Below are 57,671 nucleotides of genomic sequence, written 5' to 3' on the forward strand. Positions count from 1 at the left end.
GTTTTCTTCTTCTTGGTTGTATCAGTTTGCATAATGCCTTTTGACGGGCGAACCATTGTACCATGAGCGAAAACGCTGCTGAACGAGATCGCTGCTAAAGCGATCATACATAGTGCCTTTTTCATAGTTGATTATGTTTTAGATGGTTAGTTCTATCTATAACAAATTAACTATGGTTTGTTTTTTTTATTTTTTAATTAAATAACCGTACCGCTTGGTATTATAGCGCGCTTCTTAACTACCACAATACCGTCCTGCACGGTATGAGTGCCGTAATCGCCGTCTTCAAGCTTCTCGCCGCAGTTAATGGTTACATTGTTACCGATGTAAGTATTTTTATCAATAATGGCGTTTTGGATATGGCAATTATCGCCGATGCCCATAATTGGCGAACCGCTTTCTTTGCATTCGGCAATCTCCTCAAGAGTTTGATAATTGTCGCTGCCCATTACATAACAGTTTTCGATAATGGTATTAACACCAATGCGGGTGCGGATCCCTATTATAGAATGGATGATCTGTTTAGCATTGATAATACAACCGTCGGCAACAATAGATTTTTCCATCAGCGTGCCTGATATTTTTGACGGAGGCAACATGCGCGCACGGGTATAGATCGGGTTTTTATCAAACAGGTTAAACTTGGGGATATTATCAGTTAAACCCAGGTTGGCCTCAAAAAATGAAGGGATAGTACCAATATCTGTCCAGTAGCCTTCGTATTGATAGCTGGCTACGCGATGGCCTTCAATTGATTGTGGTATGATCTCTTTACCAAAGTCGGTACGCTCGTTACCTTCAAGCAATTCATATAACAATTTGCGATTAAAGATGTAGATACCCATTGACGCCAGGTATACACGGCCTTCAGCTTCCATCTCCGGACTAACCTCTGACGCCCAGCTTTCGAAATTGCTTTTGGGTTTTTCGATAAATGAGGTGATCATGTTGTTTTCGTCAGTTTTCAGGATCCCGAAGCCCGGAACGTCAGCTGCATCAACAGGGATGGTAGCTATCGAAATTTCGGCATTGGTTTCGATATGATGGTTGATCATATCTTCAAAATCCATCTGGTACAATTGATCGCCCGACAGGATCAGCACATACTCAAACTCATGCACCGCCAAATGGTGTAAGCTTTGCCTAACAGCATCGGCCGTACCCTGGAACCAGGCCACGCTTGACGGCGTTTGCTCTGCCGCAAGAATATCAACAAAAGCATCGCTAAAGCTGCTGAAATGATAAGTGTTTTTGATGTGCTTGTTTAAGGATGCCGAGTTAAACTGCGTCAACACATAAATACGCGTAATACCCGAGTGCAAACAGTTTGAAATGGGAATATCCACCAAACGATATTTACCCGCAATTGGAACTGCCGGCTTTGACCGCGTTGCGGTAAGCGGTGATAAACGGCTGCCCTGGCCGCCACCGAGCACAATGGAGATTACTTTGGATGTCATAAAGTTAGTTTTAAGCTTTCGTATAGTTCAGTGTATTGTTGTGTTGAGCGTGCCCATGAAAAATCAAGGGCCATCATTTGCTTGCGTAGCTGCTGCATTTTTGCGCTATCCTGGTAAAGTTGTTTTGCCCTGAAAACCGAGTGGCAAATATCTTGTACGCTGGCCTGTACAAAACGGATCCCGTAGCCTCCCTCATCGCCAAAATCAATGACAGAATCTTTCAATCCACCAGTAGTACGTACAATTGGCATGGTGCCGTAACGCAGTGCATAAAGCTGATTAAGGCCGCAGGGCTCTACCCGCGATGGCATCAGCAGAAAATCGGCGCCGGCATAAATCAGGTGCGCCAATGACTCGTCATAACCAATAAAAACATTACAATGCTCAGGATATTTATTTTTAAGCTGAAGCAGCACCAGTTCATTTTCCTTATCGCCGGCTCCTAATATTACAAAGTTTACTTCGCCTTCGTTTTCGAGCAGGCTGCGTTCAATAGCGGCAGGCAGCAGATCTGCGCCTTTTTCAACAACCAGGCGGCCGATAAAAGTAAACAATGGTTTTTCGGGATCGAGCTCAAAGCGTTTGCAAATAGCTTCTTTATTAGCCCTTTTGCCTTTGGCCAATGTTTTAGTTGAAAATTTGGTTGGGATCATTGGGTCGGTTTGCGGGTTCCAAACCTCGGTGTCGATGCCGTTCATGATACCGTAGCCCTTTGCCCGTTCAATGTAAAACAGGTACTCCAAACCATTGGAGTTATAAGTGAGCTCCTCCAAATAAGTTGGAGACACCGTTGTATAACGCCAGCTGCATTTAACGGCAGCCGCCAGTGGATTGATCCCGCCGGCCCAGTCAAGCAAGCCTGTTTTGGTCAGGTCAATTTCAGGTAATAAGGATAGTCTGTCCCAGCCGAAAGCGCCGTGGTACTGGCCGTTGTGTATGGTAAATATGGTTGGGGTATTGGCCAGCCTTGTATATAGCTTGGAATGATAAAGTAAAAACGGGACTAACCCGGCGTGGTGGTCATGACAATGGATCAAATCGGGCGTTTGCTGTGAATAACTGATCCAATCTAAAAATGCCAATTGAAAAGCCATGAACTGGTCACGCTCATCAGGGTAACTGTAGATATTTTCCCTGTCGAGCAAGCCAGGAATTTTTACTAAATAAAGTTCAAAACCGAGTTTGTTTGTTTTCTCTTTCAATATCTCGAAGAAAAGTCGGCGATTACCGAGTAAGGTTGCAGCAGCAAACACAATTTCAAAGTCGTTTTCCTGGGTAAACTTACGATCGTAAAAAGGCATAACAACTGCAGCCTGCAAACCTGCAAGGTTCTGGTACTTAGGCAATGCGCCAACAACATCGGCAAGCCCGCCAACTTTAGCAACGGGATAGCACTCGGCACTCAAATGGTATATTTTCATTCAGGTTTTATTGGCTCAATTTAAGCAAAGATTACCAAAAGAGAAACCTATGAGAATTAATATAGTTTTGGAAAATTTAGATAAAAAGCGCTGAAATTTTATTATCGTTAAGATGTTATAGTTGTAAAAATGATAGGGAAAAGGAAGGATTGAGAAAGCACCTGCGCTTACGAATTATTGCTATAACCGGTACACTAAGGATAAAAGTGCAGGAAAGTGCGATTGCCCTCTTGAGAGGTGAGGAACGGAGTGTCTATGCTTTGTTTTTTTAACACAGAAACACAGCCCCGCCTTTGCTCTTCCCCGCGCGCTTACCCTTGAGAGCGAAGTTTTTTAAATTGATCAAAACTCAAAAATAACCCCAAGTGTTGGCTGCACATTCCCGCCTTTGCGGTTAAGCAATTTGGTTTGAATGTGCGACGGGTCGCCTGGCTGATCCTGAAGGTTTCCTGAAGCATCTTTCACCGCAACTACAACCGGTTGTTCCTTATAGGTATGAGCTGTTAAATTTTGAATGTCGAAGTAAACGTTGAATGTGTAATGTTTAAAATAGTACTTTTTATCAACCCGGGCGTCAAGCTGGTAAAAAGGATCTAAAACCCGGCCGTTCAATTGCGAGTAATTGAAAATTCCCTGCGGATAGGTACTGTAATTTGTTTTAAGTGACGATAGCTGCTGATCATAAGGCGTGTACGGACTGCCACCTGTAAACCTGAATTTAGCACCTATTTCCCAGTTGCGTTTAAGGATTTTGCCGGCGGTCATGCTTAAAATATATCGACTATTCCAGGATGATTGCACATAGGTGCCATTTTTGTTCTGAAACTCGCTTTTAAAAAGTGTGAGCGCGAAAATGCCATAAAAACCTTTGTTTAGCTTTTGCTGTGCGAAAAACTCCACGCCATAACTACGGCCGTTGCTTTCGCCAACAACCGCATCGTTACCAATAACACCAAAGTCGGCACCAAGATTAGCCAGCGGGATGGAATCATTCAATTGACGAATAACAGGATAATGTTTGTAATGTTTATAAAAACCTTCAACCGTAAAGCGGGTGTTTTTAAGCGTATTATACTCAAAGCCTAATACCAGCTGTTTGTTTTCAATATAATTTACATCCCGGTTTACCAAACGATTAGTGCTATCCCGATAGCCCATAACAGTATAGGCCGGCAACTGGTAATAAATACCAGTATTAAAATTGATGCTAAACTGATCGGTAAAGTTATAGGAGGCAGAAAAGCGCGGCGAAAAGGTTTTTAGCAGGTTGTTCATCCGGCTCGAATAGTTGTTGGCATCGGCCCTGGCACCGAATGAGAGTGATAGCTTATTGTCAAAAAATATTCGGCTGATTTGGCCAAACAGGTTATACTTAAAAAAATTAATCTTTGATTGGTAAATATGGTTGCCGAAGGGCAGCAGGTTGAACGTATTGGTGCTGTAAGATGCCGTTTCTTCGCCGGTACCGAAGTTTACACGATAATTGCCCGCCTGTTCGGTATGCTCAAACCTGAATTTGTTCTCTGCCTCGGCCGACCGGTAATTAAGCGTTTGGCCCAAACTCTCGTCATTATCCCTGAATTTTTGCGCTCCGTTATCCAAATAACTGCGACTAATCACCACCTGTGAAAAGCCATGTTGCCCAAAATGTTTGTAAACCGCACCAACTGAATAGTTTTTCTGATCGTTGGTTGGGATTGTTGCCAAAATGTACTGGTTTTCTTCGGTTGGATCAGTGCCGAAGTTGAGCTTAAACTTATCGAGCGCGCCAAGGCCGATGAGTGTAAGCTCATTTTTGTTGTCGAATTTGGTTTTAACCTTAAACTGAAAATCCTGGTATGATGGTAAAAAAGGCAGTTTAAGTAATTTAAATAAACCTTGCAGGTATGAGTAACGGTACGATGCAAGATAGGTAGTTTTTGAACCCAGCGGACCTTCAATAGTAGCACCAAAATCGCTCGAGCCGATGGTAAGGGTGGCCCCCATTCTATCCGACCGGCCATTTTTTTGGTTGAACTCAAATACAGAACTTAAAGCATTGCCCCGGTTTGAGGGAAAAGCCCCCGAATAAAAATTAACCTCTTTCACAAAATCTACGTTGATCAGGCCAACTGGTCCGCCGGATGAGCCCTGTGTGGCAAAGTGGTTGATATTTGGGATCTCGATGCCATCCAGGTAAAACCTATTCTCGTTAGGAGCGCCGCCCCTGATAATAATATCATTACGGAAACTTACCGGCGCCGAAACACCGGGTAACGATTGGATTACTTTTGAGATATCACGATTGCCGCCAGGGTTTCGCTTAATTTCGGATACGCCGATGCTACGTAATGATACCGGGCTTTCAAGCGTTTTGTTGAGGCGGCTGCTTGCCGTAATTTTTACCTCATTAAGGCTGGCTACCTCCTCATCAAGTGCTATATCCACAATAGTAGCCTTAACGTTATTTACCTGGATATCTAACGAGGATTTGCTTTTAAAACCGATTTTTGAAAACGATAAGCCAAAATTTCCCGGTTTTAAGACAATCTTATAGTTGCCGAGTGAATCGGTGATTGTACCGATGGATGATTGATTAATAACCATTACAGAAACTCCCGGAAGTGGTATGTTTGAAAGCCCGTTGGTAACAGTCCCTTTAATAACAGCTGTTTGGGCATTTGATGATGAATATGTAAACAAAGCACACAGATATATTATGCTAAGTTTAAGTAACGCTTTATTCACCGGTGCCTCCGTTGTAATGCTTTGTCATGGAGCTTAATATATTAAAGCGATTTTTGCTTTCATAGTTTTATCAGTAAAATGTGCGGGCAAATAAAATGGGGATAAACAAGGCCGATATCCCCATTAAAGTCTGAGGACTTAGTGCGCTTCAAGCCAGTTCAAACCAGTGCCGATTTCAACCATGATGGGTACCTCGGTTTTGATGGCGGTTTTCATGTTATGCATAATGATCGGTTTCACGATCTCTACCTCGTTGTTAGGCACGTCAAATACCAACTCATCATGTACCTGCATGGTCATACGGGCATCCAGCTTTTGGGCTTTGAACTCCCGGTGAATGTTGATCATGGCTATTTTGATCATATCGGCAGCCGAACCTTGTATGGGCGCATTGATAGCATTTCGCTCGGCAAAACCGCGAACGGTTGCATTGGCCGAATTGATATCGCGCAAATAGCGGCGGCGGCCCATCAGCGTGCACACGTAGCCATTTTCGCGGGCGAAGTTCATGGTATCGCTCATGTATTGTTTAATGCCGGCAAACTGCACAAAATATTGCTCGATGATCTCGGCAGCCTCTTTACGCGGAATCCCCAGGCTTTGTGATAAGCCAAAGGCCGACTGGCCGTAAATAATGCCGAAGTTAACAGCTTTGGCATTACGGCGCTGATCGCTGGTTACCTCGTCAAGCCCGATGCCGTAAACGTTGGCAGCAGTAGCTGTATGAATGTCATGATTATCAATAAAAGCCTGCATCATGCTAGGATCCTTACTGATCTCGGCTATAATACGAAGCTCTATCTGAGAATAATCGGCAGATACAATGGTATGATTGCTATCCCTTGGGATAAAAGCTTTCCTTACCTCGCGGCCACGCTCGGTGCGGATAGGGATATTTTGCAGGTTGGGGTTAACGCTGCTTAATCGGCCTGTTGCGGCAACAGCCTGGTTGTATGATGTATGTACCCTGCCTGTTTTAGGGTTTACCATCTGCGGCAGCGCGTCAACATAAGTCGATTTTAATTTTTGCAGCTGGCGGAAATCAAGAATATCACGCACAATATCGCTCTTGGCAGCTAATGAAAGCAATACGTCTTCTCCGGTTTGATACTGGCCGGTTTTGGTTTTTTTGGCTTTAGGGTCAAGCATCAGTTTCTCGAACAATACTTCACCCAGTTGTTTTGGCGATGCAATGTTAAATTTTACGCCTGCTTTTTCATAAACTGTTTTTTCATATTGGGCAATATCTGTTTCCAGTTGCTTGCTAAACTCACGCAGGGTATCATGGTCTATTTTCACACCTTCGTACTCCATATCGGCCAGTACGTAAATAAGCGGGTGCTCTATTTCATTCACCAGTTTTTCGCCCTCTACCTCTTTTAGTTTAGGCTCAAAAATATCTTTTAGCTGCAGGGTGATATCCGCATCCTCGGCGGCGTATTCTTTTATTTTTTCAAAATCCACATCGCGCATATTGCCCTGGTTTTTGCCTTTGGGGCCAATAAGTTCGGTTATAGAAACCGGTTTGTAGCCCAGGTAATTTTCCGACAGGATATCCATATTGTGGCGGGTATCCGGATCAAGGATGTAATGGGCCAGCATGGTATCAAACAGAGTTCCTTTCACTTCGATGTTGTACCATTTGAGCATCAGGATATCAAACTTAATGTTTTGCCCTATTTTGCCGATATTTTCATTTTCAAGCACTGCTTTAAATTCGGTAACAATGCTTTGTGCTCCCGCCTGGTCGGCAGGGACGGGTACATACCAGCCCTGTCCTGGTTTAACAGAAAATGACAAGCCTACCAGTTCGCAATGATTAGGATCGGTACCGGTGGTTTCGGTATCAAAGCAAATGGTTGGCTGCTGCGCTAATATGTTGATCAGTTCGGCCCGTTTTTCAAGGGTGTCGGCCAAATGATACTCATGCGGCGTATTGTTAATATTTTTGGCAGCGATGATCAGGTCCTCACGAATATCTTCCACATCAACCGTCATGGTGGTGCGACCAGTTGCTGTTGGATTGCCAAAAAGATCGATCTGGGTTCCGGCCGGTTTCAGTTCAGTAATACTGAAATCATCACCAAATACACGCTTGCCTAAAGTACGGAACTCTAATTCGGCAAAAAGCGGCTCTAATAGTTCCTTACTTGGAGCGCATACTTCGAGGCCTTCTTCATCCAGTTCAACAGGTACATTTAGCAATATGGTAGCCAGTTTTTTCGACATCAGGCCCTGCTCTTTAAACTGTTCAACGTTCTCGCGCTGCTTTCCTTTAAGCTCATGGCTATGCTCAAAGATGTTTTCCATTGAGCCATATTGCTTAATGAGGGCTTTTGCCGTTTTTTCGCCGATGCCCGGAATACCCGGAATGCCATCTACCGCATCGCCCCATAGCCCTAAAATATCTATCACCTGGTCAACACGCTCAATTTCCCATTTTGCCAATATCTCTTTCACTCCTTGTATTTCCATCTCGTTGCCCATGCGGGCCGGTTTATAAATGAAAATATTATCTGATACCAGTTGGCCAAAATCCTTATCGGGAGTCATACAATAAACAGTGTAGCCCTTTTGCTCGGCTTTTTTTGCAAGGGTACCGATGATATCGTCGGCCTCGTAGCCATCTGAAGTAATAACGGGGATGTTAAAGCCCAGGATAATTTTTATTACATAAGGTAAAGCTTTTGCCAAATCTTCGGGCATGGCTTCGCGGTGAGCTTTGTAGCCTTCAAAATCGGTATGTCGTTCGGTTGGTGCTTCGGTATCAAAAACCACGGCCATGTGGGTGGGAGCCTCCTTTTTCAAAACATCCAGCAGGGTGTTGGTAAATCCCATCATTGCCGAGGTGTTTAGCCCGTTTGAGGTAAACCGTGGTGTTTTACTTAAAGCAAAATGCGCCCGGTAAATAAGGGCCATGCCATCCAAAAGAAATAGTTTTTTCATAATATCATTGACACTAATTGCACGAATTTAAGCTAATTGACTCGAAATTTTTGATGCCGGTGTTTATGCAAAGAACACGATTTTTAATGAATTGCATGGTTTTAATTTCATTATCAATTTGCGTAATTCGATCACATTCGGGAAAATTCGTGTTTGTTTTATTTGAAGCTGCAATCAGGAATATGATCATTTACCATACCGGTAGCCTGCATGTGGGCATAACAAATAGTACTGCCGAAAAACTTAAAACCCCGTTTTTTCATATCCTTACTGATAGCGTCAGATTCGGGGCTGGTAGCGGGTATTTTATGCGAATGATTTACGATAGGTTTTCCATCGGGCATAAAGCTATACAGGTATTTATCAAACGAACCAAATTCTTTTTGTATGCCGATGAACAGTTTAGCATTGTTCATAGCGGCTAATATTTTGAGCCTGTTGCGGATGATACCCTCGTCATGCATTAAGCGCTCAACATCTTCATCGGTAAAAGCTGCTACTTTTTGCACATCAAAATTGGCAAATGCCTTACGGTAGCCTTCGCGGCGGCGCAATATAGTGATCCAGCTAAGCCCGGCCTGTGCGGATTCTAATATCAGAAATTCAAATAAGGTATGATCGTCATGAACTTCTTTGCCCCATTCTTCGTCGTGATATTTAATGTATAATTCATCGTTACCTGCCCAGATGCAGCGGGTTAGGTCTTTTGGATTTGTTTGATCGGTCATGTTTTACAAGGTTTATGTTGATTATAAATCACGTCATTGCGAGGAACGAAGCAATCCTCGATTAGCGGAGCCGCTCTGTATAGTTCGCGATTGCTTCGTTCCTCGCAATGACGTGGTGAGGTTATTTTATTGTTCATTCAACTCATCCCAATATTCAACAGCTCTGCGATAATGTGGAATAACTATTGAGCCTCCAACCAAATTGGCTATCATAAAAATCTCGTTCATTTCATCGTGATTAACGCCCGCTTCGTGGCATTTGCCGAGGTGGTATTTAATGCAATCGTCGCAGCGTAAAACCATGCTGGCAACCAGGCCGAGCATTTCTTTGGTTTTAACATCCAGTGCGCCTTCGGCATAGCTGGTGGTATCGAGTGCAAAAAAGCGTTTAATATTGGTATTGGCGGTTTCCATGATCCTGTCGTTCATTTTAGAGCGATAGGCGTCAAATTCTTCTACAAGTTTTCCCACGGGGTGTTGTGTTTGTTAATAAAAATTTAAGCTAATTAAGCTAAAATATTTAGCATTTAAAAGATTGGATCGTTATTTTTATGGCGTTAACCAAATTCTTTACACACTAATTATGGAAAGTTTATCACCTAACATTTTTGTAAACGATATTAATTCAACCATCAGCTTTTATGAACTGCTTGGTTTTAAAGTGGCAATGAGTGTTCCCGAAACCGGGCCCGATCTTGTTTGGGCCATGATGACTAACGCAAGCGTTACCATGATGTTCCAAACCTTTAGCAGCCTGGCCGATGATCTGCCCGAGATAAGCCGTACCGATGGCGGCTCATTACTGTTGTACATCAACCTGAAAAATATCCGTACTTTTTTCGAAGAGATAAAGGATAAGGTAACCGTACTAAAAGGCCTCGAAACTACTTTTTATGGTGCTACCGAATTCTCCATAAAAGATAATAACGGTTATGTGCTTACTTTTGCCGAGCATGAATAACCGAGGTTATCATAGAAATTAATAATTTAATTAAAAGTCTCCTCTTTAGGGGGGATTTAGAGTGACTTATGATCAACTTTAAACGTGCCGACCATATCCAGGTTTGCGTTCCGTTGGAACGGCTGGAAGAAGCAAGAATTTTTTATACCGACGTTGTGGGGTTACAGCGGATAGAACGACCGGCCTTTAATTCAAAAGGCTATTGGTTTCAGATATCAGATATCCAGCTTCATTTAAGTACTGAAGATGCTTTGCCGCGCACATCGCGGCATACGGCCTTTGAGGTTACCGACATTGCAGAAGCCCGCCGGCACCTGGAAAGCTATGGTGTTGAGTTTTGGGAAGAACCTGTTCTTCCGGATCGCACGCGGTTTTCATTTATTGATCCATTTGGAAACAGGATGGAGTTGCTGCAGTTTACAGAGTAAACTAATAATTGCTGCTGGAGCCAACAAGTGTTGGGATGATGAAATTATCTATGTCTTGAAATAGAAAAAATGCCATTGCGAGCGTAGCGCGACAATCTCGTCTATTTAGGTTGGTCTATACTTGACTTTTATGCATTGGCTACGAGATTGCCACGTCGCGCTCACGCACTATCCGGCTCGCTCCTCGCAATGATATGGTTAAATAAGTTTAGCGGGAGATTACAACGCCAGCTCTACCATAGGGTCCCAAAAAACTGTTTTGAAATCCTGGATCTGATCGTCAACTACTTTTACGCCTTCACTTTCCAGCATTTCGGCCATGCGGTTACCGCCGAAATGGGCTTTTGCAGTTAGCAAACCCTGACGGTTTACTACCCTGTGTGCAGGTACCGGAGGCTTTACATTCCCGGCCGCCTGCATGGCCCAGCCTACCATGCGCGATGAGCCTTTGGTGCCAAGATAGGCTGCAATAGCGCCATATGAGGTCACCCGTCCCGGCGGAATGAGTCGGGCTACCTGGTAAACTTTTTCAAAAAAATTAATGTCCTCCATCAGGCGTTTTCAGGAAATGAAAACTTAAGGTAGTTAATGTTTTTGTTATCCTTTAAATATTTTTTCTCGTAGTAGGTTTTAATAGAAAGTACCTCGTCCGCATATACCGAATTGTATAGATCTTCAGTTTTAACGTACAGATTCAACTTCAGCTCGTCAATTTTTTCGGCGGTATAAGCGTGCAGTCCGTCGTTATCTGTTTTAAGGTTAACACAGCCACCTGGTTTTAAGACGATGATATATTTGTCTAAGAACCGTGGTGAAGTCAATCGCTTTTTCTCGCGGCTTAATTGCGGCTGCGGGTCGGGGAAGGTGATCCAGATTTCATCAACCTCGCCGGGGGCAAAATAATCAAGCAGGTTTTCGATCTGGATGCGTAAAAAAGCAACATTAGGCACACTATCTTCGATGGCAGTTTTGGCGCCGCGCCAAATGCGGTTGCCTTTGTAGTCGATACCAATGAAGTTTTTATTGGGGAACATCCGCGCGAGGTTCACTGTATATTCGCCTTTGCCGCATGCAAGCTCAAGCACTACAGGATTGTCATTTTTGAAAAACTCAGAACCCCATTGTCCCTTAAAGGGTTTGCCGGCATCTAATTGCAATACATTACTAAAGGTTTCAACCTCGGCAAAACGCCTTAACTTATCTTTTCCCACTTTACGTTTTTAAAATAAAGCGCAAAAATATTGAAATTATTTTAACACGAATGATTCGCTTGTTGCAGAGCAATTAAATCGAATTAAACGAATTGGTTTAATGGATCTGTATAGCAGGTTTGAGAAATTCGTCTCAATTCGAAAAATTCGTGTAAAAATTATTATACCACAGCCCCGCCCACAGGCTTAACATATGGCGTAGGTTTATATGCTACGTCATCTTTCTTTTTGGTGAATTTGGCGAAAAGCGTTTTTGCTTTGTCCCAAATGCTGCTCACGGTATCTTCATTAACATAGTTTGAAGCTTTTTGTGATACCAGGCCAACCAGTGTTTTTACCAAAAAGTTGGAGTGTTTAAAAAGCGTTTTATTCAAGGTAAGCGGAATCACGAACCTGGAGATGAGGTTGAGGATATCGGGATGAAAAAAACTGGTATTTTTTACACCATCGGTATCATTTGAACGCGGGAACAACGTAAGCACAGTTGAAAATAAAGCAGAAGGGCTGTTAACGCGCGCTTTCAAAGCCACCGATTGCTGTTTTTCAAGTGTTTTTAACCTGAATATTTCGGCTTGCAGATCGCTGATGTTGGTGATATGGAGATCCATGGTTTATCTTTTAAATATTTTTTGAATAAAGATGTTGATAAGCGGCCTTTCAAGGTGTCGTTTAAATATCTTGATAAACATGGCTATCAAAAAGTATAGCACGGCAATACATCCAAAACCCATCCAGTAAGAGTGTAAAATATCGGCAAGAAAAAAGCCTAAGGTAACACTTGCAAAAAGAAAAGCAAGTACCATGCTTATTACAGTCACCAAATCGGCAATAATGCTTGCTAATATGGAGGTGCCACCTTCAATAGCTTCGTATTTTAAAAGCTTAAACCGTGTTTCGGCATATTCCTTTAATTGATCAACTATTGGGGGTACTGGTGGTTGAGTCTCTTTTTTATCTTCCATGAGTAAGGTTATATATCCCGGATGTTGTTTTATCCGCATCCGGGATTGATGTTATACATGCTTATGCGTGCTCCAGGTCGTCCTGGTATTCTTCTTCGGCACCTTTAATTTTCGACTTGATGTTTTCAACAACTTTGTCTTTTAAGCCAACCAGGTTGTCAATTTCGGCAGCGGCAGTATCTTTTATCGACTCTCCAAGGTTTTTTAATGATTCGGTAAGCTTGTCGCGGGTTTCATTGCCTTTATCAGGTGCAAACAAAATACCTAACGCTGCCCCTGCTGCTAAACCGGCAAGCAATGCAACAACTACTTTTGAGTTATCATTCATTGTAATATAATTAAAAGTTGAACATTTTATTAGTTACGTGTAAATATCCTGCCAAATATGTGCATTTGGCACAATTATTTTTATTTAAGTATAAATTAACTTTTATCAGTCAAATAAATTTTACCCTTTGTTCACAAAACTATTCAGGGCTGTACAATATATTTTATACGCTGTTTATCCGTTCAAGCCTGTCGGCCGCCATGCGGTTTGTTTCATAAATTTCCATCAGCAGCAGGAAATAGGATAACAGTACCGGGCCAAACACCAGGCCCAGGATCCCGAAAAGGGGCAGGCCTATAAAAACGCCTATTATTGAAATAATAGGGTGTGTGTTGGCAACACGCTTGTTAATGATCATGCGCAAAAAGTTATCAATATTGCCAATGAACAATAAACCATAAGCCAGTAATGCTACCCCCTGCCAGTTGTGCCCCTGTGCAAACAATATAATGCTTGCCGGGATACATAGCGTTGGTGCACCTACCACAGGTAAAAACGAAATAAAGATAGCGATAACCCCCCAAAAAATCGGGTCGGGAATGCCAAATATCCAAAATCCGTTGGCCAGTAGTATTCCCTGTGTAAGTGCTATAATTCCCTGGCCTAAAACGTTTGAATAGGTAGAATCGCGCAGGGCATTGGCAAATTTCAATGCATGCTGCTCCCTGAATGGCGCATATTTCAATAACCCGGCCTCAAACTCACGTATTTGTGTAAACATGAAATATAGTATAATATACAATACCAGCAGGGTCAATATAGTGTTGGCCGCGCTGCCCAGTATAGACGGGAAGAGACCGGTGGCAAAAGCGCCTAATTTTTGCAATGTCTCTTCGGCAAAATGAGGTTGATTAAGGTTTGCGCCGGCAAATGCATCAATTTTTGAAATCCACTGGTCAATAGGAAGATCTTTAAGGTTGATGCTTGAAATTTTGCCCACAACCATTATGCTTAGTGTTAAGAAGGGGATCACAATCACAATAAGCGATATAAAAATAATAAGCAGGGCCACCAGCGAGCGGTTCCATCCTTTGTTTTCGGCAAGATTAATATAAAGGGGACGAAAAATGGTGAACAGTACCACTGCGCCAAGGATTGAGCTAAACAAGCTGCTGAGCGCATATAATAAGAAACAGCCAAGTATAATGATACTCGCCAGGATAATATTGTTGCGCTGCTTATAATTGAAGACTGACATGTAGGCTGTTGATTGATACTTGCTTAAACAAAAAAACGCCAAAAAGTTTTAGCGTTTCAATCATTAATTGCAACGCCTTTAGTTGGTATCGTTAAGCAGGGTATTGATCCGGATTGAACTTATTTCTATGGTATCCATGTAAAACAAACAGTCTGATGTTGGATTGGGTATTTCATACCGTAATTGCTCAAGCGCCAGGTGAATGTTTGATAATTGATTTTTTATGTCGTGCCTTAGTTTACGCAGGGTCTCGGCATCGTCTTTTTCTTCATGAGCCCCCATTTTACTTAAGGTTAATGGCCTTCATTTTATTATAAAGGGTTTTGCGGTCGATATTCAGGATTTCGGCAGCTTTGGTTTTGTTGAAATTAACTTCCCTTAACACCCTTATAATTGTTTCATACTCGGCCTCGAGCGCGGCATTTTTAAGGTCATGACGGGGTTCTTTAGCCTCGGGCGCTTCTTCTGTATGCGATGTGGTATGATGATGTTGCGTATAATGATTAGCCGTTTCGTATGATAATTTATAGGTCGACATTTCAAGCGGCAATGCTTTAAGTGTGATCTCATTGCCCTCGGCTAAAAGCGCTGCACGGCGGATCACGTTTTTAAGCTCGCGGATATTGCCCGGCCAGCGGTAGTTCATAAAGCAATCTACAACCTCCTGTGAGAAGGATTCAACGTTGCGCCCGAGCTCCTGGTTGGCTATTTTTAAAAAATGTTCGGCCAGTAATATAATATCATGGCCGCGCTCACGTAATGGCGGCATGTAAATGCTAAACTCGTTAAAGCGATGATAAAGATCTTCGCGGAAGCGGCCTTTCTGAATCCCTTCCTGTAGGTTCTCATTGGTGGCTATGATAATGCGTACATCAAGATCTATCTCTTTAGTACTGCCTATTCTTTTAACTTTACGTTCCTGTACGGTACGAAGTAAAGCAGCCTGGATCTCGTACGAAAGGTTGCCCACTTCATCTAAAAATAAAGTGCCTCCGTTAGCCATTTCAAAGTGGCCTATTTTAGTATATAAAGCGCCGGTAAATGAACCCTTTTCGTGGCCAAAAAATTCACTTGCCGCGAGCTCCTTTGTTAAAGAACCGCAATCCATGGCTATAAAAGGCTGGTTATGCCGCGGACTGTTGAGGTGAATGCTTTTCGCTACGGATTCTTTTCCTGTGCCACTTTCGCCTAAAATAATAACACTGTAGTTTGTTGGCGCCACCAGTTCTATCTGCCGGGCAAGCTCTTTTGACGCGCGGCTGGTGCCAGTTACAAATTCGGCTGCAAAAACGGTTTTTTTTACAGTGTTAACTTTAGTTTTCTCCGGTAAAATAGTGGCCTGTGGCTCCTCGTCAATTTCAACCAGGGCATGGTGTGTTTCAAGGGCCTTATTAATAGTATTTAATATTTCATCAGGATACAGCGGCTTGGTGATATAATCATAGGCCCCCATTTTTATAAGCTCAACCGCCATTTTAATATCTGAATAGCCGGTGATGATGATAACCCCTGTTTTTGGATATTGGATTTTAATATTGCGGAGCATTTCACGGCCGTCGGTATCTTCGAGCCTGAAATCACATAGTACAAGTTGATATTCACCATTTTTCAACGCTTCCATCCCCCCGGTACCGCTTGATGCCGTACTAACGTCAAACCCATTCCGCGTCAAAAACTTCGATAGCAATAACGCCACATTAACTTCATCATCAATGATGAGGATCCTTTTCATATTCAGCAATTATTGTGCGGTAAATGTAATATTACGTGTCAAAATACAAACAATGTGCTAATTTATACGATTTATTTAATTATAAAGGTTCATATCAACTAAAAAAACATAATAAAAAAGGGGAGCCGAATGAGCTCCCCTTTTTATATCAAGGTATTTGTAGGGCCATATATTAAAAGCCGTACGCTACACGTAAACCTATAAAGTTAACTTTGCTTTGATCAACACCTGTTGCATATTTGGTAGTTGCTTCATAGCGGATACCAGCATCAATAAAGCTGCTTGCACTTACCGGGAACTGAACACCAACTTGCGGAGCATAAACAAATGCAGTTGATTTATTGGCACCAACGTCAGATTTGTTTAACAGAAATGCAGCACCGGCTTCGCCCTGAACATAAAAATTGCTGATAGGGAAGTATTTCAAACCTGCTTTAACCGGGATTAAATGAAAATCAGGTGCGTCAAGGCCTTGTACACCGCCAATATCTTTTTTACCGAATACGTTGTTATAGCCTGCGTTAACAGTAACGAATAACTGGTTTGAAAGAACCGGGATATCAGCCTGTACCGAACCGCCTAAATTCCACTTGTAGTTATCTTTGAAATTGCTAAGAGGAATGCCTGCGTCAACACCGATGCTGTAACGGATGCCGCTTTTAGTTGTAGTTGATGTTGTAGTAGTGGTGGTAGGTGTAGATGTTTGTGCTTTTGCACCAAATGCTAAGCCTGCAAATGCAAGGGCTAATGCTGAAACTTTGAATAAATTTTTCATAACTATTGTTGTGTTTTTGATATATGTTGTTTTAAACACACAGCAAATTAACAACACAAATCAGACGCGATTTTTCATCCAAAAGTCATGAATATTTAATCAATTGATTAATAGTAATTTATTTTTTGACCCTATGGGTATTTTAGTCAGGCGAGTGTAAAATGGACTTGTAATTGCTGTTTTTTTGTCAAAATTAACATTGGCTTAACATGGGCTTTTGACCCGAAAAATGATGAATTCTGCGTGAAATTGGGCGAAACGAGTAAATGCCGAAAAAATCCTGTGAATTTAGTTTACAATATACATCCTGTAATCATTATAGAACTACTCAAAACAAAAAGGGCTTAAGCAAACGCCCAAGCCCTTTAGTTGCTAAAATAATAGCAGATATTATTCTTTATTCTCCAAATCGGCAGCAGCGGATTCGTCAAGGAACCATTCTACTTCGCCGGATATGGAATCAATAAGCTGTGCTGGATAAAGCTCAATATCCTCATCATCTTCCAGGATGTGTTTTACAGCTTCGGCCTTGCCTGCGCCGTAAACTAAGAATGCTATTTGGGCAGCATCATTAATAAGCGGTGCGTTGAGGGTAATGCGCCATACCTGCTGGTCTTCAAGCCATACTTCTTTTACACCAGGCACACGGTCATGTAACACCGGGGTATAAGGGAATAATGATGCGGTGTGCGAGTTATCGCCCAAGCCTAACAGCACCAGGTCAAAACTTGCTTCGCCATCATCAAAAAACGCCGAGATCACTTCCCAGTATTTGGCAGCGGCTTCGGCAGGGTCAAACGATGTCTCAACCGGAAAAATCTGTGCCGGACTGATCATCAATGGCTCAAACAATGCCTTTTTTGCCATTAGGTAGTTGCTGTCCTTATGGTCATGAGGTACGTTGCGCTCATCGCCAAAAAAGAAGAAAACTTTTTCCCAGTTCACCTGGTCGGCGTATGTTGTTGAAGCTAATAGTTCGTATAGCTTTTTAGGTGAGCTGCCGCCCGAAAGCGCCACACTGAACTTCCCGTTTTTGTTAATGGCTTCGGTAGCCAGTGTAACAAAATGATCGGCCAGCCCGGTTAAAACTTCACCTTCTGTGTTATAGATATTCAGTTTCATCAGCTTTTATTTTTTACCGTTTACAGGTAAAGTAAACCAGTTATAGCCATCACGGGCAATTAAAGCTTCTGCAGCTTCAGGGCCCCATGAATCGGCCGAATAATTAGGGAAGTTAAGGCTCTTTTTATTTTGCCATGTGTTTAGTATCGGCATTACCAGTTCCCATGCCGCCTCAACCTGGTCACCACGCATAAACAGGGTTTGATCGCCCATCATGGTATCCAGTATCAGTGTTTCATAAGCTTCAGGTGCCTGGTTGGTATAAGTACCTTTATAGTCAAACACCATATCAACGGCGTTTAATACCATATCGATACCGGGGCGTTTAGCCTGAACCTGCAAACGGATGCTCATCTCTGGCTGAATGCTGATGATCAACCTGTTTTGCTGCCAGCTTTCGGTAGCTTCGGCCGGGAAAATCTGGTGAGGGACATCTTTAAACTGGATAGTGATAACTGATGATGACTGGTGCATTCTTTTACCTGTACGCAAGTAGAATGGTACACCTTGCCAGCGCCAGTTGTCGATGAAGAACTTAATTGCTGCAAAAGTTTCGGTATTTGATTCCGGATTAACTTTTGGTTCTTCGCGGTATCCAGGTACTTCTTTACCTTTCATCCATCCGCTGCCGTATTGGCCCCTAACTGTTGAGTTGCGTACGTCTTCAGCAGTAAACTTGCGCATTGCTTTCAATACGTCAACTTTGCGGTCGCGTACTTCGTCGGCGCTAAAACTGATAGGCGGTTCCATAGCCACGTGGCAAAGCAATTGCAGCAGGTGGTTCTGGATCATATCGCGCATAGCGCCTGAGCCATCGTAGTAATCGCCGCGCTCTTCCACGCCCAATTGCTCCGTAACGGAGATCTGTACGTGCTCAATGTGGTTACGGTTCCAAAGGGGTTCCATAATGGAGTTGGCAAAACGGAAAGCCATAATGTTTTGAACCGTTTCCTTGCCCAGGTAGTGGTCAATGCGATAGATCTGGCACTCGTCGAAAATGCTCTTTAATAACGCGTTGAGATCTTTTGCAGTTTCCAGGTCGTGTCCAAATGGTTTCTCAATGATGATCCTTACACGTTTTTTATCATCGGCCAATTTAGCTTTTGATATGTTTGAGGCAATGATCGGGAAGAAATTAGGCGCTACCGCAAGGTAAAACAACACGTTTGCCTTAGTTTTCCACTCGGCGTTGTGTTTTTCAATGCGTTTGCCAAATTCTTTGTATGTTTCAAAATCAGTAGCGTCAGATACCTGGTAATAAACGTTTTTTACAAATTCGGCCCATTGTTTATCATCCGTTTTACCGCTGCGCGAAAACTGGTTGATATCTTTATATAGGTTTTCTCTGAACTGCTCGTCGGTTAGCTTGGTACGACCGGTACCAATAATGGAAAATTGTTTGGGCATCCATCCATCTAAAAATAGATTATATAGGGCCGGCGCAATTTTCCGGGAGTTCAAATCTCCCGTTCCACCAAAAATGATAAATATGGTAGGGTCTGATTTAGCTGTTGTGCTCATTGTTTTGTTTTAATTAATAGCGTCAATTAGTCGTTTGCCGGAGCCCATTGTGTATGGAAGGTGCCTTCTTTACCAATCAGCTCATAAGTGTGCGCGCCAAAATAATCACGCTGGGCCTGGGTAAGGTTTGAAGGCATTCTTTCGCTGCGGAAAGCATCAAAATAGCTCAATGCTGAAGCATAACCGGGAGCAGCAACACCAGCAGCAATAGTAGCCGATAATACTTTCCTGATGCCTGGTAAGGTACCGGCAACCAATGCCTGGATATCACTGTCAAGCAACAGGTGAGGCAGTGCCTGATCTTTATTGTAAGCATTGTAAATGTCATTCAAAAATTCTGAACGGATGATACAGCCGCCTCTCCAGATCTTGGCAATTTCGCCCAAATGAAGGTCATATTTATACTCTTCAGATGCTTTGGTAAGCAGGTGCATACCCTGTGCATAAGTAAGGATGCTGGTAAAATAGAAAGCCTGCTCTAAAGCAACCAGTAACTCTTCTTTATCTCCTTTAAGCTCGATAGGGTCGTTATAAAGGGCAGAAGCTTTTTCGCGCAGTGATTTGTATTTAGACAGGTCGCGCATAGATACCGATGTATCGATGGTTGGGATTGGGGTTACCAAATCCATAGCCACCTGCGACGTCCATTTACCTGTACCTTTAGCTTTCGCTTCGTCTTTAATATCATCTAACAATAAATGATCGGTTCCAGGTGCTTTGTATTTGAAAATATCTTTGGTGATATCTAACAGGAATGACTGTAAACGGCCTTCGTTCCATTTAGTGAACAGATCGCCAATTTCGTCGTTACCTAACTTTAAGCCTTTTTTAAGGATCTCATAAGTTTCGGCAATTACCTGCATGATACCGTACTCGATGCCGTTGTGAACCATTTTAACAAAGTGACCTGATGCGCCAGGGCCAATGTAAGTAACACAAGGTTCGCCGTTAACTTTAGCAGCAATGGCTTCAAAAATAGGTTTCATGACAGCATAAGCATCCTTATCGCCACCCGGCATCATGCTTGGGCCACGACGGGCACCTTCTTCACCGCCTGATACACCCATGCCAAAGAAATGCAGTCCTTTAGCCTCCAGTTCCTCAACACGACGGTTTGTATCAGTAAAGTGCGAGTTACCGCCATCAATCAGTATATCGCCTTTTTCTAATAACGGGGTTAATTCCTCAATTACAGCGTCAACAATTTTACCGGCAGGCACCAACATCATGATAGCCCTTGGTGTGGTAAGGCTCTGTATAAATTCTTTAACATCGGCAAAGCCCTTTGCGGCCCTGTCACCAGCTTCCTGGTTCAATGAATCTACTTTACCGGTATCTTTATCGTGCCCGGCCACCGCGAAGCCATGATCGGCCATGTTCAGCAGCAGGCTGCGACCCATAACACCCAGGCCTATCATACCAAAGGCGTATTTATTTTCTGTTGCGCTCATGTTGTTTTGAGGTTTTCTTTTTTAAGAGTTTCTAAAATTTTCTTAGTGTTTTCGAGGCTGGTGTGCTGAAAAGAACGGATGCCTAATTTTTGCGCGGTATCGACAAACATTTTCCTGTCGTCGAAATAAACGCATTGCTGAGGCGATACCTGGGCTATACCCATAGCTAACTGCCAGATACCCGGATCAGGTTTACGCATTTTTACTTCGCATGATGATACAAATGCATCAAAACACTCATGCAGCTTAAACTTACGTACCCTATAATCGTTTAGCTCCTTACCCTCGTTGTTCACTGATATAATGCGGAAGCCGCAATCTTTTTTCCAATCTTTCAGGAATTGCAGCATAGGCAATTCCACAGATGTAGAATAGATGAAATCCTTAAAATCTTCGCGTACAAAATCCCGCGGGTGGTTAAATATCACCGTATCAAGGTATTCGTCGAGCGTGATGCTACCAATTTCATATACGTTAAAAATGAAATTATGCAGCGCGTTAACTTCGTCGTAATCAAGGTTAAAACGTTTGGCCGCTTCTTCGCGCGCCTCATGCCCCCATCCGTTCGACAGCAAAATGCCGCCCACGTCAAAAAAAAGGATCTTTAGATCAGCAACTTCCATAGATGTATTTTTTTAGTCGTAAGTCTTTAGTATTAAGTCCGAAGTCAAAATAATTACCCCGACTTCGAACTCATCACTTTCGACTTAAGACTTCGAACTTATTACTTATTCTTTTGTGTTTCGATGGCGTTCAACAACTTTTCAAATGGCTTGTTGAATTTCTCGATACCTTCGTCTTCCAGTTGCTGGGTTACAGCAGCAAGGTCGATACCTAAAGAAGGTAGTTTGGCTAAGATCTCGGTAGCTTTATCTAAACCGGTTTCTAAAGTGTTGGCAGCAACACCGTGATCACGGAAAGCGTCAACAGTTTCCAGAGGAACGGTATCAACCGTGTCCGGGCCAATTAATGCCTCAACATATTTGGTATCTTTAAATGCAGGGTTTTTGCTGCCTGTACTTGCCCATAATAAACGCTGTGGTTGTGCACCTTGCTCGGCAAGTTTTTTCCACCTTTCACTGCTGAATACCCTTTTATAAATTTCGTATGCTTTTTTAGCTGATGCGATTGCGACCTCACCATACAGCTCTTTTTCGCCTTTTGCTTCAATGATCGGGTCCACAACAACATCAATACGGCTCAGAAAGAAACTGGCTACTGACGCAATGTGGGCAATTTTATGACCTGCAGCTAAATGCTCTTCCAGGCCTGCAATGTAAGCTTCGGTCACTTCTTCATAACGCTCTAAGCCAAACAGCAGGGTAACATTGATATTGATACCTTTTGCAATTGATTGCTGAATAGCAGCCAAACCTGGTTTAGTACCAGGGATTTTGATCATTACGTTTTCGCGGTTAACTTTTTTCCAAAGTTCTTCTGCTTGTTTAGCAGTACCTTCGGTATCTAAAGCCAGGAACGGAGAAACTTCAAGGCTTACGTAACCATCAACTTTGTTTGATTCTTCGTAAACACCTTTAAACAGGTCGGCAGCAGCCTGGATATCTTTAACAGCTATTTCAAAAAACAGCTTTTCGTTGTCGCTTTCAGATTTAAGAGCAGCGATATCAGCATCGTAATCAGAACTGCTGCTGATAGCCTTTTCAAAAATTGCAGGGTTTGAAGTAACGCCGCGTACGCCGTCAACGTCAATTAATTGTTTAAGTTTTCCTGAAGAAATGATCTCACGGTCAATAAAATCAAGCCAGATACTCTGACCAAAACCATGTATCTGTGCTACGTTATTAGTTGCCATAATAGGGTTTGTTTTTGTGTTTGTTAATTATGTTGTTAAAAGCGCGATGAAGGTAGTGAAAATTGCTACCAAATCGGTCTATTATGTAAAGTTCTTAATAAGAATGTCAGTAATTGTAAGATTTATATCATACTTTGTTAATATTTCCGGGTTAAGTCTGCAGTTTTTAGCAGTAAATGCCGGTTTTTAGTCTTAAATTAGAATTAGCAAATCAAAAGTCTAATTTTCTTTAAGATTTCGGACTAAAGATGTCGAACTTAAGGCTAAATCTAACTGTTCGAGGCCATGATAATATTCACATCAAAGCCGATAAAAAGCCCGCTTTCAATTACCCCTGTTATCGATTTAATATCCCTTTCAAAACTTTTACCAATTTCATCGAATTTGCAATCCAATACAAGGTTGCCATTTTCTGAAATTATTGGCCCATCCTTACCTTTTGCCGGACGGATAGCTATTTCGGTGGCCCCTAAACTTTTCAGCTCCTTTTCCACATAAGGCAATGCCTGCGGAAAAACCTCGATAGGTACCGGAAATTTCGAGCCTAATTTATCAACCATTTTCGACTCATCAACTATAATATAACTTACTTCACTTGAGCTGATGAGCAACTTCTCTTTAAACATAGCCCCGCCGCGCCCTTTGATCAGGCTTTTGTCGGGGTCAACCTCATCAGCTCCGTCAAAAAGCCAATCGGGTTTATGTTCATACAGCGTTGTTATTGGCAGGCCCAGTTTACTGCAAAACATAGAAAGCTCTACAGAAGTGGGGATAGCTTTTACATTCAGCTTTTCATCTTTTACCCTTTGGGCAATGGCCACCAAAGCCAGGTATGATGTTGAACCCGAGCCAACACCTATAATATCGCCATCCTTAACTTTTGCCGCTATTTCGGCAGCTACCTTTTGTTTGCCTTCGATATTGATAATCTTATCGGCCCACTCCAGGTTATTTATCAGGTTGCTGTTCCAGTTCATGTTAGTTCAGAATCAAGAAGTCAAGAGTCAAGAGCCAGGAAGGAAGAAAGATCTTGATTCCTGACTCTTGATTTCTTGCCTCTATAAAAGAGCTTTTGCTTTTTTAACAACGTTATCAACAGTAAAGCCGAAGTGTTTGTACAGATCTTCGGCTGGGGCTGATTCGCCAAAGGTGGTCATACCCAGCATATCGCCTTCGTCAGTGATATATTTGTGCCAGCCCATTGGTGATGCCATTTCAACCGCCAAACGTTTTTTACTTGCTTTAGGGAATACTGATTCTTTGTAAGCCGCATCCTGTTTTTCAAACAATTCCCATGATGGCATACTTACCACGCGGGTTGAAATGCCTTCAGTTTCCAGTTTTTCCTGTGCCTGCATAATTAAGGCTACTTCAGATCCGGTAGCGATCAGGATCAGATCCGGGCCTTTGCTGCCTTCTGAAAGGATATAAGCACCTTTTTCCAGGTTTTCGGCTTTGCCATATTTATCCTGGTCAAGGATAGGTAGGCCCTGGCGGGTGAAGATCAGCACAGTTGGGCCGCCTTTTTTCTCGATGGCAACACGCCATGCATGCGCGCTTTCGTTGGCATCAGCCGGGCGGATCACTGTTAAGTTTGGTATCGAACGTAAAGAAGCCAATTGCTCAATAGGCTGGTGGGTAGTACCATCCTCGCCCAAGCCGATACTGTCATGCGTATAAACAAAAATCGGGTTTATTTTCATGATGGCAGCCAGGCGGATTGGCGGGCGCATATATTCAGAAAACATCAGGAAGGTAGCACCAAACGGCAACACACCTTTGGTTAAAGCCATACCGTTTAATGCAGAACCCATAGCATGCTCACGAATGCCGAAGTGGAAGTTGCGGCCTGCACGGTTTTCTGATGTAAACGAATCGTACTCTTTCAGGTTAGTTTCGGTTGATGGGGCAAGGTCGGCCGCACCGCCAATAAGGTTTGGCAATGCCGGCGCGATAGCGTTCAACACTTTGCCTGATGCCTGGCGGGTTGCCATTTTAGGGTCGGAACCTTTAAATACCGGCAATTTATCTTTCCAGCCCGCAGGTAGTTCGCCTTTCGCGGCAGCTTCGTATTCGGCGGCTAACTCAGGAAATTTTGCTTTATAATCTGCAAATAATTTGTTCCATTTTTCTTCAACTGCAGCGCCGCGTGCACCTTTTTTGTGATAGTAATCCAGCACCTCGTCAGGTACGTTGAATGATTTTTCAGGATCGAAACCGAAGAATTGTTTTACCAGTTTAATTTCGTCGGCGCCAAGCGGCGAACCATGTGAACCTGCAGTGCCCGATTTATTAGGGCTACCATAGGCAATCAGCGAGCGAACGCGGATAAATGACGGTTTCTGAGTTTCGGCTTTGGCATTGATCAAAGCCAGCTCAAGCGCGTGGGTATCGTTTACGTCAGTAAGGTCCTGCACGTGCCAGCCGTATGCGCGAAAACGGGCGCTTACATCTTCATTAAAAGCAATATCAGTGCTGCCTTCAATAGAGATGTGGTTGTCATCATATAAATAGATCAGGTTACCCAATTGCAGGTGACCTGCCAATGATGCCGCTTCTGATGTTACACCCTCCATCAAGTCGCCATCGCTGCAGATGGTGTAAATATTGTAGTTGAACAGCTCAAAACCAGGTTTGTTGTAACGGGCAGCCAGGTGTTTTTGAGCAATGGCAAAGCCCACAGCATTGGCAAAGCCCTGTCCCAGCGGACCGGTAGTTACTTCAATGCCCGGAGCCAAACCATATTCAGGGTGACCGGCCGTTTTGCTGTTTAGCTGGCGAAACTGTTTGATATCATCTAATGAAAGATCATAGCCCATTAAATACAAAAAGTTGTACTGTAAAATACAAGCGTGGCCTGCCGAAAGGATAAACCTGTCGCGGTTTGCCCAATCGGGGTTTTTAGGGTTGTAGTTTAAAAACTTTGTCCATAAAACGTGGCCCATTGGTGCCAGCGCCATAGCTGTACCGGGGTGGCCTGAGTTTGCTTTTTGCACAGCATCGGCTGCCAATACCCTTACGGTATCAATCGCCAATTTTTCTATGTCTTGTTGGTTTTCCATTTTGTTATCAGGTATTGTAGTTAGTGTTAGTTTTTAATTTACTCGGTAGGTGTTGCAATTTTGCGCTTGGTTTTACTTTCGTCCTCACTGAGCCAAAGCCTCGCGCCGCCTTTGATACCATCGGCATTGGTAACTATCTTCATATTTTTGTCGAGCTTAAAGGTAAGCTCATCTGAATTGCCGCCGCCAATGTATAAAGTATCGTAATTGAATACAGTTTTCAATATTTTGAAAACCTTTTTCATGCGTTTGTTCCATTTCTCTTTGCCTTCTTTCTCCAAAGCCTTCTCGCCGATATAGTTATCATAGGTAATACCTTCTTTTATCGGAAGGTGCGCCAGTTCAAAGTGAGGCAACAAATGACCGTCCATTAACAAAGCAGTACCAAAACCTGTGCCCAGGGTTATCACCATTTCGAGGCCTTTCCCGGCAACTACGCCAAGCCCCTGCATATCGGCATCGTTTACCACCTGTGTTGGTTTGCCTAATGCTTTTTCCAGTTTTTTGCTTAAATCAACATCGGCCCAGTAATCGGTACCAAGGTTAGGCGCGGTTTTAACAACCCCGTTTTTTACATAACCCGGGAAACCAACCGATATTTTATCATATGCCGGAAAATCCTTCACAAGGGTGTTGATAGCTTTTATAACGTTTTCGGGATTTGCAGGAGCGGGAGTAGGTATCTTGTCGTACTCCATTTTTAAATCCCCTTTTTTATTCAGGATAGTGGCTTTAATGTGTGATCCACCGATATCGATTGAGAGAACCCTTAATTGGGATGGTGTTTTTTTCATTTAGCGTAATTTATTTAGCTGGTTGGCAATTTGGTGAAAACCTTAGTTCCCAGCGCATAAATATCACATTTTAATAATATCAAATTGTTAAATAATGTGATAAAATCAATTTATCCCATTGAAGCAACAAAGGTAAAGTTAGCGTTGCTTTTATTTAACGAGTCAATATTTAAAAGTATTTTACTTATGCGTGGCAAAATCAGTGCAATTAAGGTAAAATGTAAATACCCCGGTTATTTTTTTCAAATGCTTAAACTGTTATTACCTGTTTTAAGTGTAAAAGTTTTTCCTTTCCACACAAAAATGCCCGATGTGTTTTTGGGGAGCGCTATGTTGATACTCCATTTTCCTTTATCGAACACGTATTTGGCATAAACTTTTCCGTTAGGGTGGGGCACTTCACCGCTGATATTTCTGATCTGGCCCAAATGCGGCTCAATTTTTATTTTGCTGAAACCCTGCGCATACGTATCCACACCTAAAATGGTACGGTAAAATTCAATGTTTGGACTTGCACCCCAGGCATGACAATCGGAGCGGTTATGGTCAAGGTCGGAGATTTCGGCCCAGGTAGTCAATCCCATTTTGATATTATCCCGCCAGATGTTGAGCCAGTTTAAATAATCATCACCCAGGCCGCCTTTAACCATAGCCTGGTGCAGGTAGTATTTAAAGTAGATGGTGCATTGGGTGATTGTCGTATCATTCAATAATTTTAGGCTGATATCATGTGCAGCTGCGTTATTTACCATGCCGGCCAGTACTGCTATTGAATTGGTATGCTGAGAAAACAGTTGCTTATCCTCGGTATCTGCATAAAGTTTTTTGCCAGAATCCCAGTATTTACTTTGGATAGCGGTTTTTAATTGCGCTGCTTTGGCCTTGTACATTGTAGCAAACGCGGGCATTCCCATTTTTGCTTCTATTTCGGCGGCCTGCCGATAGGCCCACATCAACTGCAGATCTAATATAGCCGAAGTGCCTTTGGCGCTTTTAGGGGCCTGGCCAAAATCCCAGCCTTTGTCATTAACCCAGTCAACAAATGTCCAGTAGGGTGTATCTTTTAAGGAGCCATCGGCTTGCTGATACTTGCTGAAAAAATTGAGCACATCGCGCATGCCGGGCAGCTTGTCTTTAATAAATAAACTATCGGGCCGGTACATCCAATAATCATGCAGCATGCCGATATACCAAAGCGAAAAGGTGGAAATAATTTGGGGCGAGAACGAGGGGTGACGGCTTAGCGTGATCCCTTCGGCCAGGCGGGAATGATCCATCTGGTTGATGGCGTTGCGCACCAGGCGGTCATCGCCGCTATTATAAAAAGATACCAGCGCCTGGATGCGGGTATCGCCAACGTATTGCAGCTGTTCATAGTATGGGCAGTCGGTATAGGTTTCACCGGCGCAAAGGCGGGCGGTGCGCCAGCCAATATCCAGTATTTGCTGCATTTCGGGGTTCGAAGTTTCCAGTTTGGCATTCATTTTAAACGGATACCCGGTAAACGTTCCGTAAATATCATCGATAATTAATGGTTCATCTTTGGTGGTTATTTTCACTTCGATGTACCTGAATGTGCGCCATGTTAAAGTAGTGAACGAGTTACCGGTAGCTCCATCGGAGATGATACTATCCCGCCGGCCGACAAAGATTTTTCCATCAACATCATTCCGGTTGCCTTTAACAGTACCCTCCGGGCCGGTAAGCGCTTTAAACAACGATTCGGTATAGCTAATGCCGATACCTGCATTTTTTCCCTTGCTAAAATTGAGTGTTAAAAACGCGTTAGTAAGATGCGTTTGGTCGAGTATCAGGGTAGCCGAAGTATTAGCCGGGATAGTGACCACAGTTTTGCTTGCCGGGAATGAAGAAGGAATAGTTATGCCATCCGCCTTTCTTAAAACCGGGATCCTTTGACGGGTCATTTCCATGGCGGGTATTGACGATGGCACCAGCATCCAGCCAAAGGCATTGGTTACGCCTTTTGGATTTCCGTTGTCAATACGGATAGCATTTTTCCAGCTACTGTCATCAAGCCCGGTCGTGTTCCAATCTTTTATAGATTGGTTTAAATCTACCCGCTCGCCCGGCCCGGCAACATAATAAGGATGCCAGCCAATACCGGTGATAGGCTGAAATGATTTATCTCGGATGCCTTTCCATGTTTTATTGGTATTGATGATTTCTTCATTTGGCGTATCGCCCTGCATAATGAAACCTGTTTGTAAGGAGATCTGTGCTTCGGGGCGATAATCGCCATCATTCCAAACTACAGCGGCAATGAGGTTTTTGCCCGGCTGAAGATATGGCGCCAGATCAACCGTTTCATAATTCCAGTAATAAGTATCTCCGCGGGCGGGGCCTAACGAAACCAAAGTTTGGTTAACGTATAGTTTATAACGATTATCTGCCGATACATGAACGACGAAAGAAGCAGGCTTAGCTGAAAGTTCAATGCTTTTCCTGAAGTAATAAACGCCATATTCTTTTAATGATTCCTGTGGAACAGTGATCCACGATGCTTTCCACTGGTGTTTTAAAAGCGCCGGACTGATGGTTTGCGCATAGGTGGATGCTGTAATAAAAAGAAAACACGAAAAAAAGTAACGTTTAAAAGATGTCTTCATGAAATAGGGTGGTTTATAGGTGATCGGCATTTGCCTTGTACAGCTAAATTACAATTAAAGCTTTAATTTATATGCAATATGCCTATTGGCGGGCAGGCCTGATAGTGGAATATTTCATAATTCCGTTATCTTTATTTTTTTCAAACCTAAAACTATGGATGTATTAGCCGTCTTTTTATTAGTGGTGATCATTATAATAATGCTGAACCACAAGGGCAGTTTAAACAATAAGATCAAAGAACTTGAATTTAGAATATTTGAATTAAAAGGTATTATTGAACAGCTTAAGATAACCCGGCCGGGTGCTGAAGATGTCAAAAAAGCAGAAGAACGGGCACCTGCAAGCGTTTCGCCTCCTGCGCCTGTTATACCACAACCTCCTGTTGAAAAAGTAAAACCGCCCGTTGAGGCAGAGATAAAACCAGAGCCTATCACGCCTCCTAAAGTTGAAAGGCAACCCGAAGTTATTGAAGACAACTTATCAATCATCAATCGCCCTATAAAAACACGCGATTTCGAACCCGCGAAGCCTTTACAGCCCAGGCCGTCTTTCTTTGAGCGCCATCCCGACCTGGAAAAATTCATCGGAGAAAACCTCATCAATAAAATAGGCATAGCCATCCTGGTGCTGGCCATTGGCTTCTTTGTAAAATATGCTATTGATAACGATTGGATAGGCTTAGTAGGCCGCGTGGGTATAGGCATTGTTTGCGGTGGTATTTTAATTGCTGTTGCACATGCGCTGCGTAATAGTTATAAGGCCTTTAGCTCGGTGCTGGTAGGCGGCGGATTGGCCGTGTTTTATTTTACCATAACATTGGCATTTCAGCAGTTTCACCTGTTTAACCAAACCACGGCGTTCATCATTTTAATTGTGATCACCGTTTTTGCGGTGCTGCTTTCCTTATTATATGATAAGCAGGAACTGGCCGTAATTGCATTGGTAGGTGGGTTTGCCAGTCCGTTTATGGTAAGTAACGGCAGCGCCAACTATAACGGCTTGTTTATTTATCTGCTGATATTAAATACCGGGCTGCTCATCATTGCGTACTATAAAGCATGGCGGGTGCTTAACATTGTTTCGTTTGGGTTTACGGTAATTGTTTTTTCAACGGTGCTGTATACACTTACACCTCCCACCTACCATTTCGGCTTTATTTATGCCAGCATTTTTTACGCGCTTTACTTTGTTATCAACATAGCCAACAACGTACGCGAAAACAAAAAATTCATTGCTTCCGATTTCAGCATCTTGCTTCTTAATACCGGGTTATATTTTGCTACCGGCCTGTACCTGTTAACCATGATGCATGATGAGCAATACCGCGGCTTGTTTTGTATTTGCCTGGCTGTGGTAAACCTGGTGCTTTCATACGTCCTGTTCCGCAATCGTAAGGTGGATACCAATATATTGTACCTGCTTATCGGCATTACACTCACCTTTATTTCGCTGGCTGCTCCTATTCAATTGCATGGCAATAACATTACCATTTTCTGGGCTTCAGAAACGGTGTTGCTTTATTGGCTATACCTGCGCTCGGGCATCCAGCTCATGAAATATACAGCTGTGTTTTTATGGATAGCCATGCTGCTAAGCTTATTAATGGACATATACCAAACTTATAGTAACTACAGTTTGAGTTTGACCATAATTGCCAATAAGGGTTTCATCACTACACTTTTCGCTGCTGTGAGTTCGTTTTTACTTTCGGTATTGGTTAAAAAGGACGCAACCAAGCTGGAGCATATCAATATTTTTACCGGGCAGCTTTTCGGGGTAGCCGCGCTTGTGCTTTTATTTTTAAGCGGTCTGCTGGAAATCAATCACCAGTTCCTGAACCACTATCCGGATACCAACCTTAATATTTTATATGCGATGGTTTATACGCCAGTGTTTATATTTATCTATTATACGCTATCGCCCAAAATACAGGTTATCAATTTTAGCAGCGACGCAAAGTTTGTGATATTACTCGCCTGCCTGATTGTTTACCTGTTGCTTACGCCACAATATTATTCGCTGCAACATTTGATGCTCGAAACTAAGAAGCCGTCGACCAGCCATTTTATGGCACATTGGATTGGCGCTGTGTTTATCGGTCTGCTGTTTTACAGAGTGATCCGCTTATGTCAGCAAAACATGAACGAAGGCCTGAAAAAAGTGTTTACCTGGGTATTAAGCGCGGGTGTCGTATTGTTTTTAAGTTTTGAGGTAAGCCTGATGAGTAACCTGATGTTCTTCAGCAAGGCCAACTCTATTGATCAAATAGAAACCGTGTATGTGAAAACCGGTTTGCCTGTATTATGGGGACTGCTATCCTTCGCGTTGATGTGGTTGGGTATGAGTTACAAGCTGCGGGTAATGCGGGTGGCCTCATTAACATTGTTCTCGCTTACTTTAGTAAAATTATTTTTGTTCGATATTAAAAACATCCCGGTTTGGGGTAAAATAGCTGCTTTCTTTTGTTTGGGAGTACTATTGCTTATTGTGGCATTTATGTACCAGCGAACAGCTAAAAAATCCATTGCCGATGATGAAGCTAAAAAAAATGAATAAGCTAATACTTTTAACACTGCTGCTTTGCGGGGCTATATTACCGGCATCGGCACAAAAAAATTTTAAATATAAAGCCGCGCTGCACAAGATTGACAGCACCGGTTTTTACCGCATTGGCTTACAACCACAACTGGTGGCGAAAGCTAAACCCGATTTGTCGGACATTCGCATTGCAGACGCGAAAGGCAACTTTGTGCCTTACATCCAGGCCGGTAGTCTCCCGCAAAAAAGCCAGAAAAGTTTTGTTGTTTTCCCGGAGATCAGCAACACGCCAAAAACCGATACCAGTACTGTTTTTATCATAGAAAATAAAACCGGACTGGTACTCGACCGCCTTTGGATCAGGCTGCAAAACACAGCCGTAAAACGTAAAGTGAACCTGCTGGGCAGCGATGATCTGAAACAGTGGTTTGCCATCCAGGAAGAGATCCCCTTGCAGGAAGCTGTACAAAACAGTGAAGGCACCTACCTGCAATCGTTATCGTTTCCGGCGAGTAACTATCGCTATTTAAAAATCCAGGTAAACGATAAAAACAAAAACCCGGTTAAGTTTTTGGAGGCCGGCATTTATACAGAGTACGCATCAACAGCGCAAAGTTACACGCCTGTTGCGCCTTTAAACATCATCCGTGCCGATAGTAATAAAACCACCTTTATCGACATTAAGCTGAACGATAATTACCAGGTAAATAAGTTGCACCTCAATATCAGCGCGCCGAGGTATTATAAACGGAGTGTTACCGTTTACCAGTTTGTAAACAATGGCAGGGAGCTCTTGAGCGAAGCCGAACTGTCATCAGATAAAACAACTGATCTGTTAATTGCAGCAAAAGCCAACCACCTGTTAATAGAGATAAGCAACGGCGATAATCAGCCGCTGAGCATCGGCGAGATCAAAGCGTTTCAATCTGACGAATATTTCATCAGCTACCTTGAAGCTAAGCAAAGCTACCGGTTCCTGGTCGGTGATTCGTTGGCTCAGGCACCGGAATATGATCTTAAGTTTTTTGCTGATAGTATTGGAGGGAACACCCCGGTTATTAAACATGAGGCTGTTGTTAAAAACACCGGCTATGCAGTGGCGGTAAAACCTGCCGGGAAAGATTACACCGTACTGATTTGGGTAGCTATTATTGTTTCGTTAGGGTTGTTGTTGTTGTTGACTTTGAAGATGACCAGGGAGGTGAAGAAAAAAGAGGAGGAAAGATAAAATTTACACCCTTTAATTTAGGATGAGATTGGATGTAGAGGCTTGCCCATCCCGGCAGACTTATACTTTAGAGTAAATAACCGTCAGCAGAAGCTTAGAGAGTAAATCAAAGTTTTACAAACCATCGACCATGGTTTGTGGACTATCAACCACAAATCCTTACATTTGTATTGAGGTAAAAATTGGATAAAGTAAAAGTTTTAGAGAAATATCTACCGGCAGAAGCGGCCCCGCTCATTGCCCGGTGGATTGACTACTTCAAGTGTGAATTTAAAATTTCGCGCAACCGTAACAGTAAATTTGGCGATTACCGCTCACCTTATGGCGGCAAAGGTCACCGTATCTCGGTTAATTACGACCTTAACCCCTACGCTTTCCTGGTAACTACAGTGCACGAGTTTGCACACCTGCATACCTGGAACGAGCATAAGCAAAAAGCCAAACCCCACGGAACAGAATGGAAAAACAATTTCAAAAAAATGATGCAGCCATTTTTTGAAAAAGAGATTTTCCCGGCAGATGTTAAAAAGGCTATTGTAAACTACCTGGATAACCCGGCGGCGTCAAGCTGCTCAGATTTGAACCTGTACCGCTCGCTGCGCAAATATGATCCCCCCAAAACATCCGAAGCAATTTTAACGGTAGAAAAGATCCCGCTTAAGGCATTATTTAAGCTAAAGGACGGCAGGGTGTTCCGCAAAGACGAAAAGCTGCGTAAGCGCTTTAAATGTACCGAAGTGGCTACTAAGCGGATCTATTTGTTTAGCCCGGTAGCGGAGGTGGAGTTGATTGAAGGGGCTACGGCGGCGTAGTACTATATAACAATCGTCATTTCTGTAGGTACGAAGCAATCCCCGATTCACGTTCCATCAGGGTCTCTCGTAGAGGACCCTGATGCCTTTGCCAAGCAGGTATGCCTTTTTTCATAAGATTATCAAGGTTGACAGTGGGAACACAGGGTCTTCTAACGAGAGATCCTGATGGGACAGAATGACGGTTATTCACTCACCTCTTTTTCATCTATCAACACCCAATCAATTTATTCCGTACTTTTACCGCATGGCAAAAGTTATATCATTTGTAAATAACCCTTACCAGGAAAACACTTATATTTTGTATGATGAAACCGGCGAATGCGTGATCATCGATCCGGGCATGTATACTGCACCAGAGCAAAACACCGTGGTTGGCTTTATCAAAAACAATAACCTCAAGCCTGTTATGCTGCTCAACACCCATTGCCATATCGATCATGTGCTGGGCAATAAATTTGTATTCGAACAGTATGGCCTTAAGCCCCGTTTCCACGTTGGCGAGTCGGAAGTATTGGCTGCTGTGGTAGCTTATGCGCCATCTATGGGCTTCCGTTACGATGTATCACCTATGCCTGATGAATTTTTGCCCGAAACCGGGACCATCCATTTTGGCAATACTACGCTACACTTGATATTCGCACCCGGCCATTCGCCTGCTCACTTGTGTTTTTATGATAAAGAGGCTAAGATCCTGATAGGGGGCGACGTCCTGTTCAGGCAAAGCATCGGTCGTACGGATTTGCCGGGAGGTAACTTCACCCAACTGATTGATAACATCGAAACCAAGCTGTTTACCCTGCCCGATGATGTTACGGTTTATCCCGGCCACGGCCCCGAAACAACTATCGGCTACGAAAAACAAAACAATCCGTTTTTAACTTAGTTAACATCATAGCAACGTTTTACTGAGCATAAGCAAACCTGAACGCATAATTCCCACACAATTGAACACCTCCATTTACATAGCAAAGCGTTACCTGTTCTCGGGCAAAAAAATGCATGCTATCAATATTATTTCGGGTATATCCATGTTGGGGGTGCTCATTGGCAGCGCGGCATTGCTTATCATTCTTTCGGTGTTCAATGGTTTTGAAAAAGTTATCCTTTCGTTATACAGCAACTTTACACCCGAAATAAAGATAGAAGCCAAACTGGGCAAAACTTTTAATCCCAACACTCCTTATTTTGCCTCCCTGCATAAAGATGCCCGCTTATTTTCATTTACCGAGGTATTACAGGAAAAAGCCCTGATTAAATATGGCGATAAACCGTTTTTAGGCACGGTAATGGGCGTGAGCGATGATTTTTTGAAAAACAGCCAGCTCGATAGTACTATAGCCAGCGGCTCATTCACGCTTAAAAGCGGCGATCAAAATTTTGCTGTAATTGGCGCTACCATACAGGGGAGCTTAGGTATTAATGTTCATGACGAGCTTTCGTCCATGCAGATCTATTCGCCGCGGCGCGGTGCGGAAAATTCGGCCAATCCTTTAAATGAATTTGTTGTACGCAGCATTAATCCATCAGGAGTGTTTGCCATACAGCAGGAATTTGATGATATAGCTGTAACCCCCATTGAGTTTGCCCGCGACCTGCTTGACCAGCCGGTAAATGTTTCTTCACTACAGCTTAATTTTAAGCGCGGCACCAATATCGATGCCATGCAAAAAGACATCCAGGATAAAATAGGGAATGATTTTACGGTAAAAAACCGCAAGGAACAAAACAGCGAACTTTACAAAACCCTTAATTACGAAAGCTGGGCGGTTTATATGATCCTTACCTTTGTGCTTATCATCGCAATATTTAATATCATTGGCTCGTTAACCATGCTGGTTATTGATAAGCGCAAGGACATAGCCATTTTAAGCGGGCTGGGCGCCAATAAAAATATGATCCAGGGGATTTTCTTTTTTGAGGGAATGATGATCACCGCTATTGGCTGTATTATCGGCATAACGCTGGGCACCATTTTTTGCCTGCTGCAGCAGCATTACGGATGGATAAAAATGGGGGCCAAAATGTCGGTGTTAGACTCGTATCCTATCGACCTTAAAATTAAGGATTTTGGCCTGGTACTGCTAACCGTTGGCGGCATTTCGGTAATAGCTGCCGGCATCAGCGCCCGTTTAAGTATTAAAGGATTGGATGAAATCAAACAGGATTTGTAAATTTGTTAAATGGGTATGAGGTATATCAAAGTTTTTGTTTTGCTGCTTGTTGTTATTGCTGTTTACGCATGTAATAATGATGCCCATAAAAAAGACGGGGTTACGCTTTATAAAGGCTTGTACAGCGCGGGGCCCGAAATTAAATCATTTAAAGATTGCGATAGCGGCCAGGAGTTTTGGGCTGTTGACAGTTCGGCTCAGTTGGAGCTTCAGTATTCCCAACTCAATTTCGAAAAACCCTACGAACCGGTTTACGTGGAAGTTGAAGGAATCAAATCAAAATCGGGCGATGTTGGCCGCGGGTCTGAATATGACAGTACCCTCGTTGTAAAAAAAGTAGTAAAAATAACCAAAGAGATCCCGCAGGACGTATGTAATTAACCCCCTGCCGCCATTGTTAATAAAAGCCTAAAACAATAACTTAGGCTTTTGCATTAAGCATTAAACACTCATCTGCCTTATCGGCGTAACTAACAACCCATGGAATCAAAACGTCAGCAAAAATTTGCCGGAGTAATACAGGAAGACCTTGCAGCTATTTTTCAGCGCGAAGGCATGAATTATTTGCCTAATACACTGGTAACCATAACCAAGGTACGTGTAACGCCCGATTTGGCCATAGCCCGTATATTTTTAAGCTTTTTGGGCAATCCTAATGTGCAAACCGCTTTGCATACCATCAAATCGCACGCTTCGGAAATCAGGTACAAACTGGGCGCCCGCATCAAAGACCAGGTAAGGATCATTCCGCAGCTTGAGTTTTTTGTTGATGACACCAGCGAATACGTTGAACGCATGGACAAGATCTTTGATAAGATCAGCAAAGAGGAACGCCAGCCCGATACCGAAGAAAACTAATAACCACTGATGGACCGGCACACGCTGTTTGCTAATTACGTTAACAATCATCCCGAAGCCATTGGCAAAGTGGTTGATTTTGATGCAGATCATGACCGCCTTTATCATTTTGACCTTACCGCCGCCAATAAGGAATTGACGGCTGAGGTTATTAACAAGCCGTGGATGTTTAGCCAGTTAGTGAACGAAAAGCTGCATGACAACAATTGCCGTTACGGTATTGGCGGGTATATGGAACACCGTACCATTTATGCTTTTAGCAGTCATTTTGACACAGATGATGAGCCCCGGCGCCTGCATTTGGGCGTCGATATCTGGAGCGATGCCGGAACGCCGGTATATGCCCCGCTTGATGGCATTGTACACAGTTACCAGGATAATAATACCATTGGCGATTACGGCCCAACCATTATTTTACAACACGACCTTGATGGCTTAACACTTTATAGCCTGTATGGGCATTTAAGCCGCAAAAGCCTGAAAGGGCTTTTTAAAGATATGCCTGTGTCTAAAAACAGCCAAATAGCAACCATTGGCAATGCTGATGAAAACGGCCATTGGCCACCGCATTTGCATTTCCAGCTGATGTTTGATATGGAAGGTAAACAGGGCGATTATCCCGGCGTAGCTAAGTTTTCAGAAAAAGAGATCTGGCAGAAGAATATACCTGACCCCGGTTTGATATTGAAGTTTCCGCAGGCGGTGAATGTAGGGTAGCGCCCCGTAGAGATGCATAATTGCGTCTCCCTCACAACCCCGCGGCTGGTAAACCTTTTTAGGACGATACATTCGGAAAAGCACAAGTCATCCACGCTTATATCCCCACACAAGACTTGCGCTAAAAAGGGGGTAAACGTATAACAGGATTTAGCATTTAAACTGTAAACTTTTTTTAGGACGATACAGTCATTTTTCCGTTAATACCGTAAACTTAAAATCAAGCGGTTCAAACAGGCGGATAAGCTCATCAATAAAAGTTTGCCCCCATTTTACATACATGAGGCCGAAGTTTTCAGAACGCTCCTGCAGGCTGTCTTTCGGGAAGAGCTCGGCTTTAACGGCGGTCAGCTGCTCCAAGCGTACACTGTAATTTCTTTTTTCGGCACGGATCAGCTTCTTTTCAAGGTTATCCATGGCCTTTTTAAGGCGGGCCTGTACAGCCGCCGCTGATGGTGAAAGTGTAGGATCGATTTTGTATGCGCGGAGTTTTATTTTCTCAAAAAGGTTTTCCATTTCGCGCCATTCTTCAGCAATGCTCAGGTTATGGTCGCTGTGCTTTTTGATCCAATAGGTTTGCAAGGCATCGCTTTGTTTAAACAGGTCTATAGCTTCAAGGTTCATACGTTCAACCTTGGCGGCCTGTTCTTTTTTGATTACCAAAGCCGAGTTGCGAAGGATGAGGATAGGGAAATCAATTTTATAATGATCAAAATTGGATTTCAACTCGAGCCAGTAAACTACCTCTGCACCACCACCGATGTAGGCAATGTTTGGTAAAATACATTCCTGGTAAAGCGGGCGCATCACTACATTAGGGCTAAAGCGTTCGGGATATTCGGCGATCTCCTTTTTTAGCTCAGCTTCAGTAAACCTGATTTCGGTATTGAGCACCTGGTAGCTGTCATTCTCGAAAACTATCCGCTCGCGAAGCTGATCTTGCAGGTAAAAGAAATTGATCTCGCGTGGGTTAACCTGGATGTGTACACCAAGCTCATGCAGCTTTTGGTTAGTTTCGGTAATGTTTTTAAAACTGTGCTGACCAATGATATCCTGCTCAATAATGGCCGCGAACTCTTTTTTAAATTCATGGTCATCGGCATCGATGATAACTAAACCATATTGTCCGAAAAGTGAATTAACAAGATATCTGGTAGCATCAGCAAGTTTATCAAATTTGGTATAGGCGGTTTCAACAATTTCGGCAAGGTCAGTAGCGTGACCTTCCATGCCTAAAACGCCTTTGTATTGGTTAAGTGCCTGGCGCATGCTCACCGGGTCGATACGGCCGGTTGCCCCCGAAGCCTCGTACCACCAGTGTACTTTTTTACCGCCAATGTTGGTATAGTTGATCTCGGCAAAGTCGTGGTCTTCGCTGGCCATCCAGTAAACAGGCACAAAATTTTTATCGGCATGGGCGGCTTTTAACTGCTGCGCCAGTTTAATGGCCGTTGCAATTTTATAAAGGAAATATAGAGGTCCGGCGAAGATATTCAACTGGTGGCCGGTTGTAATGGTAAAGGTATTATCCTGTTTTAACAGCTCCAGGTTTTGGGCTGTAAGAGCAGTTGAATAAGTACATAATTTACCCGGCTCTTTGCCTAAACACTCGTACTGCTTAGTTAAAACACGTACCAGCACTTCGCGATCAGCAACTACCTTTTTGTTTTTCAAAAACTCGGCAAAACCGGGCATATCCGGGCGGTAACTATAAAAAGGCCGTAGTTCGGGTTTATTGTCGATATATTCGGCAACTGTGCTTGAAAAAAAACCGGTGTCTTTATAACTTATACAGGAAGCGTCCATTTTTCATTTCGGATTTGGGATGTTCGATTTCGGATTTGGCCTAAAACAAAACATCAGCAAATAAAATTAAATGCTGATGTCGAAATTAGATTATAAATCGCAAATCGCTTTACAGCCGACCGCAAATTAACATTATTTTACAATTTGTCCATAAAGGTCAAAGTCTTCGGCGCTGTCTATCTTTACGTTAACAAAGCTGCCAACGGTAGCATAATCAATGCTGGCATCAATCAAAACTTCGTTATCAACCTCGGGCGAATCAAATTCTGTACGGCCAACAAAATAGCCACCATCCTTTTTGTCAATCAGCACTTTATAAGTATTGCCAATCTTTTCCTGGTTTTTATCAAAAGAAATGCCCTGCTGGATTTCCATAATGGCATCGGCACGCTCCTGTTTTACTTCTTCAGGTACATCATCAACCAAAGTATGGGCGTGGGTCTTTTCCTCGTGCGAATAGGTGAAACAGCCCAAACGGTCAAACCTGGTATCCTCAACCCATTGTACCATCTCTTCAAAATCCTGCTGGGTTTCGCCCGGGTAACCGGTGATTAACGTAGTACGCATAGCAATGCCCGGTACACGATCGCGGATCTCGTTCACAATATCAATGGTTTTTTGCTTGGTGATGCCCCGGCGCATTGATTTCAGCATGTTATCGGTGATGTGCTGCAAAGGCATATCCATGTATTTGCAAATATTTTCACGCTCGTTCATCACATCCAATATTTCCATCGGGAAACCTGAAGGGTAAGCGTATTGCAGCCTGATCCATTCGATACCGTTCACATCAGATAAACGGCGAAGCAGCTCATCAAGGTTACGTTTGCCATAAAGATCAAGACCGTAATAGGTTAAATCCTGTGCAATCAGGATGAGTTCTTTTGTTCCGTTTTTAGCCAATTTCTTAGCATCCTCAACCAGTTGTTCAATAGGTGAGCTCAGGTGTTTACCCCTCATCAAAGGGATAGCACAAAAAGAACATGGGCGGTTACAGCCTTCAGCAATTTTAAAATAAGCAAAGTGCGAAGGTGTGGTTAATAAACGCTCGCCTATCAACTCGTGTTTATAGTTTGCGCCTACAGTAGCTAATAAATTTTGCAGGTCATTAGTGCCGAAGTAGGCATCAACATTGGTGATCTCGGCTTCGAGTTCGGGTTTATAGCGTTCGCTCAGGCAGCCGGTAACAATCACCTTGCCTACTTTGCCCTGCTCCTTAAGTTCGCTGTATTGCAGAATAGTATCTATCGACTCCTGCTTGGCATTATCAATAAAGCCACAGGTATTAATTACTATAATATCATTTTTGCCTACCTTCTCGGCCTCATGCACCACATCAAACTGGTTGCCCTTCAGTTGGCCCATTAATATCTCCGAATCGTAAATATTTTTTGAGCAACCTAACGTAACCACGTTTACACGGGGTTTGGCCTGTTTAACTGATGGATGGGAAATTTCTTTTGTCTTCATAACACACTAATCATTGAGGGAAGCCCCTCTAAATCTCCCCCGGTAGGGGAGGCTTTCAAGTTCATTTAGCCCTCCCTACCGGAGAGGGTTGGGTGGGGCTGTTATTGCTTAAATAAGCTATCTACAAACGCCTGCCTGTCAAACAGCTGCAGGTGATCCATTCCCTCGCCAACACCTATATATTTAACCGGAATCTTAAACTGATCTGATATTCCTATAACCACACCACCTTTAGCTGTACCATCCAATTTGGTTAGCGCCAGCGCGTTTACGTTGGTAGCTTCGGTAAACTGCTTGCATTGCTCAATGGCGTTTTGCCCGGTTGAGGCGTCCAGTACCAGCAGTATCTCGTGCGGAGCACCGGGGATCACCTTTTGCATCACGTTCTTGATTTTGGTTAGCTCGTTCATCAGGCCAACTTTGTTGTGCAAACGGCCGGCAGTATCTATAATAGCCACATCATCGCCATTGGCCACAGCCGAACGAAGGGTATCATAAGCAACCGAAGCCGGATCGGAACCCATAGCCTGGGCAACAACTTTTACACCAACACGTTCGCCCCAAAGTTTAATCTGGTCAACCGCGGCTGCGCGAAAGGTATCGGCGGCACCTAAAACAACCTGGTTGCCGGCCTGCTTTAGTTTATGGGCCAGCTTGCCTATAGTAGTGGTTTTACCTACGCCGTTAACGCCAACTACCATAATTACGTATGGCTTATGATCGCCATATTCAAAATTACGGAAGTCGTTACTGTTGTTTTCGGCAAGCAGTTGCTGAATTTCATCTTTTAACAGGGCGTTCAGCTCGTTGGTGCTTACGTATTTATCGCGGGCAACACGGGCCTGGATCCTGTCAATGATCTTGAGCGTGGTGCTTACGCCAACGTCGGATGTAACCAGGATCTCTTCCAGCTCATCCAACACATCATCATCAACGGTTGATTTACCGGCGATGGCTTTGGTGATCTTTGAAAAAAAGTTATCCTTGGTTTTTTCCAAACCGGTATCAAGCGCCTGCTGTTCCTGCTGCGTGTTTTCCTTTTTCTTAAAAAAATCAAATAATCCCATGGTGATCAGAATTCTCAGAATTATAGAATTTTCTGAATTTAAATATGTTTTCAGAAATATCAGATATTAATTCAAACAGCATTCTGTCAATTTATTAATTCTGTAAATTCTGATTCAGACAACATTCAACAAAAAAAGCCCTCTCGTTAAAACAAGACGGCTTCAATATTTTAATCAAAGAGTGATTATATAGTTTTACCTGCAATTGCATCCTTAACTAAATCGTTAGGGACAATTTGCTCTTTGAATGAATAAGCACCAGTTTTAGGTGATTTATTCATGGTGATCACTTTTGAATATTCTTTGCCTTTACCTGCTACTTTCAGCGTTGCAACTACTTTCTTTGCCATGTTGTTTAATTATTGATTTAGTGAATTAATTGAGTTGGCTATATCAAATTAAAACTTAATGAGCCAATCAATCCGGTCAACTAATTATTTAATCTCTTTGTGAACGGTTACTTTCCTCAAAACAGGGTTGAATTTTTTCAACTCTAATCTTTCAGTTGTATTTTTTTTGTTCTTAGTGGTGATATAGCGAGACATGCCTGGCATACCGCTTGTTTTGTGTTCGGTGCACTCTAAAATCACCTGAACCCTATTGCCTTTTTTTGCCATTTTCTTTTTATGTTGTACGTGTCACCTCACGGCTTACGTAATTTTTCAATTTTATTATACTACTAAACTTGAAAGCCAACTACTAAATGTAGCCTTTTTTAACAAATTTATTGATGCAGGCGGTAATACCGTTTTTGCTGATAGTTTTTACAGCAGAAGTAGATACCTTTAAGGTAATCCATTTATCTTCTTCAGGAATATAAAACTTTTTAAGTTTCAAGTTAGGATGAAACCTGCGTTTTGTTTTAACGTTTGAGTTTGAAACGTTGTTACCTACGATAGATCCTTTTCCTGTTAGATCACAAATTCTTGACATGACAAATATTTTTAATTATCAACCCTTTATCCAAAAAGAGTTTGCAAATATCAGACTTTTAAATCAAATATTCAACAGTGATTTGAAAAATTTTCAAAAAAGATTTACAGCAGTGCAAGGCGCTTATCTATTTAGCTAATAACAGGTTATTTTTACCTGTGCTTACTGTTGTCTGAACCCAGATCCTGTAATTGGATCAATTAACAGAATGCTAAATAAATTCGATGAATTCTTTTAGTTTCATCAAATCGGGTTCACACAAAATCGGCAAATAATTTTAATCAGTGATTATAGCGCGCTGGTTCGGCCCGGGCTTCCTGCCTTGTCTCCGCTTAGGGATTCCGTACGCTATGGGCTCAATATGGTGGTGGAGAGGTCGTTTTTAAATCACAATTTACGAGTTCTTAAAATCAATTACTTACGAACTAAGTAACAACTCTGCCACTTCCTCACCTACCAAACTCCCCATGGCAACGCCCATGCCATTGCATCTCACGGCGCAAAAAATATTAGGCTGCACCTGTTTTACTATCGGGCTGATCTCCTGCCCGAAACCCATGATGCCGCTCCACCAATAATCAATCTCTACATTTTGGCCGGGGAGGATCACCTGGTTCAGATAGTTTATCAATTGCTGTTTAACTTCATCGGTATGGCCAAAATCCCAGGTTTCTTCCGCTTTATAATTGAGGTTACGGCCGCCGCCAAACAATACCCGCCCATCAATATTGCGGAAGTAGTAATAACCCTGATTAAAATGATAAGTGCCTTTAAGTTTTAACCCGGGAACAGGCCTGGTAACCATTACCTGTCCGCGGCCGGGCACTACATCGAGCTGAGGATATAGCTGGCTTGCAAAGGCATTGGTAGCCAGGATCACTTTGCCCGCTTTAAAAATACCTTGCGAGGTACTTAGCCTAATGTGCTGATCTTCCTGCCCGATAACGGAAATACTACAATTATTAAGTACCAATACGCCAAGTTGGTATGCTTTATATAAAAGAGCACGCATCATTTTGCCTGTGTGGATCTGCCCTTCAAAAGAGTTGTATATGATATGCTTCACTTTATTGAAGCCAAAACCTGCAATTTTTTCATCGGCTACTGAATAAATGTCGGCCTGGCCTATAGCTTGTTGTATTAATTTGTTAAGGTGGTCTATTTGATCAATAGAATTACATGCATGGCTTTCCTCATGATCCATAAACAGTTCATGCCCGCCATATTGATAATAATCGATGTTGGCATCACCCAAATTTTCCCTTAAACGTTGCAGTCCTTTCCACTTGTAAGCTACCAGGTGCATGGCCTCTGTTTCTGATGAATGATTTATTGCTTCAATTTGTTCCGAAACTGTACCAAAACAGGCAAAACCAGCGTTTTTAGTACTGGCACCTGACGGTAAGAAGCCGCGCTCCAACACTAAAACTTTTAAGGTTGGTTGCTGTTTTTTTAACTGAAGGGCGGCGCTAAGGCCAACAAGTCCGCTGCCAATAATGATAACATCGGCATTATCAGTAAAGGCTGTACGCTCCCAGTATGAAAATGATGGCTCCAACATGTTCAAAAATAGCTATTCGGGAAGCAAAAACTTTGAGGTAACCTAATGCTTTTAAAATTTTTTGCTTAAAGCGGAATAGTTTTTGAACAAGCGCTGTAACGTTTGTAAGGTTTCAACCTACTTAGTTTTAACTTAATATTTATCAATCATATGAATCACATGTCATTAATTATGGGATACATCGCGCCGAACTCGGCCTGGTTCCTGATGATTATTGTTGCCCTGGTAAGCTTTATTGTACAATGGCGGTTCAGGAGTAAAATTAAGCAGTATTCTGAAATTGGCTTAATGTCTGGCTTATCGGGACAGGAAGTAGCCGTGAAGATGCTGCGTGCGCATGGTATTTTTGATGTACAGGTAATTTGTGTTGAAGGACAGCTTACGGATCATTATAACCCCGAAACAAAAACAGTGAACCTGAGCACCGATGTTTTTTACAGCCGCAGCATTGCCGCTGCCGCTGTCGCCGCACACGAATGCGGCCATGCCGTACAACACGCCGAGGCTTATGGCTGGTTAAGTTTCAGATCGGCTATGGTGCCCGTTATCAACGTGGCATCAACTATTACCCAGTGGACTTTGTTCATCGGCATTATGCTGTTATTTTTTTCGGGTAGCCCTTATGTTTTGGCGGTTGGTGTTGCCGCGCTTGCATTGGTTACATTTTTTAGCTTTATAACCCTGCCGGTTGAGTTTGATGCAAGTCGACGGGCGTTAGCGTGGCTGGATAACAATTATGCTGTAGTACAAACCGGACAAGAACATGAAATGGCAAAAGACGCCCTCTGGTGGGCTGCCATGACCTATGTAGTTGCCGCGTTGAGCGCGTTGGCTACTTTGGCTTACTATGCCTCGTTTTTGTTTAACAGGAGGAATTAAGCTTCAAGAGGCGAGAAGTCAAGAGCCAGGAGGCAAGAAATCAAAAGTTAAAGAAGGAAGAACGAAATTAAGACGCAAAAAAAGCCCTAATCGATTATTCAGTTAGGGCTTTTCTATTTTTAAATTCTTTCTCTTTTCTCTTGAATCTTGACTTCTTGCTTCTTTACTTGTTTCTTGAATCTTGCCGTCTTGAATCTCAATTCAATCTATATGGCGCTATCAGATAAAACTCTGGGATCTGTACATTGAAGTTGGCGTTATCCAACAGGCGGATCATGTGGTATTCGCCTTTCATGTTGCCCATGTCGGTTTTAAGGTTACAGCCTGATACATACTCATGGGTATGGCCCGGCTCAATAACAGGCTGCTGACCTACTACACCTTCGCCTTCCACTTCGCGCTTTGCACCGTTTGAGTCAAATATATACCAGTGACGGCTCATCAACCTGATGGCGTAGTTGGTCATGTTTTCGATGCTTACCTTGTAGGCAAACATAAAATGATCGTTTGCCGGGTTTGAATACTCCGGCTGATATATGGTTTCGATGGAAACCTTAACACCCTCAGTTATAGTGGTAACCATGTGACAAGTATCGTTTATTTCAAATATATGGAAAGGGAGCAAATATTAAGCCATTTCGATGGCATATTTTTCTTCGATCTCGGCCAATATCTGGTCAACTGCTTCAAGGTCAGGGGCAGTAACAAAACGCATCCTGAACTCTTTGAAATGATCTATACCTTTAAAGTAGTTAGAGTAATGCCTGCGCATCTCAAAAATGCCCGTTTTAGGGCCTTTCCACTCTATTGATTTGTATAAATGGGCGCGGCAAGCTGCCACACGTTCGGCAATTGTTGGCTTATCCAGGTATTCGCCGGTTTTAAAAAAGTGCTTTATTTCGCGGAAAATCCATGGGTAACCAATCGCCGCACGACCGATCATCATGCCGTCAACCTCATATTCCATACGCCATGCGGCGGCCTTTTCGGGCGAATCGATGTCGCCATTGCCGAAAATGGGGATTTTTATCCGCGGATTTTTTTTGATATCCCTGATCAACGACCAATCGGCTTCGCCTTTATACATCTGCGAGCGGGTACGGCCGTGTATGGTAAGTGCCTTGATCCCCACATCCTGCAGGCGTTCGGCAACCTCATAAACATTTTTGGTGTTATCGTCCCAGCCAAGGCGGGTTTTTACGGTTACCGGTAAATGTGTGGCCTCAACAACCGCTTTGGTCATGGCTACCATTTTATCGATATCCTGCAAAAGGCTTGCGCCGGCACCGCGGCAGGCCACCTGTTTTACCGGGCAGCCATAATTAATATCCATTAAATCGGGATTGGCCAGCGTAGCTATTTCAGTAGCTTCGCGCATGTGGTCAATATCACTGCCGAAGATCTGGATGCCGATAGGCCTTTCGTATTCAAAAATATCCAGCTTTTGCCTGCTTTTTGCCGCATCGCGGATCAGGCCTTCGCTTGAAATAAACTCTGTATACATCATATCCGCGCCGTTTTGCTTGCACACATAACGGAAGGGTGGATCACTCACATCCTCCATCGGCGCCAGCAGCAGCGGGAACTCACCTAAATCAATATTTCCTATTTGTACAGACATCCTTATCTTTAGCCTGCAAAAATACGAATTTTACATCGAATGATAAAAGCCTCATATCAAAGCCCTCAGCCACAGGGAAGTCAAATAACGCCGTTTTTACAATTTATAATACTGATTGCGCTAACTATAGGGATGCTGATTGTGTGCGGTTTAATAGCTGCCGGAATTATCGGGGTGATATTTGGGTCACAAACGCTTACTGATACGTTTACTTTTAATACCCGAAACCCGAATGTTGGCGCTGCTTTGTGGACGTTGCAAATCATCAGCACTACGCTGCCTTTGTATCTTGCCCCTGTAATTTTTGCGCGCTTTATAGTAAAGGAACCTGTAGATTATTTGAAGGTTACCCCCAAATTTCCGCCGGTGCTGTTACTGCTGATCCTGTCCATCATGATCTGCTCATCGCCGGTTATGGAAGTACTGGTAAACGTTAACCAGAAACTGGCTTTGCCTGCTTCTTTGAAAGGCCTTGAGGATGCCTTGCGGGCCATGGAAGCCCAGGCCCAAAAAGCTACAGAAGCTATGCTGCAAATGAAAACGATATCAGACATGTTATTTGCGGTTTTGGTTGTTGGGTTGTTAACGGCTATTGCCGAAGAGTTTTTATTCAGGGGGTGTTTGCAAACCATCATGATTAGGTGGACAGGTAATCCGCATGCGGCAATCTGGATCACGGCTATCCTTTTCAGTGCCTTTCATATGGAGTTTTTTACCTTTTTACCGCGTGTGGCGCTGGGCGTGTTTTTTGGCTATTTTGTAATGTGGAGCGGCAGTATCTGGACAAGCGTTTGGGCGCATTTTTTAAACAATGCCACCCAGGTGGTGATCCTGTACCTGTATTCGCAAAAGCGCATTACCCTTGATCCTAACGATCAGCACGTATTTAATTACCAGAGCTATGCTTTAAGCCTGATAATTATTTTAATTTTGCTTTTTATGTACAGAAATACTGCTAAAGGAAAAAGCCCGCTGTTGAGTTAAATGGAAAAAAACTGGGTCAAAATTTTTACTTCAACTAATTTTTACCAATCAGAAATTGTTAAGCAAATGCTTACCGGGAATCATATTGATACCGTTTTGCTGAATAAACAAGATTCATCGCACCGCAACTTTGGCGAAATAGAGGTTTATATTCACCAGGAGGATTTTAGTAAGGCTATTGAGATCATGATCCTCAATCAAATTAATATATGAAACAACGCGCCATCACTGGCTTATTTTTTATTATCGTAATGATCGGGTCTAATTTGTTAGGCCCGTATGTATTTAGTGTTTTTTACCTGTTATTGAGCCTGTTTTGCTTGCTGGAGTTTTACAAACTGGTTAAACAGGGCGGTATGCAGCCCGAGCGTTTTACCGGGGCACTTACCGGCGTAATCATGTTCTTCTTTTTTGCAGCTAACTGCTATTTCCCGGCATATAAATACATTATACTGCTGCCCATACTGCTTAGTTTTATTCCGATAGGCGAGTTATATAAAAAATCTACCGCGCCATTCACTAATATTGGCTTCACTTATTTGGGTTTGCTGATGGCTGTTGTGCCGTTCATGTTTTTTCATGCGATGGCTTTTACCCGTGGCGATGGTGTTTTTAACTTTCACGTGCCGCTTGGCTTTTTAATTATGCTGTGGAGCAATGATACCGGGGCTTACCTGGTGGGCAGCAAATTTGGCCGTAACAAGTTATTCGAAAGGCATTCGCCCAAAAAATCATGGGAAGGCTTTATCGGGGGCATCCTGATCTGCGCTTTTGCGGCATATATTTTGAGCCGTTTTTATACAGAATACAATTGTTTCGACTGGATCATTATGTCGCTTATCATCTCAAACTTTGGCACCATGGGCGATCTGGTTGAATCCATGTTCAAGCGCAGCCTTAACGTAAAAGATTCGGGGGGCATATTACCAGGCCATGGCGGCCTGCTTGATAGGTTTGACGGCCTGCTGATGGCCGCGCCAATTGTATATGCATACCTGTACTTAATTTCAAATTAGTAGTTTTGTATTAAACACAATAAATAATGACCATACATAAAGAAGGCTATACCTCACTCGCTATTACTATCCTGTTCATTTTTGTTTTAAATGCGCTCATCCAGTTTTACATGCCAACTGCGCATACGCTGAAATGGATAGTTTATATTTTTTCGGGTGCTTTATTTTTGATCATCCTGCAGTTTTTCCGCAGTCCATTCTTTGATATTGAAACCGCCGAAAATACTATCCTTTGCCCTGCCGATGGCAAGGTTGTAGTGATTGAAGAAACTGAAGAAACCGAATTTTTAAAAGATAAACGTATTCAATTATCGGTTTTCATGTCGCCGGTTAACGTACACGTGAACCGCAACCCAATTGCTGGTGTTGTGAGTTATTTTAAATACCACAAGGGTAAATACCTCGTGGCCTGGCACCCTAAGTCATCAACAGAGAACGAGCGTACAACTATAGCCATTGAAAACAGCAAAGGTGTAACCGTATTGTTCAGGCAAATAGCCGGTGCTTTGGCCCGCCGTATAGTTTGGTATGTTAAACAAGGGGATATTGTTGAGCAGGGCCAGCAGTTCGGTTTTATTAAGTTTGGCTCGAGAGTGGATGTTTTCCTGCCGCTGGGCACTAAGATCCTTGTAAATATTGGCGATGTAGTAAAAGGCGGTCGTACCATTTTAGCCGAGCTGGTTGACGCGGAGCCTTTAAAAGAAGTTGCGAAACCTGATGCCATTGTTGTTCCCGAGCCGCCTGCAGCACCTGTTGAACCAGCCATTTTGGTAGAGGAAACACCTACTATGAACAGCATTACTCCTGCTCCGTCATTGGTAGTTGATCATCCTGAGACAGCTGAAAATCCGGCAGTGGAAGAAAGCGCCGCAGAGAAACCTGTTAAGAAAAAAACTGCATCAAAAGCAAAAAAAGGTGATAGTGGTGATGCGGCAAAGGAAGCGGATAGCGAATAATTAGCGTACGTTTTATATAAAGAAAGGCAGATGGGGAACTCATCTGCTTTTTTTGTGCCCGGATAGTTGCTTGTGCCATGCAATCTACATAAGCAAAACCTGTTGTCATTTCGACGAACAGGCGGAGGTTAAAGTAATGGCGTGAGGAGAAATCTTCTACACCATCCTTTAACGTTTACAGAGGCTTAGCAAGGCATATAAGGTTTCTCTTTCGCCCCGTTGCGAATACTTCCCTGCTCACTCGAAATGGCAATTTTATTTATTGGAATTAAAAACACTGTCGCGGGTTTAGCGATAGCGTAACCCGTGATTCGGCATGATTGAAGCTTTCAGCTTCAGTGGCATCTTAAACTGAAAGCTTAAGCCATGGTATACCAAGGGTTACAAACCCGCGGCAGTTTACTTTGATAGCTTGCCTTTGCCTTCGTATTTGAAAATCAATAGATTAAGAGGGCCGTTTTTCAAAAACCATCACATAGCAAAAGGCCTTACCGAAATTATTTCAGAAAGGCCTTTTAATCTTTTATATACCGCTAAGCGGTTGGGTAAATTAAACGCGTTTTGATTTGATACGAGCTGCTTTACCAGTAAGGGCACGCAGGTAGTATAGTTTAGAACGACGAACTTTACCAACGCTGTTAACTTCGATCTTGTCGATGTTTGGAGAGTTAACAGGGAAGATACGCTCAACGCCAATGCCATTTGATACTTTACGCACAGTAAAAGTTTCGCTTACACCAACGCTGTTACGCTGAATAACAACACCTTGGTAAACCTGAACGCGTTCTTTATTTCCTTCTCTGATTTTATAGTGAACACTTACAGTATCACCAGCTTTGAAGGATGGAAGCTGCTTTTTTTCTACTGATTGCTCTTCAACAAATTTTACTAAATCCATGATTTTAAGCTCTTAATGCGATTTTTAGCCCGTAAAAATCGGATTGCAAGTATAGGGATTATTTTCAATAAAAGAAAGCCAAATTTAAAAATTTCCACATTTAGTTTTTTTATTAACAACGCGTTGTGGTTTATGCAGGCATAGGAAGTTTTTAAAACGCCCTATGTCTCATTTCAGGATTAAGGACTGACTTTATTTTTCAATAATTCCCAGCACGGGTCTCTTCTCGGTGAAGTAAGCTATAAGTGTGTAGATCAGTCCAATTAAAAGCAGGTTAAATGCAAAATTGATGCGCGTATCGCTGCAGAGTGCGAGTGTTTATGGTTGCCTTTTAACAAAGCGTTGAATTTTGAATAATTATATCCGGAGATAGGCCATAAATTGGTATCATTGATATATGCCATATCATATGCGTTTTAATGTAAAGCAAAGCCCCTATTTCCTATTTTTACCGTTTCTTGTTTATTACGTTTATCGTGTATTGAAATTTAAATATCCTGTGTTATATGGCGATGAGCCCAGGTACGTTGGTTTTGCATCCAACTTAATTCATGGTTTTTACTCGCCCCCCGCGCCTGATATTAATTTGTGGAGCGGTCCGGGTTATCCTATTGTACTTATGCCTTGTGCCGCTTTGCATTTACCGGTTATTTGGTATCCCTTATTAAACGTGCTTTTCTTTTACCTGTCGATCGTGTTTTTGTATCAGGCCCTGCGCTATCTGGTTAAGGAAAAGCTTGCCATGTTATTTGCCATTATATGGGCATTTTATATTAATCTTTACCAGTTTTTGCCCGCTATTTATACTGAAGTTTTTACTTCATTTTTAATAGTAAGTATTGTATACAGCGTCACCTTGTATTTTGTGAAGCATAAAACAATATACCTTGTACTTTCAGGTTTTCTGATTGGTTTCCTGGCCTTAACCAAAATCATTTTTGGTTATGTAATATTGCTTTGTTTTATCATCTGTTTGCTGTTAAGTATCATAAAAGCGATAAGAACATCTTGTATTAAAGCGGTATATATCTTCGCTATAGCCTTGCTTACCACAGTGCCCTATCTTTCCTATACCCAACACCTTACCGGAAAGGTTTTTTACTGGGGAAATTCCGGAGGGATGAGTTTGTACTGGATGAGTTCGCCTTATGATTTGGAATATGGCGATTGGAAGGCTCCCTATCTGTCTAACTCAATACTCCCGATGCCGTTTAAATCAACCGAAGGCGATTCGCTGCTGCAAGCAAATCATGCCAAAGAGATATCTTTTATTATGGCGCATCAAGGTGTTGAGCAGGATGAACTTTTTAAAAAAGCGGCAATCAGAAATATCAAATCCGCCCCTAAAAAATTTGTAAAAAATTACTTCTACAACATCTCGCGAATGCTTTTTGATTTTCCTTATTCATATACCTATCAGGTTACCCAAACAATAAGCAACATTATTACAGGATCCTTGCTTTTGTGGGCTTCCGTTATTTGTTTGGTCATAAATGTAATTAACCGAAAGCAGGTCATCTATCCGGTTAAGCTAACCATGCTGCTTTTTACGGTTTACTTTTTGCTTAGCGGCTTTGCAAATGCTTACGTGAGGCAATTGGATGTTGTAGTGCCGATACTGTTTTTTTGGATAGCCTGTACTATTGATAAAATGCCCAAAATGAGCTTGAAGTTTAAAGAAGCGGCTGTTTAATCTTTATCCAACAAATCCGGCCGTCGTGCTTTTGTACGCTCTAATGCCTGCTCGTGGCGCCATTTTTCTATTTCGGGTGTGTTGCCTCCTAAAAGTATTTCGGGGACCTTGTGCCCGTTCCAGTCGGCCGGACGGGTATAAACAGGGGCATCCAGCAGGTCGTCCTGGAATGAATCAGACAATGCGGATGTTTCATCACTCAATACGCCGGGGATGAGCCTCACTACGGCATCAACCAGTACGGCTGCGGGCAGTTCGCCTCCCGAAAGTACATAATCGCCTATCGAGATCTCGCGGGTTACATAAATGTCGCGGATGCGTTGATCGATACCTTTGTAATGACCGCAAAGGATAATGATATTTTTTTTGATGGAAAGCTGGTTAGCGATAGCCTGATTGAGGGTTTCGCCATCGGGCGACATGAAGATGATCTCGTCATAATCACGCTCTGATTTTAGTTTTTCAATACATGCCGCAAAAGGTGGAATGGTCATCACCATACCGCTGCCGCCACCGTAAGGATAATCATCCACGCTTTTTTGCTTATTGGTGGCATAATCCCTTAGGTTATGAACAACAATTTCAGAAATCCCCTTTTTCTGCGCACGCTGCAAAATAGAATGTGCAAAAGGGCTTTCAAGCAAACCGGGCAATACAGAGATGATATCGAAACGCATATTTTCTTCAGACTCAGGATAAAAGAATCAGGATGCAAGATTACTGAAAAATGTCCTCTCTCCGAAATTGTCTTGATTCCTGCAATCTTGCTTCTATGACTATCCTCTATGCTGATAAATTCCCCATAAATTACCCGCCGGATCGGTAAAATGTGCGGTAATCTCAGGAAAATCTTTACCAATGGGTTGAACAATGATACCTCCGTTAGCCTCTATCAGTTTAAGTGTTGCTTCTGCATTATCAACCATAATGGAGATCAGTAACCCTGCTTTGCCCATCGGTTCGCGACCGGTTACCCACATGCCGCTTACTTCTCCTACGCCGTCATCAAACGAGGCGGAGCCGTGATTATCCGTACGGATGTGCCAGCCGAAAACAGTTTCAAAAAACTTTGAGGATACGCTGATATCATTGGCCGGAATTTCGATATAGCATATTTTGCCATTGCCGTAGGTGGGTTGCTTTGCCATGTTGTATTGGGTTAAGTGTTTTATGACGTTTGTTATGCTAAGGGTGAAATGACAAAAGAGGGCCTGTCAGTCTGAGCCTGTCGAAGACTCGCGCGGAGAGGCCTGCCCGCCATACTTCGACAGGCTCAGTATGACACCCATTTTAAGTTGTCATGAGTATGCACGAAGCATCTTCTTAGCCCTGTATAGCCGCTAAGCCCGGCGAAGAAGGTCCTTCACTACGTTCAGGACAAATATACCTTGAATCAAATAACCTTCTCAATCATCCATCGATGCCCAAAAGGGTCAATAAAGTCACCCTGGCGGTAACCATAGTCCCAGTCTGTTACTTCCGAAGCTATTGTTGCGCCTGCCTGCCTCGCAGCTTCCATCACCGCATGCACATCATCAACAAAAACACCGATGGTTACAGTGGTAGCCTTTGTGGTATCGGGGCAAAGTACAGCCGTTCGTTCGGTTTCCTCATGTAAATGAAAAATGGTGCCATCTATCGAAAGCTCCGATACGTGGATGCTGCCATCATCATTACTAAAACGCCTGAGTTCTACCGCGCCCAAAGCTTTAATGTAAAAACTGATATCGGTTACACCATGCGGAATGGCTAACTGCGGTGCGAAGCTTGGTTTTGTTGCCATGGTTATATTGGTTTAATTAATCCTCTTCGTCTAACGAAAAAATATCTTCAACAGGTTTGCCAAATACACGGGCTATTTTTAAAGCCAGCACGGTAGATGGCACATACCGATTGCTCTCAATAGTGTTGATGGTTTGCCGCGACACCCCGATAAGCTCTGCAAGTTCGGCCTGGGTTATGTTTTTGATGGCCCGCTCAACCCTGATGTTATTTTTCATGCCTGCCCCTCTTCCTTATTGATGAGACGGTTGTTCTGAAAAATTTTCCACCTGAAACGCACAATGAAAAACACAAGCGGTACCAATAAATTTAAAAACAAAATATGTTCGGTGTCTTTACTTAATATTAAACTCACAACCAAAAGTATATAATTTACATAAATGGCCCATTGCAATGAGTCGAGCCGGAGTTTAAAGATCTGTTCGTCTTCAATGCGTTCTTTTGCGAAAGCGATAAAGAATAAACCTATGGACATGAGCAGTGTGGTAGTCATGAAAAAGATATGATGGCTGTTAAACAGGTCGTCGCTTACCGGTTCTTCATGCATGCTAAAGCCCATCTCTTTTTTAAACATTACGATGGGGATATGGATCAGGAAAAGTGCAAGTCCCAAATATCTAAACCAGTGCGGAAATAAGAAGTGTGATTTCATGATTGTAAAGTTTGCTCGAAACACAGGATGGCTGTATTCTAAATTTTTCTTATTGAATCAAGTATAGTTTAATTTGATTCTTTTGCGAGGCTTCTATTTAATAAAAAAACCTTCCATCTAAACCGGATAATAAAGAATATCAAAGGAGTAATGACATTGTAGGCTACGATTTCAAGAAATTTAAAGCCATGTACCAAAACGACTAAAATCAAAAAAAGACAGTAATTTACATATATCGCCCATTGTAACGAGTCCAATCGCAGCTGTGAAATATGCTCATCTTCATCTTTTTCTTTGGAGAAAGCTATAAGCAATAATCCGATGATAACGATGATAATATTAAAGTCGTTTGTGATATTCATCCAGATATTGGGGATATCTCCTGTTTGGGCGAAGCCCTGGGGATAAATAAATTTTAAAGCAACGGCTTTTAAAATATCTATGACAAAACACAAGTAACCAATTAATCGACAATAGTGCGGAAATAAAAAACGTGATTTCATAATTGTAAAGTTTGGCTTACCAAAAGTAAAGTAAACTTTACAAAAGTCAAATATATTTGACAGATATTTTTTAAAATCCCGTTAAATAAAAAATGCCCGTGAGGACACGGGCATGGGGGAATCTTATTTCTTTAATCTAAAAGTCTTGACTATCAAACTTAGCCTTCCAGGTAAATGTCCAGCAACCCTTCGGGCAGGTCAATGTAAATCTCACCGCCTTCAACATCAATACCTTTAATTATCTCTAAGTTAAGCGGGAAAAGTACTTCCTTATTTTTGTATTTAACTGTGGCTATCAATTGCTGCGGATATTCCTGCACCGATAATATTTCGCCCAGTTCACCGTGGGTTTCATCTATAGCGATAAAGCCTTCCACGTCATTCAGGGTAAACTCGTTCTTTTTCTTTTTGGGCTTTAGCTTAGCGGGCAGGTAGATATCCCGCTTTACCAGGGTTGATGCTTTTTCAATGGTATCAACATCTTCCAGGTTTAAGTAGGCGTTGTTTTTTTGCAGATACTTTATTGATGATACAAAATAAGGGATCATTTTACCCGCAATGTCAATAAACACTGCGTTAAATTTAATGGCTTCAATGCCATCAAAATCAACGTAGATCTGTAGTTCACCTTTTAAGCCTTTGGTTTTTAGTACGCTGCCTATCCTGAAATGCTCTTCAGTTTTCATTTAAAATATAATTAAACAATAATGGCGAAGCTGTTTGCCTCGCCATTATTCGGATTTAAGAAATCAAACGTATAGATTCAAGATAAATTACTTTTCCTGCGTTCTGTACGCTTTTTTCAAAATTATTCTGCGCTTTCAGCTTCTTCAGTTGCTGCATCTTCTGCAGGAGCTTCTTCTTCAGCAACAGGAGCGTTTTTAGCAGCAATAGCAGCGGCTTTTTCTTCGCTCTTTTTAGCTTCAGCAGCTAAAGCGGCTTTACGGGCTTCGTCTTTAGCAACGTTAAGGCTGGTTTTTTTACCAGTGATTTTGCTGTCTTTTTGATCCAACCATTCAGCAAATTTGGTTTCAAGTTGCTCTTCGGTTAAAGCACCTTTTTTAACACCACCTTGTAAGTGTTTTTTGTACAGCACACCTTTGTATGAAAGGATAGCACGACAAGTATCGGTAGGCTGGGCACCGTTGTTAACCCAATCTAAAGTTTTGTCGAAATTGATGTCAATAGTTGCGGGGTTGGTGTTTGGGTTGTATGACCCTAAACGCTCAATGAAGCGTCCATCACGTGGAGCGCGTGAGTCTGCTACTACGATGTAATAAAAAGGTTTGCCTTTTTTACCGTGTCTTTGTAGTCTGATCTTAGTTGCCATTGTAAATTTTTATGTATTCAACATTATCCCCGGAGTTCTTTCTGCGGGGATGCAAAGGTATTAATTTTTATCATAATTAAAAATGGTTGATAATTAATTATTTATGGTTGAAGTGAATGGCTGATTGGGTTGACTGGTGAATGGTTGTTTTTGCAGGACTTGATTCGGTTTATTTAGCTGTTTTTTAAACTTAACATTGCAATAATTTAAAAAAATCGGAACTTACCAGCCATGAGCATCAACAGAAAAATACGGATAGCTATTGATATGGATGAAGTTATTGCCGATACCATTGGCAAATTCATCAGTATGTATAAAGAAAGGCATGGTGAAGAAATAAGCCTGGGCAATATGGAGGGTAAGGAGTTTAGGGAGATCCTGCCGCCGCATTTAAGCGAAACCCTAAGGGTTTATATTAATGAACGGGGTTTTTTCAGGGATATCCCGGTAATGCCGGATGCACAGGAAGTAGTAAAGGCCCTGCACGAAAAGTACGATGTGTACATAGCATCGGCTGCTATGGAGTTCAAGTACTCGCTGGAGGATAAGCAGGAATGGCTGGAAGAACATTTTCCATTTATTTCGTGGACAAACATAATTTTTTGCGGGCACAAGATTTTGGACGTGGATATCATGATAGATGACCGGATCAAAAACTTCACCACTTTTAATGGCCGGAAGATCCTGTATACCTCACCGCATAACATGCTGCTTACCGACTATGAGCGGGTAAATACCTGGAAGGAAGTTGCAGCGAAATTATTGTAGTTGTTTGTTTATCATGTAAATAGCCATATCTTTAAGTATTCACAGCTTTTTTATATGTTTAACCCAAACCCGGCTGCAACCGGAAATTGTACAATTGTTTTTGATATCGATGAACAGAAATACCTGTTTGTAAGTGAAAGCTTTTACAACCTTTTTG

At 42.6% G+C, this 57,671-nt stretch carries 60 protein-coding genes and 1 pseudogene (2 of these 61 cut by a window edge); 18 read left to right on the top strand and 43 right to left on the bottom strand.

The features are described from left to right. The 7 genes from J3L18_RS27160 to J3L18_RS27190 form a co-directional block, all read right to left on the bottom strand. Positions 1–125: the 5' portion of a hypothetical protein gene (locus tag J3L18_RS27160; RefSeq protein ID WP_091167020.1), read on the bottom strand. It extends 61 nt beyond the left edge of the window; 125 of the gene's 186 nt are visible here — the first part of the coding sequence; its start codon is at positions 123–125; the stop codon falls past the left edge of the window. Positions 126–197: 72 nt separating this feature from the next. Next, a complete protein-coding gene (locus J3L18_RS27165; RefSeq protein ID WP_090532368.1) occupies positions 198–1,460 on the bottom strand; it encodes a glucose-1-phosphate adenylyltransferase in 1,263 nt (420 codons plus the stop codon). After that, positions 1,457–2,881, bottom strand: a complete 1,425-nt coding sequence (locus J3L18_RS27170) for a glycogen synthase (RefSeq protein WP_129568959.1) — start codon at positions 2,879–2,881, stop codon at positions 1,457–1,459. Before J3L18_RS27170 ends, J3L18_RS27165 begins: the two co-directional genes overlap by 4 nt. Before the next feature lie 342 nt (positions 2,882–3,223). Beyond that, complete coding sequence (locus J3L18_RS27175) at positions 3,224–5,563, bottom strand: TonB-dependent receptor (RefSeq protein WP_208102372.1); 2,340 nt, start codon at positions 5,561–5,563, stop codon at positions 3,224–3,226. A gap of 183 nt (positions 5,564–5,746) precedes the next feature. Next, positions 5,747–8,554 (bottom strand): DNA polymerase I, encoded by a 2,808-nt coding sequence (gene polA, locus J3L18_RS27180; protein WP_129568960.1) that lies wholly within the window; start codon positions 8,552–8,554, stop codon positions 5,747–5,749. 158 nt (positions 8,555–8,712) lie between these two features. Then, positions 8,713–9,282 (bottom strand): DNA-3-methyladenine glycosylase I, encoded by a 570-nt coding sequence (locus J3L18_RS27185; RefSeq protein ID WP_129568961.1) that lies wholly within the window; start codon positions 9,280–9,282, stop codon positions 8,713–8,715. Positions 9,283–9,408: 126 nt separating this feature from the next. Then, positions 9,409–9,753, bottom strand: a complete 345-nt coding sequence (locus J3L18_RS27190) for a carboxymuconolactone decarboxylase family protein (RefSeq protein ID WP_091167037.1) — start codon at positions 9,751–9,753, stop codon at positions 9,409–9,411. A gap of 112 nt (positions 9,754–9,865) precedes the next feature. Between J3L18_RS27190 and J3L18_RS27195 the strand changes: the two genes are divergently transcribed. Beyond that, positions 9,866–10,243, top strand: coding sequence for a VOC family protein (locus tag J3L18_RS27195; RefSeq protein ID WP_129568962.1), 378 nt, complete (start codon positions 9,866–9,868; stop codon positions 10,241–10,243). A gap of 68 nt (positions 10,244–10,311) precedes the next feature. Then, positions 10,312–10,671 carry a VOC family protein gene (locus J3L18_RS27200; RefSeq protein WP_090532356.1) on the top strand — a complete coding sequence of 120 codons (360 nt, stop codon included), beginning with the start codon at positions 10,312–10,314 and terminating at the stop codon, positions 10,669–10,671. A gap of 219 nt (positions 10,672–10,890) precedes the next feature. Here the strand turns inward: J3L18_RS27200 and J3L18_RS27205 are convergent, their stop codons facing one another. The 18 genes from J3L18_RS27205 to J3L18_RS27290 form a co-directional block, all read right to left on the bottom strand. Then, the gene (locus J3L18_RS27205) at positions 10,891–11,223 is read right to left on the bottom strand and encodes an MGMT family protein (RefSeq protein ID WP_129568963.1); all 333 of its coding nucleotides are present in this window, start codon (positions 11,221–11,223) and stop codon (positions 10,891–10,893) included. Continuing rightward, a complete protein-coding gene (trmB, locus tag J3L18_RS27210; RefSeq protein WP_129568964.1) occupies positions 11,223–11,882 on the bottom strand; it encodes a tRNA (guanosine(46)-N7)-methyltransferase TrmB in 660 nt (219 codons plus the stop codon). The genes J3L18_RS27205 and trmB overlap by 1 nt, the downstream gene beginning before the upstream one ends. 161 nt (positions 11,883–12,043) lie before the next feature. Further along, a complete protein-coding gene (locus J3L18_RS27215) occupies positions 12,044–12,490 on the bottom strand; it encodes a hypothetical protein (protein WP_091167049.1) in 447 nt (148 codons plus the stop codon). A gap of 3 nt (positions 12,491–12,493) precedes the next feature. After that, a complete protein-coding gene (locus tag J3L18_RS27220) occupies positions 12,494–12,844 on the bottom strand; it encodes a phage holin family protein (protein ID WP_167516304.1) in 351 nt (116 codons plus the stop codon). Positions 12,845–12,905: 61 nt separating this feature from the next. Beyond that, positions 12,906–13,172 (bottom strand): YtxH domain-containing protein, encoded by a 267-nt coding sequence (locus tag J3L18_RS27225; protein WP_090532345.1) that lies wholly within the window; start codon positions 13,170–13,172, stop codon positions 12,906–12,908. 163 nt (positions 13,173–13,335) lie between these two features. After that, positions 13,336–14,370, bottom strand: a complete 1,035-nt coding sequence (locus J3L18_RS27230; protein WP_129568965.1) for an AI-2E family transporter — start codon at positions 14,368–14,370, stop codon at positions 13,336–13,338. Between the two features lie 78 nt (positions 14,371–14,448). After that, on the bottom strand, positions 14,449–14,652 hold the full coding sequence (locus J3L18_RS27235; protein WP_091167056.1) for a hypothetical protein: 204 nt from the start codon (positions 14,650–14,652) through the stop codon (positions 14,449–14,451). 1 nt (position 14,653) lies between these two features. After that, positions 14,654–16,102: a sigma-54-dependent transcriptional regulator gene (locus tag J3L18_RS27240; protein ID WP_129568966.1), complete on the bottom strand. Its 1,449-nt coding sequence runs from the start codon at positions 16,100–16,102 to the stop codon at positions 14,654–14,656. A gap of 172 nt (positions 16,103–16,274) precedes the next feature. Then, positions 16,275–16,877: an outer membrane beta-barrel protein gene (locus J3L18_RS27245; RefSeq protein ID WP_091167061.1), complete on the bottom strand. Its 603-nt coding sequence runs from the start codon at positions 16,875–16,877 to the stop codon at positions 16,275–16,277. Between the two features lie 390 nt (positions 16,878–17,267). Further along, positions 17,268–17,999 (bottom strand): 6-phosphogluconolactonase, encoded by a 732-nt coding sequence (gene pgl, locus J3L18_RS27250; RefSeq protein ID WP_129568967.1) that lies wholly within the window; start codon positions 17,997–17,999, stop codon positions 17,268–17,270. Positions 18,000–18,005: 6 nt separating this feature from the next. Then, positions 18,006–19,520 (bottom strand): glucose-6-phosphate dehydrogenase, encoded by a 1,515-nt coding sequence (gene zwf / locus J3L18_RS27255; RefSeq protein WP_129568968.1) that lies wholly within the window; start codon positions 19,518–19,520, stop codon positions 18,006–18,008. 26 nt (positions 19,521–19,546) lie between these two features. Further along, complete coding sequence (gene gnd / locus J3L18_RS27260) at positions 19,547–20,971, bottom strand: NADP-dependent phosphogluconate dehydrogenase (protein WP_091167067.1); 1,425 nt, start codon at positions 20,969–20,971, stop codon at positions 19,547–19,549. Further along, on the bottom strand, positions 20,968–21,594 hold the full coding sequence (locus J3L18_RS27265) for an HAD family hydrolase (RefSeq protein WP_129568969.1): 627 nt from the start codon (positions 21,592–21,594) through the stop codon (positions 20,968–20,970). Before J3L18_RS27265 ends, gnd begins: the two co-directional genes overlap by 4 nt. Positions 21,595–21,695: 101 nt before the next feature. Beyond that, complete coding sequence (tal, locus tag J3L18_RS27270; protein ID WP_091167073.1) at positions 21,696–22,784, bottom strand: transaldolase; 1,089 nt, start codon at positions 22,782–22,784, stop codon at positions 21,696–21,698. A 269-nt stretch (positions 22,785–23,053) separates the two neighbouring features. After that, positions 23,054–23,761, bottom strand: coding sequence for a ribose 5-phosphate isomerase A (gene rpiA / locus J3L18_RS27275; protein WP_091167076.1), 708 nt, complete (start codon positions 23,759–23,761; stop codon positions 23,054–23,056). Positions 23,762–23,842: 81 nt separating this feature from the next. Further along, positions 23,843–25,846, bottom strand: coding sequence for a transketolase (tkt, locus tag J3L18_RS27280; protein ID WP_129568970.1), 2,004 nt, complete (start codon positions 25,844–25,846; stop codon positions 23,843–23,845). Between the two features lie 38 nt (positions 25,847–25,884). Continuing rightward, the gene (locus J3L18_RS27285; RefSeq protein ID WP_090532325.1) at positions 25,885–26,640 is read right to left on the bottom strand and encodes an ROK family protein; all 756 of its coding nucleotides are present in this window, start codon (positions 26,638–26,640) and stop codon (positions 25,885–25,887) included. 242 nt (positions 26,641–26,882) lie between these two features. Beyond that, entirely contained in the window at positions 26,883–29,267 is a 2,385-nt protein-coding gene (locus J3L18_RS27290; protein ID WP_129568971.1) for an alpha-L-rhamnosidase-related protein, read from the bottom strand. A gap of 154 nt (positions 29,268–29,421) precedes the next feature. Here J3L18_RS27290 and J3L18_RS27295 point away from each other — a divergent pair, with 154 nt between their 5' ends. From J3L18_RS27295 to J3L18_RS27330, 8 genes are all read left to right on the top strand, one after another. Beyond that, on the top strand, positions 29,422–31,824 hold the full coding sequence (locus J3L18_RS27295; protein WP_129568972.1) for a DUF2339 domain-containing protein: 2,403 nt from the start codon (positions 29,422–29,424) through the stop codon (positions 31,822–31,824). Then, a complete protein-coding gene (locus J3L18_RS27300; protein WP_189549171.1) occupies positions 31,817–33,034 on the top strand; it encodes a hypothetical protein in 1,218 nt (405 codons plus the stop codon). The genes J3L18_RS27295 and J3L18_RS27300 overlap by 8 nt, the downstream gene beginning before the upstream one ends. A gap of 182 nt (positions 33,035–33,216) precedes the next feature. Further along, positions 33,217–33,846: a SprT-like domain-containing protein gene (locus J3L18_RS27305; protein WP_090532317.1), complete on the top strand. Its 630-nt coding sequence runs from the start codon at positions 33,217–33,219 to the stop codon at positions 33,844–33,846. Between the two features lie 247 nt (positions 33,847–34,093). After that, entirely contained in the window at positions 34,094–34,732 is a 639-nt protein-coding gene (locus J3L18_RS27310; protein WP_129568974.1) for an MBL fold metallo-hydrolase, read from the top strand. Positions 34,733–34,793: 61 nt separating this feature from the next. After that, entirely contained in the window at positions 34,794–36,020 is a 1,227-nt protein-coding gene (locus J3L18_RS27315) for an FtsX-like permease family protein (protein WP_129568975.1), read from the top strand. 15 nt (positions 36,021–36,035) lie between these two features. Continuing rightward, positions 36,036–36,401 (top strand): hypothetical protein, encoded by a 366-nt coding sequence (locus J3L18_RS27320; RefSeq protein WP_090532839.1) that lies wholly within the window; start codon positions 36,036–36,038, stop codon positions 36,399–36,401. 99 nt (positions 36,402–36,500) lie between these two features. Further along, complete coding sequence (gene rbfA / locus J3L18_RS27325; protein ID WP_090532309.1) at positions 36,501–36,878, top strand: 30S ribosome-binding factor RbfA; 378 nt, start codon at positions 36,501–36,503, stop codon at positions 36,876–36,878. Between the two features lie 9 nt (positions 36,879–36,887). Further along, on the top strand, positions 36,888–37,595 hold the full coding sequence (locus J3L18_RS27330) for a peptidoglycan DD-metalloendopeptidase family protein (RefSeq protein ID WP_091167094.1): 708 nt from the start codon (positions 36,888–36,890) through the stop codon (positions 37,593–37,595). A gap of 189 nt (positions 37,596–37,784) precedes the next feature. On the opposite strand, the gene bshC is transcribed toward J3L18_RS27330, so the two are convergent. The 7 genes from bshC to J3L18_RS27365 form a co-directional block, all read right to left on the bottom strand. Further along, on the bottom strand, positions 37,785–39,401 hold the full coding sequence (gene bshC / locus J3L18_RS27335) for a bacillithiol biosynthesis cysteine-adding enzyme BshC (protein WP_129568976.1): 1,617 nt from the start codon (positions 39,399–39,401) through the stop codon (positions 37,785–37,787). A 132-nt stretch (positions 39,402–39,533) separates the two neighbouring features. Continuing rightward, positions 39,534–40,871 carry a 30S ribosomal protein S12 methylthiotransferase RimO gene (gene rimO, locus J3L18_RS27340; protein WP_129568977.1) on the bottom strand — a complete coding sequence of 446 codons (1,338 nt, stop codon included), beginning with the start codon at positions 40,869–40,871 and terminating at the stop codon, positions 39,534–39,536. Between the two features lie 101 nt (positions 40,872–40,972). Then, entirely contained in the window at positions 40,973–41,938 is a 966-nt protein-coding gene (gene ftsY, locus J3L18_RS27345; protein WP_129568978.1) for a signal recognition particle-docking protein FtsY, read from the bottom strand. Between the two features lie 185 nt (positions 41,939–42,123). Beyond that, complete coding sequence (locus tag J3L18_RS27350) at positions 42,124–42,288, bottom strand: DUF4295 domain-containing protein (protein ID WP_090532298.1); 165 nt, start codon at positions 42,286–42,288, stop codon at positions 42,124–42,126. An 84-nt stretch (positions 42,289–42,372) separates the two neighbouring features. Then, positions 42,373–42,555: a 50S ribosomal protein L33 gene (gene rpmG / locus J3L18_RS27355; RefSeq protein ID WP_022830075.1), complete on the bottom strand. Its 183-nt coding sequence runs from the start codon at positions 42,553–42,555 to the stop codon at positions 42,373–42,375. 82 nt (positions 42,556–42,637) lie between these two features. Further along, positions 42,638–42,871: a 50S ribosomal protein L28 gene (rpmB, locus tag J3L18_RS27360; protein WP_022830076.1), complete on the bottom strand. Its 234-nt coding sequence runs from the start codon at positions 42,869–42,871 to the stop codon at positions 42,638–42,640. A 418-nt stretch (positions 42,872–43,289) separates the two neighbouring features. Further along, a complete protein-coding gene (locus tag J3L18_RS27365) occupies positions 43,290–44,432 on the bottom strand; it encodes an NAD(P)/FAD-dependent oxidoreductase (RefSeq protein WP_129568979.1) in 1,143 nt (380 codons plus the stop codon). Positions 44,433–44,603: 171 nt separating this feature from the next. Between J3L18_RS27365 and J3L18_RS27370 the strand changes: the two genes are divergently transcribed. Continuing rightward, on the top strand, positions 44,604–45,311 hold the full coding sequence (locus J3L18_RS27370) for a zinc metallopeptidase (protein ID WP_223266145.1): 708 nt from the start codon (positions 44,604–44,606) through the stop codon (positions 45,309–45,311). A gap of 196 nt (positions 45,312–45,507) precedes the next feature. Here J3L18_RS27370 and apaG read toward each other — a convergent pair whose 3' ends face one another. Together apaG and dusB are read right to left on the bottom strand one after the other, a co-directional pair. Continuing rightward, positions 45,508–45,894 carry a Co2+/Mg2+ efflux facilitator ApaG/CorD gene (gene apaG, locus J3L18_RS27375; protein ID WP_090532292.1) on the bottom strand — a complete coding sequence of 129 codons (387 nt, stop codon included), beginning with the start codon at positions 45,892–45,894 and terminating at the stop codon, positions 45,508–45,510. 45 nt (positions 45,895–45,939) lie between these two features. Continuing rightward, complete coding sequence (dusB, locus tag J3L18_RS27380; RefSeq protein ID WP_091167108.1) at positions 45,940–46,932, bottom strand: tRNA dihydrouridine synthase DusB; 993 nt, start codon at positions 46,930–46,932, stop codon at positions 45,940–45,942. Positions 46,933–46,971: 39 nt separating this feature from the next. Between dusB and J3L18_RS27385 the strand changes: the two genes are divergently transcribed. The 4 genes and pseudogenes from J3L18_RS27385 to J3L18_RS27400 all read left to right on the top strand — a co-directional run. Next, the gene (locus J3L18_RS27385; protein WP_091167111.1) at positions 46,972–47,916 is read left to right on the top strand and encodes a CPBP family intramembrane glutamic endopeptidase; all 945 of its coding nucleotides are present in this window, start codon (positions 46,972–46,974) and stop codon (positions 47,914–47,916) included. Beyond that, on the top strand, positions 47,917–48,129 hold the full coding sequence (locus J3L18_RS27390) for a putative signal transducing protein (RefSeq protein ID WP_091167115.1): 213 nt from the start codon (positions 47,917–47,919) through the stop codon (positions 48,127–48,129). Further along, the gene (locus J3L18_RS27395) at positions 48,126–48,932 is read left to right on the top strand and encodes a phosphatidate cytidylyltransferase (protein WP_129568981.1); all 807 of its coding nucleotides are present in this window, start codon (positions 48,126–48,128) and stop codon (positions 48,930–48,932) included. Before J3L18_RS27390 ends, J3L18_RS27395 begins: the two co-directional genes overlap by 4 nt. Positions 48,933–48,958: 26 nt before the next feature. Next, a pseudogene (locus J3L18_RS27400) lies at positions 48,959–49,612 on the top strand (phosphatidylserine decarboxylase family protein); the annotation flags it as partial. An 826-nt stretch (positions 49,613–50,438) separates the two neighbouring features. Here the strand turns inward: J3L18_RS27400 and rplS are convergent. Continuing rightward, the gene (gene rplS / locus J3L18_RS27405) at positions 50,439–50,786 is read right to left on the bottom strand and encodes a 50S ribosomal protein L19 (protein WP_090532282.1); all 348 of its coding nucleotides are present in this window, start codon (positions 50,784–50,786) and stop codon (positions 50,439–50,441) included. A 397-nt stretch (positions 50,787–51,183) separates the two neighbouring features. Here rplS and J3L18_RS27410 point away from each other — a divergent pair, with 397 nt between their 5' ends. Continuing rightward, a complete protein-coding gene (locus J3L18_RS27410; protein WP_129568982.1) occupies positions 51,184–52,479 on the top strand; it encodes a glycosyltransferase family protein in 1,296 nt (431 codons plus the stop codon). On the opposite strand, the gene trmD is transcribed toward J3L18_RS27410, so the two are convergent. The 8 genes from trmD to J3L18_RS27450 form a co-directional block, all read right to left on the bottom strand. Next, entirely contained in the window at positions 52,476–53,156 is a 681-nt protein-coding gene (gene trmD / locus J3L18_RS27415; protein WP_091167128.1) for a tRNA (guanosine(37)-N1)-methyltransferase TrmD, read from the bottom strand. The genes J3L18_RS27410 and trmD overlap by 4 nt on opposite strands. A 99-nt stretch (positions 53,157–53,255) precedes the next feature. Then, positions 53,256–53,627, bottom strand: a complete 372-nt coding sequence (locus tag J3L18_RS27420; protein ID WP_129568983.1) for a VOC family protein — start codon at positions 53,625–53,627, stop codon at positions 53,256–53,258. Positions 53,628–53,872: 245 nt separating this feature from the next. Next, positions 53,873–54,262 (bottom strand): VOC family protein, encoded by a 390-nt coding sequence (locus J3L18_RS27425; protein ID WP_091167134.1) that lies wholly within the window; start codon positions 54,260–54,262, stop codon positions 53,873–53,875. Positions 54,263–54,278: 16 nt separating this feature from the next. Further along, a complete protein-coding gene (locus J3L18_RS27430; RefSeq protein ID WP_090532259.1) occupies positions 54,279–54,479 on the bottom strand; it encodes a helix-turn-helix transcriptional regulator in 201 nt (66 codons plus the stop codon). After that, positions 54,476–54,913 (bottom strand): hypothetical protein, encoded by a 438-nt coding sequence (locus tag J3L18_RS27435; protein ID WP_129568984.1) that lies wholly within the window; start codon positions 54,911–54,913, stop codon positions 54,476–54,478. Before J3L18_RS27435 ends, J3L18_RS27430 begins: the two co-directional genes overlap by 4 nt. A gap of 68 nt (positions 54,914–54,981) precedes the next feature. Then, on the bottom strand, positions 54,982–55,416 hold the full coding sequence (locus J3L18_RS27440) for a hypothetical protein (RefSeq protein WP_129568985.1): 435 nt from the start codon (positions 55,414–55,416) through the stop codon (positions 54,982–54,984). A gap of 158 nt (positions 55,417–55,574) precedes the next feature. Beyond that, positions 55,575–56,102 (bottom strand): ribosome maturation factor RimM, encoded by a 528-nt coding sequence (gene rimM / locus J3L18_RS27445; RefSeq protein ID WP_091167147.1) that lies wholly within the window; start codon positions 56,100–56,102, stop codon positions 55,575–55,577. Between the two features lie 122 nt (positions 56,103–56,224). Then, positions 56,225–56,746, bottom strand: coding sequence for a 30S ribosomal protein S16 (locus J3L18_RS27450; protein WP_091167150.1), 522 nt, complete (start codon positions 56,744–56,746; stop codon positions 56,225–56,227). 231 nt (positions 56,747–56,977) lie between these two features. Between J3L18_RS27450 and J3L18_RS27455 the strand changes: the two genes are divergently transcribed. Next, the gene (locus J3L18_RS27455) at positions 56,978–57,514 is read left to right on the top strand and encodes a 5' nucleotidase, NT5C type (protein WP_129568986.1); all 537 of its coding nucleotides are present in this window, start codon (positions 56,978–56,980) and stop codon (positions 57,512–57,514) included. Between the two features lie 54 nt (positions 57,515–57,568). Further along, a protein-coding gene (locus J3L18_RS27460; RefSeq protein WP_129568987.1) for a PAS domain S-box protein crosses the window boundary here: on the top strand, positions 57,569–57,671 show its 5' end (the start). Its footprint extends 1,250 nt past the window's final position; 103 of the gene's 1,353 nt are visible here — the first part of the coding sequence; the start codon lies at positions 57,569–57,571; its stop codon lies beyond the right edge, outside the window.

The sequence above is a fragment of the Mucilaginibacter gossypii genome (assembly GCF_017569325.2).
Taxonomy (GTDB): Bacteria; Bacteroidota; Bacteroidia; order Sphingobacteriales; family Sphingobacteriaceae; genus Mucilaginibacter; species Mucilaginibacter gossypii.

Coding starts and splice junctions, on each gene's coding strand:
- J3L18_RS27165 (WP_090532368.1), bottom strand. CDS start 1,460: ATGACATCCAAAGTAATCTCCATTGTGCTCGGTGGCGGCCAGGGCAGC.
- J3L18_RS27170 (WP_129568959.1), bottom strand. CDS start 2,881: ATGAAAATATACCATTTGAGTGCCGAGTGCTATCCCGTTGCTAAAGTT.
- polA (WP_129568960.1), bottom strand. CDS start 8,554: ATGAAAAAACTATTTCTTTTGGATGGCATGGCCCTTATTTACCGGGCG.
- J3L18_RS27185 (WP_129568961.1), bottom strand. CDS start 9,282: ATGACCGATCAAACAAATCCAAAAGACCTAACCCGCTGCATCTGGGCA.
- J3L18_RS27195 (WP_129568962.1), top strand. CDS start 9,866: ATGGAAAGTTTATCACCTAACATTTTTGTAAACGATATTAATTCAACC.
- J3L18_RS27200 (WP_090532356.1), top strand. CDS start 10,312: ATGATCAACTTTAAACGTGCCGACCATATCCAGGTTTGCGTTCCGTTG.
- J3L18_RS27205 (WP_129568963.1), bottom strand. CDS start 11,223: ATGGAGGACATTAATTTTTTTGAAAAAGTTTACCAGGTAGCCCGACTC.
- J3L18_RS27215 (WP_091167049.1), bottom strand. CDS start 12,490: ATGGATCTCCATATCACCAACATCAGCGATCTGCAAGCCGAAATATTC.
- J3L18_RS27220 (WP_167516304.1), bottom strand. CDS start 12,844: ATGGAAGATAAAAAAGAGACTCAACCACCAGTACCCCCAATAGTTGAT.
- J3L18_RS27225 (WP_090532345.1), bottom strand. CDS start 13,172: ATGAATGATAACTCAAAAGTAGTTGTTGCATTGCTTGCCGGTTTAGCA.
- J3L18_RS27230 (WP_129568965.1), bottom strand. CDS start 14,370: ATGTCAGTCTTCAATTATAAGCAGCGCAACAATATTATCCTGGCGAGT.
- J3L18_RS27235 (WP_091167056.1), bottom strand. CDS start 14,652: ATGGGGGCTCATGAAGAAAAAGACGATGCCGAGACCCTGCGTAAACTA.
- J3L18_RS27240 (WP_129568966.1), bottom strand. CDS start 16,102: ATGAAAAGGATCCTCATCATTGATGATGAAGTTAATGTGGCGTTATTG.
- J3L18_RS27245 (WP_091167061.1), bottom strand. CDS start 16,877: ATGAAAAATTTATTCAAAGTTTCAGCATTAGCCCTTGCATTTGCAGGC.
- pgl (WP_129568967.1), bottom strand. CDS start 17,999: ATGAAACTGAATATCTATAACACAGAAGGTGAAGTTTTAACCGGGCTG.
- zwf (WP_129568968.1), bottom strand. CDS start 19,520: ATGAGCACAACAGCTAAATCAGACCCTACCATATTTATCATTTTTGGT.
- gnd (WP_091167067.1), bottom strand. CDS start 20,971: ATGAGCGCAACAGAAAATAAATACGCCTTTGGTATGATAGGCCTGGGT.
- J3L18_RS27265 (WP_129568969.1), bottom strand. CDS start 21,594: ATGGAAGTTGCTGATCTAAAGATCCTTTTTTTTGACGTGGGCGGCATT.
- tal (WP_091167073.1), bottom strand. CDS start 22,784: ATGGCAACTAATAACGTAGCACAGATACATGGTTTTGGTCAGAGTATC.
- rpiA (WP_091167076.1), bottom strand. CDS start 23,761: ATGAACTGGAACAGCAACCTGATAAATAACCTGGAGTGGGCCGATAAG.
- tkt (WP_129568970.1), bottom strand. CDS start 25,846: ATGGAAAACCAACAAGACATAGAAAAATTGGCGATTGATACCGTAAGG.
- J3L18_RS27285 (WP_090532325.1), bottom strand. CDS start 26,640: ATGAAAAAAACACCATCCCAATTAAGGGTTCTCTCAATCGATATCGGT.
- J3L18_RS27290 (WP_129568971.1), bottom strand. CDS start 29,267: ATGAAGACATCTTTTAAACGTTACTTTTTTTCGTGTTTTCTTTTTATT.
- J3L18_RS27295 (WP_129568972.1), top strand. CDS start 29,422: ATGGATGTATTAGCCGTCTTTTTATTAGTGGTGATCATTATAATAATG.
- J3L18_RS27300 (WP_189549171.1), top strand. CDS start 31,817: ATGAATAAGCTAATACTTTTAACACTGCTGCTTTGCGGGGCTATATTA.
- J3L18_RS27310 (WP_129568974.1), top strand. CDS start 34,094: ATGGCAAAAGTTATATCATTTGTAAATAACCCTTACCAGGAAAACACT.
- J3L18_RS27320 (WP_090532839.1), top strand. CDS start 36,036: ATGAGGTATATCAAAGTTTTTGTTTTGCTGCTTGTTGTTATTGCTGTT.
- rbfA (WP_090532309.1), top strand. CDS start 36,501: ATGGAATCAAAACGTCAGCAAAAATTTGCCGGAGTAATACAGGAAGAC.
- J3L18_RS27330 (WP_091167094.1), top strand. CDS start 36,888: ATGGACCGGCACACGCTGTTTGCTAATTACGTTAACAATCATCCCGAA.
- bshC (WP_129568976.1), bottom strand. CDS start 39,401: ATGGACGCTTCCTGTATAAGTTATAAAGACACCGGTTTTTTTTCAAGC.
- rimO (WP_129568977.1), bottom strand. CDS start 40,871: ATGAAGACAAAAGAAATTTCCCATCCATCAGTTAAACAGGCCAAACCC.
- ftsY (WP_129568978.1), bottom strand. CDS start 41,938: ATGGGATTATTTGATTTTTTTAAGAAAAAGGAAAACACGCAGCAGGAA.
- J3L18_RS27350 (WP_090532298.1), bottom strand. CDS start 42,288: ATGGCAAAGAAAGTAGTTGCAACGCTGAAAGTAGCAGGTAAAGGCAAA.
- rpmG (WP_022830075.1), bottom strand. CDS start 42,555: ATGGCAAAAAAAGGCAATAGGGTTCAGGTGATTTTAGAGTGCACCGAA.
- rpmB (WP_022830076.1), bottom strand. CDS start 42,871: ATGTCAAGAATTTGTGATCTAACAGGAAAAGGATCTATCGTAGGTAAC.
- J3L18_RS27365 (WP_129568979.1), bottom strand. CDS start 44,432: ATGTTGGAGCCATCATTTTCATACTGGGAGCGTACAGCCTTTACTGAT.
- J3L18_RS27370 (WP_223266145.1), top strand. CDS start 44,604: ATGGGATACATCGCGCCGAACTCGGCCTGGTTCCTGATGATTATTGTT.
- apaG (WP_090532292.1), bottom strand. CDS start 45,894: ATGGTTACCACTATAACTGAGGGTGTTAAGGTTTCCATCGAAACCATA.
- dusB (WP_091167108.1), bottom strand. CDS start 46,932: ATGTCTGTACAAATAGGAAATATTGATTTAGGTGAGTTCCCGCTGCTG.
- J3L18_RS27385 (WP_091167111.1), top strand. CDS start 46,972: ATGATAAAAGCCTCATATCAAAGCCCTCAGCCACAGGGAAGTCAAATA.
- J3L18_RS27390 (WP_091167115.1), top strand. CDS start 47,917: ATGGAAAAAAACTGGGTCAAAATTTTTACTTCAACTAATTTTTACCAA.
- J3L18_RS27395 (WP_129568981.1), top strand. CDS start 48,126: ATGAAACAACGCGCCATCACTGGCTTATTTTTTATTATCGTAATGATC.
- rplS (WP_090532282.1), bottom strand. CDS start 50,786: ATGGATTTAGTAAAATTTGTTGAAGAGCAATCAGTAGAAAAAAAGCAG.
- J3L18_RS27410 (WP_129568982.1), top strand. CDS start 51,184: ATGCCATATCATATGCGTTTTAATGTAAAGCAAAGCCCCTATTTCCTA.
- trmD (WP_091167128.1), bottom strand. CDS start 53,156: ATGCGTTTCGATATCATCTCTGTATTGCCCGGTTTGCTTGAAAGCCCT.
- J3L18_RS27420 (WP_129568983.1), bottom strand. CDS start 53,627: ATGGCAAAGCAACCCACCTACGGCAATGGCAAAATATGCTATATCGAA.
- J3L18_RS27425 (WP_091167134.1), bottom strand. CDS start 54,262: ATGGCAACAAAACCAAGCTTCGCACCGCAGTTAGCCATTCCGCATGGT.
- J3L18_RS27430 (WP_090532259.1), bottom strand. CDS start 54,479: ATGAAAAATAACATCAGGGTTGAGCGGGCCATCAAAAACATAACCCAG.
- J3L18_RS27435 (WP_129568984.1), bottom strand. CDS start 54,913: ATGAAATCACACTTCTTATTTCCGCACTGGTTTAGATATTTGGGACTT.
- J3L18_RS27440 (WP_129568985.1), bottom strand. CDS start 55,416: ATGAAATCACGTTTTTTATTTCCGCACTATTGTCGATTAATTGGTTAC.
- rimM (WP_091167147.1), bottom strand. CDS start 56,102: ATGAAAACTGAAGAGCATTTCAGGATAGGCAGCGTACTAAAAACCAAA.
- J3L18_RS27450 (WP_091167150.1), bottom strand. CDS start 56,746: ATGGCAACTAAGATCAGACTACAAAGACACGGTAAAAAAGGCAAACCT.
- J3L18_RS27455 (WP_129568986.1), top strand. CDS start 56,978: ATGAGCATCAACAGAAAAATACGGATAGCTATTGATATGGATGAAGTT.